This window comes from Coprothermobacter sp. (genome assembly GCA_013824685.1).
GTDB lineage: Bacteria > Caldisericota > Caldisericia > Cryosericales > Cryosericaceae > Cryosericum.
In genome coordinates this window covers 1-57671 of record PNOG01000009.1, presented here as the reverse complement: position 1 = coordinate 57671, position 57671 = coordinate 1, and the positions used below count along the sequence as shown (strand labels likewise).

Sequence of the window (57671 nt, the reverse complement as noted above, 5' to 3'; positions counted from 1 at the left end):
GTCTCAGGGAAGCCGGGTTCGAATCGGTCGGCGTTGCGACAGAAAAACGTGTCTACAAGGGTAAATTCGGTGTGCCCTTCACGCCGGACATGATCATCGCGGACGTCACGCCGGGAGAGTTCGAGGGTGTGATCGTGCCAGGTGGATATGCGCCGGACTTCCTGCGCCGGTCGAAGGCCGTGCTTGCTCTGGTCAACGAGATGAATGACAAGGGCAAGCTGGTGGCGATGATCTGTCACGCGGGGTGGGTGGGCATCAGCGCAGGGATCGTCAAAGGGCGCACGCTCACCAGCACCGCCACGATCAGGGATGACCTGTCGAACGCCGGGGCAATCTGGGTCGATCAATCGGTTGTCGTCGACAGCAACCTCGTCACGTCCCGCTCGCCGGCTGATTTGCCAGACTTCATGCGTGAAGTCCTGAGGGTGCTCTCCGCTCAGAGATAACATTGTCTGGGGCAGACCAGCAGTATGCACCGCCGGCCTGCGCGGTTGGCGGCCCGCCGTTTTCATATACAATGAATGGGGAGCGAACATGGGGTTCAACAAGAACGTCGATCTCCGCGACGCACGTCCAACAAGGAGCAGGCATGGCAGGTAAGATCGTTCTGACCCCGCGCCGGCTGAGGGGCTGGCGCGTTATTTCTTGCGACCGTACGGTGTGCCCGTGACCGTGGCGCGCAGTTCCATACCCCAGTCAATCGCGGAGGAAGCATGAGCAAATTTATCTTCGTTACCGGTGGCGTCATGTCGTCGCTGGGCAAGGGTATCTTCTCCGCCTCGCTGGGACGCATCCTCCTCGACGAGGGCTTCTCCGTGACCATGCTCAAGATGGACCCATATCTCAACGTCGACGCTGGTGTGCAGAACCCGTTTGAGCACGGCGAGGTCTTTGTGACGGAGGACGGGGCGGAAACCGACCTGGACCTGGGGCACTACGAGCGCTTCCTCAACCAGAACCTGCACCGCATGAACAATATCACCAGCGGGCAGGTGTACCTTTCTGTCATCGAGAAAGAGCGCAAGGGCGAGTACCTGGGGCACACGGTGCAGATCATCCCGCACCTCACCGGGGAGATCCGCAGCCGTGTCATGAAGGTGGCAGAGGCGTCGAAGGCTGACTTCGTGATCGTCGAGGTCGGCGGCACGGTCGGCGATATCGAAGGCCTGCCGTTTCTCGAAGCCATTCGCGAGTTCTGGGCTGAGGATCCTGCCAGCTCGATCTTCGCTCACCTGACGTACGTCCCCTATCTTGAGACCACGGACGAACTCAAGACCAAGCCCACCCAGCACAGCGTCGGCGAACTGCGCAAGATCGGCATCCAGCCTACGCTGGTCGTGGCCCGTGGCGTCAAGGAACTGCCGCTTGACCAGAAGCGCAAAGTGGCCCTGTTCTGCGGTGTCCCCGCCGATCACGTCATCTCGCTGCCCAACCTGACCTCGGTGTACAAGGTTCCAAACTACCTGCAGGAACAGCGTGTCGGCCACCTCGTCCTTTCTGCGTTCGACATGGCGCCCCGCACGGCCCAGACCGAGACGCCCTGGGTGCGGTTCACGTGGACGATCGATCAGGCGAAGACGCCGCGCAGGCTGGCCATCGTCGGCAAGTACGTTCAGCTGAATGATGCCTATCTGTCCCTCCGCGAAGCGCTTCACCATGGCGCATGGGCGACCGGGTGTGACCTGCACATCGACCTGATTGACAGCGAAGACGTCGAGAAGCAGGGGACGCGCCTGCTGGATGCGGGCAGGTACGACGGCATCCTGGTCCCGGGGGGCTTCGGGAAACGTGGCATTGAAGGCATGATCCTGGCTGCGGGATACGCACGTACCAACAATCTGCCCTACCTGGGCATCTGCCTGGGCATGCAGGTTGCCAGCATTGAGTTTGCACGGAACGTGCTCGGTATTGCCGACGCGAACTCCCAGGAGTTCAGGCCAGAGGCTGAGGACCTCGTCATCTACCTCATGCCGTCGCAAAAGGGCGTGCAGAAGCTGGGCGGGACCATGCGGCTCGGCGTCTACGAGAACACCATCACGCCAGGGAGCAGGGTGGCAGAGGCATACGGGGCATCTACGCTTTCCGAACGCCATCGCCATCGCTACGAGTTCAACAACGAGTACCGGGCGGCCTTCGAGGAGCATGGCATGCGCGTCGCTGCTGTCTACCCGGAGGAGGACCTGGTTGAGTCCCTCGAACTCGTCGGTCATCCATTCTTCGTCGGCGTCCAGTTTCACCCCGAGCTCGCGTCCAAGCCCCTTCAGCCCGGTCCCCTGTTCGTAGCGTTTGTCAAGGCCATGCTGGCGCATGAGGGGTAGAAAACGTGTCCGCACCGTCACCCTCAGCCAGGCTGCGGGCGACGTGCTGGATCGGCTGCAGGTCATCGGCGGCGCGGGGCAGGTGCGCACGGAATCCGAGGCGACCCTGCGCACAGTGCTGACGCAGACGGCTTCGGCGCTATTCAAGCCCGAGGAGCTGCCACGCTACCTGCAAGTACAGCTTGCCGGCGAGGCGGGGACCATCCCCTCGTGGGACAATCTGACCGGCGAGCGCCTGACGCATCTCGGTCTGCCCCGCCACCCGGAGGGTGTGCGGGCGGATGAATGCGGGACGCTCATTCTGACGCTGGTGCCTGCCACCATCGACTACGTGGCGCAGGTGGAAGGGCGCGAGGTGTGCTCCTCCGCAGCGTATGACCCGAGGGCGACGACGGCTTCCTTCGAAGATGGCATCCACCGCGTCGCCATGACGGCACCCGAGCTCACCGTGACCAGGAGTGCGTTTCCTCATAGTCTGATGGAGCTGCCCTTCGTTCAAGTCACGTTCCGGCTGCGCAACACCAGCGACCAGTTTCACGCCGTGACCCTCGTTCTCCTCATCAAGCCGTTCGACGAGGAGGGCCTCACTAGCCTGGAACGGTTCAGCTTCTCCCGTGAGAACCTCATTATGCTGAACGGACAGCATGTCGCGTTTGCCCGTGAGCGACCGAGCAGCACCAGGGTCACCGTCTACGATCCCCGGACTGGCAGCATGGTCGACGCCGATGCTGGCGGCGAAGTCGTTTCGCCGACGGGTCTCATGCAGCTGCGGCTCGCGTTCGATCACCAGCTCGAACCCGGTGGTGACACCGAGGTCACGTTCTTCTTCTTCGTTGACAGGGACCGCACCTTCAAGAACGAGGAACTCACGCTCCTCCTTGGACAGAGCGTCGGGATCCTCGAGCAGGAGCACCGGCTCGTCGTAACGCAGGAGAAACACGTTGGATATCGCACAGGCGATGAGCGCCTCAACCGTTTTGCCGCCAACCAGCTGCTTCACCTTTCATCTCTTGAGGCCACTGCGACTTCGGCGTTTGACGACGGAGTAGATGCCGTTGCCTTGCCGGCGCTCGTCGAGGCGTATGACCGGGTGGGCGACATCGACACGGCTTCCGGCCTCTTGCGCTCCTATGCGGCGCAATTGCCCCCGGGGCCCGCGCTGTCGGCGGATGCGTTGTTTGCGTACGCAAGCCTCGTCATCGCTCTTGGTTGGCATCTGAAGACGGCGCGCCAGGTGCAGCTCCGCAGACAGCTGTTCCCCGTCGCGGACCAGTTCGTCACCTGGCTCAGCCAGTCGCAGACGACGGTGGAGCCTGTCGCCATCAGCTTGCTGGGACCATTGCGGCGTTCCGGCCCCATGCTGCATCTGGTACTAGGCAAGGCGATCGAGAGCTATCAGAGCATGCTTTCCGAGAAGGACGACCTGCGGCTCAGACTGTGTGACGACCTCCAGCTGCGGCTGCTCAAGCAGGCAGATGCAGCCGGCAGTCATATTGACCCCGGCAAGGCGACGTTTGCCGACATAGCGCCGGTCGCGGCCTACGCCCTGTTCGGCGCCCACGGCATGGAAGACGCCATCCTGACCGGCAGCATGAGCTGGATCGCCGAGCACTGGCTGCACGACGGCTTCATCGCAAACCCCTGCCTCGGCTCGCTCGGCGACATCCGCCTGTCACTGCTGTGCGCCAAAGCTCTTGTCCTGCGCCGTGAGAGTGGAGAGTATGGTCTGATGGCAGAGGGCCTCGAGCACCTTGGGGTGTCCGACGCGCTCCCCGACTACGTCGACCTGCACACCAGAAGGGCTCTCGCCGGTCCACGGCACAGCGCCGTCGCCACGGCGCTCGCCCTCGAGCTGCTGACCAGCCTCATCTTCGTCGAACGCGGCACCTACCTGAGCATCATCCCCGTGCCGACGCCCGAGCTGTTTGCTGGAGACGGCATCGACGTCCATGGCTTGCAGTCTACGTTCGGCGAACTGTCCGTGCGCATGCAGCGTCTTGGCGACAAAGTCCGGTTCAGCATGCGTTCAGACTTTCTCCGGGGCGTCAGCGCCATCGAACTCAACTTCCCCTGGGAACTCAAGGAACTGGTTGCGCGCAAGGGGACGGTCAAGTACGTGACTGGAGGGACCATCGTCATGGAGCCTGCTGACCTGATCGAAGGCGAGGCTATCGCGGCCAACCCCGGCCCGTCGTAGACCGTCCATTCTTCACATTTCCACCTGTGGGGACGAACCCCGAGCAACAGGTATATGGAAAAGCGCCGAGCCTGTGCCCGGCGCTTGTGCATTCGAGGGAGGAGAGACAGGCTACTTCTTGCTGACCACCAGTCCGAAGTGTTTCATGGTCAGCAGCTTGCGGTTCCAGTTCTTCTCGACCTTGACGCGGAGGTCCAGCTCGACTCGCTCGCCCAGGAAATGGACGAGGTTCTTGCGGGCGACATCCTTGATGGTCGCGATGAGTTCACCGCCCTTGCCGATGATCATGCCCTTCTGGGAGTCCTTGGCGACGTAGACGCTGACCATGGCGCGGATACCCTTGGCGGACTCGGTGATGTCATCCGTGACGACGGCCGTCGAATAGGGGAGCTCGTCCTGCAGGCGGCTGAACAGCTGTTCACGCACGGTGTCCGCAACGATGAGCTCGATTGGGTGGGATGTCAGGGTCTTGTCGTCGAAATAGGGTTCACCGACGGGCATTGCGTCGATGGTCGCCTTCACCAGCGGTGAGACGCCTGCGCCGGTCGCTGCCGAAACGTGGAAGACAGCCGTCGGATGGAGCTTCTCCACGAAGGGAGCAGCCACCATCTCATGGCGCTTGGCCGTGTCCAGGTCCAGCTTGTTGACGACGAGGAAGATCGGCTTGCCAAGCTTGATGACGATAGCGATCATCTCCTCGTACTCAGCGTCGGGATAGGCCGACTGGTCGATGACGAAATACACGACCTCGATGTCCTCCAGCGACTGCAGTGCCGTGTCGACCAGGTACGTGTTGAGCTTGCTCTTGCTCACCTTGTGATATCCCGGCGTGTCGACGAAACAGACCTGAGCGTCCTTTTTGTTGAGGATGCCAAGAATGTTGTACCATGTGGTCTGCTGTTTGGGTGACACGATGGATAGTTTGGTTCCAAGGATGGTATTCATCAGCGACGACTTCCCGACGCTGGGCTTGCCAAAAATAGATACGAATCCACTCTTCATAATAAGAGTGTATAGGCTTTTGCGCCCCACACAAACACGTGTACAATGAATGCCATACAAGTTCATTGGAGGTTTCCCATGCTGATCCAGGTGGCTGTCAACAATATCGAAAGTGTCGAGCAAGGCGAAGAGATCCTCAAGAAGTGGCACTACCACCTTGACGAGGATCAGTCTCACGTCGTCGTGGAGCGTGACGTCGACGGCGTCACCGTTCGCATTGCGGGGTTCCATCCATGGGCCGACGAGATGGAAGAGGACGGCGAAGAGTGCTCGTGCGGTGGTGACAACGACGACTGCGAGTGCGGTGGCGAACGTACCGAGGGCGGGTCCTGCTGCTGCCAGGGCGGAGATGACGCCACTGATGGCAAGGACGAGGAAGCCGAGGACGACGAGGGTGACGACGAAGACGAGAAGTCCGAGGTCATCTATCTTGGCCAGGCCCTGTTCGTCCCGGCCGAGGACCAGGCTCGCACGCTGGCCACTGAACTGATGGACGACGACTACGTCGGCACGGTATCCGTTTTCATGGCGGGCGCCGAACTCACCGACACGGATGCATACCGCGCACTGCCTGCAGACACGAAGGATGCTGTCATCGCTGCCATCGAGGAACTTGGCGACGCCGAGGCGTATCTCTCGATGTATGAGGTGATGGGACTCAAGGACTAGGGACATCATCTGTTCATGAGTATTCTTTTGGCAATTGCTGCGCTGGTTGCCGCCCCTTCGGGGGCGGCAACGGGTTTTGTGCTCAGGTTCCCCCTGAGCGCGACGGTCAACGCCGTCGCAGTCGTGGTCGGCAGCATGCTGGGTATGTTCGCCGGCAGGTTGCTCAAGGAGGACACCCGCACCGCCATCTTCATCGCGAATGGGCTGGCGACGGTTTCCATCGGGACCGGCATGGCTCTCAAGACGGGCAATGCCGTCATCATGGTCATGGCCATTGTGAGCGGCGTCATCGTGGGAGAGCTCCTGCGGCTCGAGGACCGGATCAACGCGGCGGCCGATCGTTTCCAGAAGCGGCTTCATGTCACGTCTGGCGGCCGCTGGGCAGAGGGGCTTGTCACTGCTTCCCTCATCTACTGCATCGGGCCCATGACCATCATTGGCTCCATTCAGGAAGGGATGACGGGCAATGGCACACTCATCTACACGAAGTCCATCCTCGACCTGGTCATCAGCATATCGCTCGCCGCGACACTGGGCAGCGGCGTAGCGTTCAGCGCCATCCCCGTATTCATCATCCAGGGCAGTCTGACCCTGCTGGGCTCCGCGCTGGGGTTCCTGATGCAGCCCTATATCCTCAATGAGCTGACCGCCACGGGCGGCCTCATGGTCATCGCCATCGGCATCAACCTGCTGGGGTTGAAGAAGATCAAGCTGGCCAACCTCCTTCCCGGCCTGATCTTCGCCGTCCTGTATGCCCTTCTTTTCCACGCCCTGAAGCTCGTCTGACACCGTTTCTCCCGTCCGGGAGACGTCGCAAGCCCGTCCGCCATGCGTGCCTCTCCATAACACGAGAGCAGGGTACCCCCTGCCAAGGAGGCACGACATGGACGAACTTGTCACGCTGATCAGCAACATCGGTTTCCCGATCGCCGTCTCCGTGTACCTGCTGACGGTCTTTGGAGGCAAGCTGGACCGGATGCAGACCAGCCTGGACCGGCTGGCCGACATCATCGAGACCGCTCTGCGCGTCAATGGTTCGGCAGTCACGCCCTGATGCGGCCCCTCACTCATATTGTCCTGCACCACAGCGCGACGGATGCGACCCTCGGGATGTGCGACCCCGAGGGCGCTGCGCTGTGGGCCGCGATCGAGCGCAACCACCAGAAGCGCTGGGCGAACACCGTTCCCGGCTATGTCTGCGACTACCATTTCGGCCTCGGACCCACCGGCGTCGTGTTCGCCGGGCAACCGCTTGCCATGGTCGCATTCAACTGCGGCAATGCGCGAATCAACGCTGTGAGTATCGCCATATGCTTCCTGGGAAACTTCCAGGTGGCGCGCATGCCCGCGGTGCAATACACCGCCGGGGTGCAGCTGTTGCGTTCGCTGTCCGCACACCACGTCATTCCACCCTCCCGTCTCATGCTTCATCGCGAGGTCCCAAGCGAGAGGACCGGCATCCCCGGCTTCACGGCGTGCCCCGGACGCTGGTTTCCCTCGGCGGCCATACGGACCGCCCTCCAGGAACACGGGGGAGGTGGCTTATCCCGGGCCGTCATGACGCGGTAGCCTCGGTATCATGACAAAACCCCCACCTGTGGGTGGGGGTTTTGTCATGTCCTCGTGTGGAATGTCAGGTACTCCGGCCCATATAGACGCGCGGCACGCGCTTCGAGATGCCAGTGAGGACCTCATAGGAGATGGTGCCCATGAGTTCCGCGAGTTCGTTGGCGGTGATGGCAAGACCGTCCTGCTCGCCGATGAGGGTCACAGGGTCGCCGGGCACCGCGGCGCGGATGTCTGTGACGTCGATGGCGCAGACATCCATGCTGACACGGCCCACGACGGGCGCGAACCGTCCCCGGAGGATGACATGTGCTTTGTTGGACAGTCCGCGCGGATAGCCGTCGGCGTACCCGATGGGGATGAGCGCCATGCGGGTCGGCCGGTCCGTGATGAATGTCCTCCCATAGCCGATGCCGTGGCCCGCGGGCAGTTCCTTGACTATTTCCAGCTCTGTCCGCAACGAGAGGACCGGCCGCACGGGGCAGGTTGGGGCAGGAACGGGCGGACAGCCGTAGAGCAGGATGCCGGGGCGCACCCCGTCCAGCATGGCGCTGGGACACGTGAACATGCCCGCCGAGTTGGCCAGGTGCACCATTGCCGGTTGGAGGCCGCCCGCACGCACCTCACGCACGACCGCCGCAAACCGTGCTGCCTGCAACGCCGTGAACTCCGGGTCGGATTCGGCGCACGCGAAGTGCGAATACAGACCCACGATGTCCACGCGCTGGACCGCAGCACTGTGCAGGATCTGCTCTGTCGCATCGTCTGCCAGGACGCCCGCCCGCCCCATGCCCGTGTCGACCTTGTAGTGCAGGCGCACGGTCTGTGTGCCCGCCGCTGCTCCGTACATTGCCGTCGTCGCATGACTGGCCGTCGTGAGAGCGACATTGTTCGTGACGGCATATGAGACGAAATCGGCGGGCGAGTGTCCCAGGACGAGAATCTCGGCCGTGATTCCGCTCTCGCGCAGCTCGACAGCCTCGTCGGGTGTCGCTACCGCCAACAGCCGGACCTGTTCCTGTTCCAGGACTGCCGCAACGCGCACTGCGCCGTGTCCATAGGCGTCAGCCTTCACGACACCGATGACCTGCGTTGTGAGCGGGGTGCACGCCCGGATGGCCCGCAGGTTGTCGCGGATTGCTGCCAGATCGATCTCTGCTACGGTAGGCCGATACATCGTCGTCGTTTCCTCCTGATGCAGCCATGTTGTTTTCCTGTCTGATGCCATGGTACCGATGCCCCATTCCACGTCAAGGACGCTTGGTCGGAATCCACGTCCGGATATACTGTGTCCATCCTAGGGAGGAAAGCATGATGACGATACTCGTGACCGGATTCGAACCCTTTGGCGGCGAAGCCATCAACCCGTCATGGGAAGCCGTCAGGCGGCTGAACGGCGATATGGGTGATGCGCACATCGAACGCGTGCTGGTGCCGATGACGTACGCAGACAGTATCGGGACGGTGACAGAAGCAATCGACCGGCTGCATCCAGCCGCTGTCGTGATGGTCGGCCAGGCGGGAGGGCGGGCCGAGCTGAGCATCGAACGTGTGGCAGTCAACTGCGACGATGCGCAGGCTCCCGACAACGCCGGCGTCCTTCGCGAGGACGCACCCATCGCTGCAGAGGGACCGACCGCGTACCTGGCCACGCTGCCCGTGAAGCAGATCGTTGCCGGGCTTCGCAGTGCCGGGTTCCCGGCTGCTGTCAGCAACACGGCGGGACTGTTCGTCTGCAACCATCTGTTTTATGGTGTTCTGGACCACATCATCACACACAATCTCGAGACAAGGGCCGGGTTCGTTCACGTGCCGTTCCTGCCCGAGCAGGTGGTGGGCAAACCGGGGACGCCCTCCATGTCACTGGCAATGATCGTGGCCGGGATCGATGGCATCGTCGCCATCGTGACGTCGAACGCACGGCCGTAACAGGTTTGCATGGAGAAACGAGCGATGGGAACGCTCGACAAAGGGGGAGTCATGAAGAGGAATCGGAAACTGCTGTGTGCTGCACTTGTCGTCGCCCTTGCGCTGTTCTGCCTGGCGAGTCCGGTGGACGCCTGGAACAGCCACGGAGCCTGTACGAAGCTTATGATCAGTGATCAGGAGTGGCTCAAGGCCTATGACACCATTGCCATTACGCCGTGGACCTACGAGGACGTGGATACCGCCGCGATCGGACCCAACTTTGTCCTGCAATACATCGAGGGCAAGCCGGGCACAGTGACCAGTGCCGCCGCCATCCTGACCAACTATGCAGACGAGCCGGACTGGAAGATGGACCAGGATCTCAACTTCAGCCCGTTCCAGGTGCTGACGGGTGGTTCCCAGGGCTGGCGCCACCAGTACTATGGCCTGGGCTGGCTGCGCTTCGGCGTTGCACCATCACGGGCGCAGTACTTCTTCGACCTGGCAGGCAAAGCCAAAGAGAAGGGCGACCTGTACTGGACCTTCCGCTACCTTGCGCGGGCCATGCACTACGTACAGGATACGACGCAGCCCTATCACGGTGTTCCTGCGCCCACCGGCCTTATCTTCAAGGGTATCGGCAACTTCGGCGCGCTCATGGGATCAGCGACCAACCATCACTACAACCTGGAGGAGTATCAGGGCGTGATGGTCGCGCGCAACAGTCCGGTGCTTGTCGGCGCGTTGCGGACTACCGCTCCGTTGGACATTGCGATAGCAACCTCGCCAAGCTGGCTATGCCGCCGCGGCGCCTATCTGGGCAGGCCCGAGGTTCGCACGCTCTGGCCGATGGAGACGACGTTCTTCGGCAACAACGTTGATGGCAAGGACTCATGGACAGTTGATGTGTTCGCCCTGCGTGTTGCCAAGTCCGGCACCGACCAGGCAGCCTATGACCTGGAGCTCAGCACTCCGCTGGGCCGCATGTCCAGCTACACCAAGACGCTGCTCCAGCTGGCACGCCAGGAGTACGGCCTGTAACGAATCAGACCTCTACCAATTGTGAATCCCTTGGGGTCAGGCACTATGGGATTCACAATTCGGGTCAGGTGCCGTGGATGTCCTCTCACTCGGTGCGGGCTCGCTCGAAGACGTTGTCGACGGCCTCGCTGAAGCGGGTCCACAGCGCCTCATTCTCTTCGGGCGGGACGGGCCCCGAGAACTTCCACCGCTGCTGGAGTCTCTTGGCCTTCTCCTTGGCCTCGAACGGGTCCCGCTCGTCCAGGAGAGCCTCCGCTTCTGTGCACAGCCGTTCCTTGACTTCGACGTTCTCGCCGGTCCAGGAGCGGTAGAGCTCAAAGAAGCGGTCGCAGACGACCCGGTATTCCTGCCACAGGCCCTCGCCTTCGGCGTGCGCGACGGGTCCGGCACCCATGTACTGCTTCTGGAGCATCAGAACCTTGTCCCGGGCGTCGCGCCATGAGACAGCCTTGCCGGCCTTGTCGGTCAGCTCGCGGATGAGGCGGATGACGTCGCCCCGCTTCTCCGTGCTGTTCCCCCGCAGCGTTCCCAGCTTGCCGGCGACAGCCTGGCAGGCCGCTCGGTATGCCTGCAGCAAGTCTGCTTCGCTGTCTGTGGCGACCGGACCGACATCCATATACACCTGCTGCAGCTCCAGCAGGACGGCGCGCGTCGCCTTCCAGTTGTCCAGGGGGCGCTGAGCCAGCGCCCGGATGCGGGCGACGACCTTCTCCTTCTGCTTCAGGGCCTCGCGTTCGGCTTCACTCTGGCGGATGTGAAAGGCGGCGAGGACGGTCCGGAGTTCACGTTCCATGATCTCATGCTGGTCATGGGGCAACTGCCCTGCTTCGCGCCAGTCGTGTTCCTCGATGTCCGCGACTTCGCGCCGCGCTGATTCCCATACGAGCCCATTCGTGGTGTCCGTCAGGGTCTCGATGCGGTGCAGCAGCTTCTCCTTGCGCGCGTGATTGGCATCGTACCATGCGTCCCGCTGTGCTTCGAAGGCGCGCTCAGCGGCGGCAAAACGCGCCGAAAGGACTGGTTCCTCCTGGTGTCGTGCCATCTTCTTCCACAGCTGAGCCAGTTGTTTCAGGCGCTCGCTCGAGGCTGCCCACATCGTGTCGTCTATCTCGTCGAGCAGCTGCTCGGCGCGTGTGCAGAGGTACTCGCGGTACTCGTGGATGGGGGTACCGCGCATGCGCTGTTCGTCGAACCACTGCTCCTGCCTCCGCGTAAAGGTCGCTACGGCGTCGTTGAACGCCTTGCGGAAGGGGGCCGTCGCCGTGTCGTCCGACCAGCCTGTCAGGCGCCACTCGTGCATCAGCCGGTCCAGCGTCGACCGCGCATCTTTCCAGTCGGTGGACGGGGCCAGGGCCACGGCTGCCGACGAGAGCTGCTTCTTGCGCTCCAGGTGCTCGGCCGCGAGGCGCGCGGCTTCTTTCTGCATGCGCGCAAGACGCGTCAGCTGTTCGCCGGCTTCGTCCCCGACTGCCAGGGCGGCGACACGGACGGCGGCGGCTGTCAGCCGCGGCAGCAATTTGGCCTTGTCTTGCGCTTCGCCGTAGGCGTTCGCCAAGGCCCCGACGGCGTAGGAGATGACCTCCAGCGAAGGGTCGGCCCGTTCCGTGCGGGGCACGGTACCCTCTGCGATGGGCGCGGTGGTTGCGGGCTTGTCCTGCCGCTTCATCGCTGTGCGGGCTCGATCAGGACCCAGCTGTCGTTGATGCAGGAGTTGCCATCCGGCGTGAGTCCGGAAGTGACGAGCAGGTTGACACCCTCCACCCCCTGTGGCAGCACGACGGTCTGAGTGGCGATGCTCTTGTCCAGGTGGATGCGCACATCCAGCGAACCCAGCGCGTTGCGCAGGGTCACCTTCTGGCCCTCGATGAGGCAGCGCTTGCGCGCAAGCTGCGTGGACACCGATGCCACGGGAGGCAGGACGCGTTCCCGTGCCTGGGCTGGGTCGACCCCGTTGATGTAGTCGCGCACGTGCACCGTGATGAGGCGCAGCATACCCGGCAGGGCGGGGACGTCGGGCACGAGGGAGGGGAAGTGGAACGTGCCCCGGATGCGCGGCACCTCTGCGAGGCGCCACATGCCGGGACCCGCAGACATCAGCCGGGGGTCGTTTTCGACGTCCGCCAGCCGCGCCCAATCGGCTGTAAACCGGTCCGGCAGCCCAATCCGGAGGGCGACGTCCCGGACGATGTCCAGCTCGTCGCGGACGCCCTCGGGGGGCTCCGCCACCTTCGTCGTCTTCTGCAGCACGTCATGGAAGTAGCTCATGACGTAGTCGTCGCCGCGTTCCAGGAACACCGTCGTCGGCAGGACGAGCGTGCAGGCGCGGGCAGTCACGCTCATGTGCCAGTCCAGGCAGACCGAGAAGGGACAGTGCTCCAGGAATTGCAGCACCTTGCCAGCGTCCGGGCACTGCGACGCGGGGTTGCCCCTCACAAACATCGCAGCCTCGACGGGTGGGTCGGCTTCCAGCAGCGACGCCCCCAGGCTGGGACGCGGCACGAAGCGGGTCTGAGCGCCGGGCACGGTCGCGAAGTCGTCCGGCAGCAAGTCATCGTCGCCCTGCTCGAACCAGACGCCGCCACCGGGGACGCCGTGACTGCCTAGGAGAAAGCCCAGCGTGTCGATAGTGTGGATCAGGTCGGCGCCCCACCGGGTCCGCTGGAGACCGACGCCGGTCCAGATGCTGAGGGGCGACTGGTCCACCACGAAGCCCACGAGCGCATGCAGGGCTTCGGCGGAGAGGCCGGTGGCCAACTGCGCATCCTCGGCGGACACCAGCAGACACGCTTCCCTGAACGCTTCGTATCCCTCGTGTGCCGCCTGCGGTTCGCCATGGAGGATGATGGCCTCGTGGCACAGGTAGAGGGCGAGCGTCAGGTCCGATCCGGGGCGCACGACCCACGCGGAGTCACTGACCGCCGTCGTGGGCGTGGCGCGGACGTCGATGGTCCCCAGGCGGGCACCCGCTCGGCGGGCGTCGTGCAGAATAGCGAGGAAGTGGACGCTGTTCTCAGCCGGGTTGCGACCCCACAGCAGGATGGACTTGCTTGCCAACGCTGCGAGCGGCTGGTCGCGGCCGACCGTGCCATAGCTGCGCGCCAGCCCGACCTTGCCCTCGGAGCTGCACAGCGACCCGGTAGCCATGGTGCCGCCTCCCAGCATTAGCGGGAGCAGGTGCTGAACCTTGTTGCCCATGAGCAGGTTGCCGGAACCCTCGTAAAAGAGGAAGGACTGGTGACCGTGACGCGAGGTGGCTGAGCGGATTGCCTGTGCCGTCATGTCCAGGGCCTCGTCCCAGCCGATCGGGACGAACTTGCCGTTCCGGTGTGCCAGGGGCGACGTCAGACGGTCCTGGCCCCGCAGATCACGGACCCAGCGGCGCCCTTTGTGGCAGATGAAGCCGCGCGTGTACGGGTTGTCCTTCCGTCCTTCCAACTCCACGAGTCGGCCATCCCTGCACGTTGCGACCATGCCGCACGAGTCGGGACAGTCATACGCACATACGCTCAGATAGTTGCCATTGGCCAACATTGGTTCCTCCACTGTTCAGGGTACCGAAAGTATATCTGAGAACACTGTGGAAAGTGTAACACTCTCGGGACGGTTCCGAGACTGTTACATCTTCGCCGTGCCATTGGACAAAACAGATGGATTCCCGCAGGCGCGGGAATGACAGACTAGAGGACTTGTGTGTGTGCGCGGGGGGTATGGCACATAACGGGCGGTTTTGCTTCTTTCCGTCGTCCCCGCGGAGGCGGGGACCCATGCGTCGTGACACGACTGGATTATGGCACGGGCGGGAATGACAGGCCACGAGGTTTGCGCGTCGTGCTTGAGAATGCGAACCCCCGGCTGCGATGACCGGGGGTCGGTAGTGCCGTTTTCGGAAGGAGAACTATGTCAGTCTGACCTCGATATCGCCGCTGCCGGTGCGGACCGAGAGTTCGACGGTCGCCAGACCCACAGGAATGCGCTGCCGCTGAACCTCGACATCGACGCCTGGTCCCCTGACGCTTGCCTCGCCCGACCGTGTCTCGACGTCCACCATGACGTCGTGCTGGTCAAGTTCTGCGCGTACGTCGCCGCTGGTCGTCTTCAGACGGGCGCCACTCTGGATTTTCACACCCTCCAGGCTCACGTCCCCGCTAAAGCTGAGGACGTCGGCATCGTTCAGGACGGCGTTGAGGACGGACACATCTCCCGAATATGACTTGATCATGCCACGGACGGTCGAGTTCCGGATGTCGACGTCGCCCGACTTGCTCACGATGTCGCCATCCACGAGGCACTCGTCCAAGTTGACATCGCCCGACGTCGCCTGTGCAGACATGAGGCGCGTCATTTTGCTGGCGTCGACGTCGCCGGACACGCTGCGCACGACGACTTCGCCCTTGAGATTACTAACAGTGATGTTGCCGGACACGGTCTTGAGCTCGCACGGCATGTCGGCAGGTATCTCGAGCTCCACTGGATCGCCGTCGCTGCCGAATCCGAAACTGAACGAGAAGCCGTGGAATTCGCCTGCCGTCAACCCCGACTCGACCTCGACAACGTCACCGTTCTGGCGGGTCCGGACGGCGGACTGACCCCGGACGACCCGGACAGCTGGGAGCCCCTGGACGCCGCGCACGTGCAGGTCCTCAGAGATCAGGTGCACGCTCAGACGGCGGCCCACTGCCTGTGGCGATGACGAGACAGTCACGGGCGGCACGGGGGCTGTCGGCACTACAGGTTCAACTGGCAGACGAGGCGTCTGTGGAACCTGCGGCAGTTCGCTCTCCACCGTGCCAAGAGCCACCAGCAATTCGTCATACTGCTCCTGCGAGAGGAGTCCCTTGTCCTTCAGTTCACTCAGTCGTTCCTGCGCCCGGCTCATCGCTTCCTCCCTTGATGCTTTTCAGGACCGCATCGACGCTCAGGTCGCCGGCTTCCAGCTTGTCCAGCAGTTCCATGACGTCGGGTTTGCGTGTGGTCTTCTCGGCGGGTTTGTCGTCACTGACCAGCCCCAGCGCCGCAAGCACCTTGTCCAGACGACCGCGCACGGTCGGGTAGGACAGGTCCAGGCGGTCCTGGACTTCCTTCAGGTTTCCGCGGGTCGCCAGGAAGGTCAGCAGGAACTGTTCATCCTCGGCAGACAGCGCCGCGAACCGGTCGAGCGGGTACGCTCCTCGCACAGTCGTGCCACAGGCGGGGCAGTGCAGCTCGGCAATCTCCAGCTGTGACCCGCAGGACGGGCACGTCGTCGGCAGACGCTTCATGGCAGCCTCACTCGACGCTGAGGACGACACTGGCTCCGTCGCCCGTATGAACGTTCATCAGTTCACCGACGAAGGCAGGGTCCGCGATCAGACGCCTGATCTCCTCGATGTCGATGGGGACTGCCTTGCCGTCGATGTCGATCGTCGCTGTTCCTCTGCGGGCAAGGATGTTCAGGCCAACGCCCACAAGCGCCATGGGAAACCCGAGGTCAACATGTTCTCCGCTGGCTTCGTCGACATGGATCCGGAACGTCCGGCGTGCGCGAGGCTGTGCCCCCTGGATGGGTAGGCGGGACTGCCCGGATTCCTGCGGCTCGAGGGTCGCGAGCAGTTGGTCTGCCTCGGCACGCGAGAGCTTGCCTTGCTGGACCATGCGTTCGATCCTTTCTTGTTCTTGTGACATGTTGTCCTCCTGGTCTCGGATGTGTGGTCAGTCCCTGATGATGTACTCGCGCTTGCCGCTGACCGTCCACATGACGCTGAACAGCAGCGCCGCCGTTGTCTTGTCGAGCCGGCCACCATGCACCATGTCCATCAGTCTCGTCGTCGTGTCGGTCATCTCGTGCCTCCTGGTAAGGTTTTGCTCAGTTGCACCTAAATAATATTAAGCTGTAGATAAATGTCAAGAGGCACATCATGAGATAGCGAAGAAAACATGAAGACGCTCAGTATTAGGGAAGTACTGTCATCAGCATGGATCATTGATATACGAGCGTCTGCAGCCCTCTTTCATATTATTGAGAAAGCATACATCCCGAGATTGTTACACCCTCGCCGTGCCCTCCAACCCCTTCTTGCCGTTGATTCATTTCAGAATGCGATACAATAGACTGGAAGTAGTTGGGATTAGTGTCGAGGCCGTTTGCCGGGACATCGAGTGAAGCCAGACTCCTTCCATGCGGAAGCAGAGAATAGGAAGCGGGGAGATGATGGCGATGCCGGATACTGTTGCTTCGAGCCTTTGGCTGTCCCTTGTGGACATCCTGGTGGTGTTTGCGGTCCTGGCGTTTCTCATGCTTGTCTGCCTTGGGTTGAGGTTCTTCAGCCGTGGGTCCCGGGATGAGGGGTCCGCTGAGGACGACGAAGACACCCAAGTGGACGCCGCGGCCGGGGATGAGCCTGCGTCCGAACTCCCGATGATTCAGAGCGTGCCTGCAACCGGTGAGGACGCCCAACGGCTATCAGCGGTGCCGATCATGGTTGACTCTGGCCATCTAGGGACAGATGGCGCGTTCGCCGTTGGTCTGGACGAGGGCGACCTCAGGACGGCGACAGCGCAAGGCCGCGCCTTCAGAATCACGGTCAATGGGAAGGTGTTCGACGTAGGGGTCGAGAAGATAGCTGGCGCACAGCCTCTGGTACAGTCTGTGAGTCAGGTCACGGAACCTCTCGCGCCTGTTGCGCAGCACCCTATTGTTGCCCCACCTTCTCTCCCAGCCATATCCCATCCTGCGCCTTCTGCGCACGCGACCGACACGTCGAACCTCATGAAGTCACCATTGCCCGGCAAGATCCTCAAGGTATTTGCCGCTCCAGGAAAGGCGTTCAAGCGGGGTGACACGCTCCTTATCATCGAAGCCATGAAGATGGAAAACGAGATCCTCGCCCCGCGTGACTGCGTGGTCGGCGAGGTCCATGTCGAGGTCAGCCAGTCCGTCAAGACGGGCGAGCCGCTCCTGAGGATGAGGTAGAGCTATGGATGTTGTTCTGACAGCACTCAAGGGCTTCAAGAACTTCTCTGGCATCTACAACTTCACGTTGGGCAACGCCGTCATGCTGGTCGTGGCTTGTGTCCTTATGTATCTGGCCATCGCCAAGGACTTCGAGCCAATATTGTTGCTGCCGATTGCGTTCGGCTGCTTCCTTGCCAACATCCCGGCGGCCAGGGGCGCCTTCTACAGCATCAACCCCGAGTATGTCCGTGACCTGACCGGCACCGTCAAGCCAACGGCACTGCTCGACTTCTTCTATTTTCTGGTCAAGTCCGAGATCCTTCCCCCACTCATCTTCCTGGGCATCGGCGCCATGACAGACTTCGGCCCGCTTCTGGCAAACCCGGTGTCGCTACTGCTGGGCGCTGCGGCGCAGGTGGGCGTCTTCGTAGCCATGGTCGTCGCCAAGCTGCTGCACTTCAGCCTCGGCCAGGCCGCCGCTATCGGCATCATCGGTGGAGCGGACGGGCCGACGGCTATCTACACCGCCACAAAGCTTGCCCCGGAGTTACTGGGGCCGATCGCGGTCGCCGCCTACACGTACATGTCCCTCGTGCCGCTGATCCAGCCACCCATCATGCGTCTGCTGTCCACCCACGAGATGCGCAGCACAGTCATGAAACAACTGCGCCCCGTGGGCAAGCTCGAGCGTATCCTGTTCCCCATCGTCACCACCTTCGTCATTGGGATCCTCCTGCCGCCGGTGGCTCCCCTCGTGGGCATGCTCATGCTGGGCAACCTGATGCGCGAGAGCGGCGTGGTCGAGCGGCTCAGCAATACGGCTGCCAACGAGCTCATCAACATCTGCACGATCTTCCTGTCCGTGGCTGTGGGTGCGTCTATGAATGCAGAGACCTTCCTCAACCTGAAGACGCTCTACATCATCGTGTTGGGGGTCGTCGCCTTCGGATGCAGCACTGCGGGTGGGATGCTGCTGGGCGATCTGATGTGGGTGCTGTCCGGACACAAGATCAACCCGCTCATCGGTTCAGCGGGCGTTTCGGCCGTCCCCATGGCCGCGCGCGTCAGCCAGAAGGTCGGCCAGCAGGACAACCCCGCCAACTTCCTCCTCATGCATGCAATGGGTCCCAACGTCGCCGGCGTCATTGGTACTGCCGTCGCGGCGGGGATCATGATCAGCCTGCTGGGTCACTAGCGAGAGTAACCCTTGTATAGGGACGCCGGCAGCTGTACGCTGCCGGCGTCCCTGCCGACGGGCAGGGCTATGGCTCGAACGCCTGCCGGACGATCTCTGCGAGCAGGACGCCCTCAGCCACCAACTCCTCGTCCGGCGGACGCACGGCTCTGGGGTCCGGGATGTACCCCAGCGCTTCGCCATGCCCGACGACGGAAGCTCCGCGTGCCCTCAGCCGCTTCTCCAGCCTGGCGACGACCCCCGGGTTGCCTGCGGTCCCGCCGACAGCGACGATGAACGTCTTCTTATCCTTCAGGATCACGTTGCTGATGAACGTCGTGACCGCGGGAGCTGGATTGCCCAGCCAGACCGGCGTCATGATCACGACCGCTTCATATGGCTCGACCGTGTAGTCGGGGTTCACCAGTGTGGTCCCCAGGCCGAGCAGGGCAGCGAGCAGAGCGCGGAACATGCCGCCGTTTGCCATCGTGCGGCTGTCCACCAGCTCCCGCAAGGTGCCCCCGGTTGCCTCTGCCAGACCGCGGGCGATCAGTGCAGTCGACCCTTCGCGGCTGTAATAGATGATGAGCAGGTTCACTGCTCACGTCACGGGTGCTGCTTCATGAGGGCATCGTCGATGGCCTTGAGCGTGACCTTCTGACTGACGGTGGCACCCGTGACGACATCGACGAGGACCCACCCTGTCCGCACGACCTCGGCAATGAGTGGGTCCATGTTGCCCGACGGCCGCTGGAGGAACTCGACAGCAGTGATGCCCTGGGACCCCATGGTCACGCGGACCTTCGCTGCGACGTGCCCGACCCGCGCACTGCCCTCGTAGACACCGGGATACCGGTACGATATGACGGGCGATCGCAGGACCAGGGCATTGGCTGTCCGCCGCAGCCATGGCCCGTAGGTGACTTGCGAGACCAGAGACCACACCACCAGCACGACAGCCAGGATCAGGAGTGTCCGCAGCAGTCGAGGGTGTCGACGCGTGGGAGCTGACATGGGCTAGGGTTGGGCCGTGAGGGTGTTGTCGATGGCCTTGAGGACAGCCTTCGTGCTGATCGTTGCCCCCGAGATGCCGTCGACATTCAAGGACTGAGCCTTGATGACTCGTGCTATCAGTCCGCTGACATCGCCGTAGATGGGAGACACGACAGTGATCTCAGTGATCCTTCTCGCGGCGACCGTCACTCGCAACTTGGGAGCGACGTGCAGGATCGTGGCACCGCCTTCGTAGACTCCGTCCGCAACGTTCGTGAGGTCGAGCGGCGTCAGTGTAACGCGCGCTGACGTCCGGTTCAAGGTACCACCATACAGGGCCACGATCCAGAACAGGACAAAAGCGACCGCCGCGATAACCACGAGCAGCCGCGTGAGGAAGCGCTTCATGACCAAGCCTCGTTCACAAGTGACGCCAGTGCCGTCTCGAGCGTGCCGGCAAGTGCGGTCCCCGATGCGACCAGCTGCTCGTCGGTGAGGTCAGGCTGTGTGGGGCCCTGGGATTCCTTGCCTTTGGCAGGGTCGCTCATCTTCGGCCGTCTGCCCAGGACTTCCTGGTGGCCGACGACCAGGGCGCCGCGGCCCTTGAGACGGCGTTCCAGACGTGCTATGGCACGGGGATTCGTCGGGCTGATGCCGACGCTGACAAAGAAAACGCGCTTGTCACGGAGAGGAGCTCGTGCAATGAACGTGTTGATGGCAGGCGTGGGACTGCCCGCCCACACGGGGGTTATGAGGACGACGACATCCCGACCGCTGACGTCATAGTCGGGGCCGACCAGCCGGGTCCCGAGGCCCAGCAATGCTGCCACTATGGAGCCCGGCCCTGCTGTCCTCTTGTCGACGAGCTGACGAATGGTACCTCCGGTGGCCTGCGCCAAGCCCTCGGCAACCTTGGCTGTTGAGCCTTCGTTGCTGTAGTACGCGATCAGAACATTCATGTTACCCCCTTGTCAAGGTGAGTTGATGGTGACATTGCCACAGCAGTATAGCAGGGGAGAAGTGGGGTCGTACAGGGCAGCGGCGCAGGCGTGTGCCCGACAGGGCAGGAACGGGCCAGGGCCGCCAACTAGAACGGTCGACGAGGCGCATGGTCAACTCTCCTGATTGTGGGGTTCGCGGAGCACGTCTGCAAGACGTTGGGCTTGATTCTGCAGTTCCTCGGCTGTGGCAGAGGGGCCCGCCTTTCCCGAGGAGTTGAGGCCATGGATGTGATGGACGCCGATGACCTGGCCGCCGCGGTCGCGAGCCATCTTCTCCAGTTTGCTGGAGGTTCCCAGGTTTTCGCCGCTCTCACCAAGGGCCACGATCAGGACCTTCTTGCCGGTCAGGTCGACAGTCCGCAGGAACGTGTTGGCGGCCGGGGTCGGGTTCCCTACCCAGATAGGGGTCATGATCACGACGGTCTCATAGCCCGCAACGTCGTAGTTGGGGTTCACAAGACGGGCGGGCCTGCGGAACAGTGCGGCCATGGCGGCTCCAAACAGGTTTGTCCGGGCGTTTGCGTCGACCAGCTCGCGCAGAGTCCCCCCTACGCCGTGCGCCAGTGCGGCCGCCACGGTCCTCGTCGATCCACTTCTGCTGTAGTACACGATCAGCGCGTCCATGAAACCCCTCCTGTGATCTGTAGTCTGGAGTCTCTCCCGAGTGCCGTGTTTCTGCAGTTAGTATAGAACCGCGCCGACCACGTGCAAGCAGTCATCTCGGACAGCCCGGGTGTTGTCGCCAAGGGGTTCACGCGTATGATATTCATTGGATGAACGCACTGCCCGGAAGCTCCAACCATATGCCTCAGCCGCAGGGAATGGCCGCTTTTGTCATCGTCTGGGCGGGACAGGTCGTCTCCCTCATCGGAACGGCGATGTCGCAATTCGCCCTCACGGTCTGGGCATGGAAGGCGACCGGCAGTGCTATGACGCTTTCCGTCCTCGCATTCTGTGGATTCGCGCCCACTATCTTCTTGATGCCGCTTGTGGGGATCTTGGTCGATCGCTGGAACCGCAAGGTGACCATGGCGGTCAGTGACGCAGCCTCAGGGTTCGCCACGCTGGCCGTACTGATCCTCTTCGCGACTGGACGCCTGCAGGTGTGGCACCTGTACGTGACCAGCATCTTCTCGGCTTCGTTCCAGGCGTTCCAGTGGCCAGCATACTCGGCCGCCATCAGCACAATGATCCCCAAGGAGCACTATGCCCGTGCTTCCGGCATGCTGTCCATCGCTCAGTCAGCCTCCGGCATCGCAGGTCCGGCCATCGCGGGAGTCCTGGTTGCGTCCGTCGGGCTGCCAATCGTCCTCATCGTCGACATCGTCTCGTGCGTCGTTGCGGTCGGCGTGCTCGCCTTCGTGCAGATCCCTCGCCCAATGCCGTCGACCGAGCGAGTGGAGGAGCGCGGGAGGTGGTGGAGACAGGCGGTGTTCGGGTTCCGCTACATCTTCGCCCGGCCGCCGCTGCTGTCCTTGATGATGCTCTTCATTGTGTTCAACATGGTTGCCATGCTCTGCCACGGCGTCTGGAGCGCCATGCTCCTTGCGCGCTCGGGCGGGGCGGCCACGGTCCTGGGGCTGACCGAGTCGGCATCGGCCGTGGGATTTGGCCTGGGTGGTTTCCTGCTCATCGTCTGGAGTGGGCCCAGGCACAAGATGACGGGCATCCTGTGGGCGATGGTCGTGGCGTCCGTGATCGGCTCCGTCTTCGTGGGGCTGGGGAGGTCGCTGCCCGTGTGGGCATTCGCCGGGTTTGTCGGGTCGATGGCGATGCCTGTTATGAACGGGCTCAGCCAGTCCATCTGGCAGTGCAAGGTGCCGGCCGACGTACAGGGACGCGTGTTTTCGGCGCGCATGCAGCTGTCGCAGGTCGTCACCCCCGTGGCCATGATCGCCTCAGGATGGATGGCTGACCACGTGTTCGAGCCGGCCATGATGCCGGGAGGAAGTCTGACCAGGCTGTTCGGACCGCTGGTTGGCACCGGCCCCGGCGCAGGGATGGCCGCGATGTTCGTTGTCTTCGGGGTGCTGGGGACGGCCGCGGCAGTGGCCGGCTTCTTCATTCATCAGCTGTGGGACGCCGAGGAACTGCTTCCGGACGTCGTCATATCGGGTACAGCACGCGAGATAGCACACTGACACAGGGAGGACGATCATGACAGAAAAGCAGGGACAGGCATCTTCCGTCGTACGGGACGAGCTGGACACGCTGTGGCAGACTGTCCTTGACAGGGCAGCGAGCACGGGGCGGGTCTCCTCCGAGCAGGTTCCCTTCCTCCTGCCGGACGAGGTCATCACCCGGATGGATGCCGACGAGGCGTGGTCTGCCTACGTCCGGAAGCGCCTCTTCCTGGAGTACGCCATCGCGGCCGGCAGGCGGGCAGGGCACCCGCTGGACGCTGTTGTGCGCGAGCTCGACCACATGGTCCGGGCGCTCATGCCGTACACGCAGCAGTGGCAGGCCGAGGAAGACGCAGGCACAGTCCCGGTTCTGCCGACGCTCGACGCCGGTGTCCCGGAGGAGGAGCAGCTTGCACTGGTCCGGCTGAACGGAGCTGTCCTGTTCCCCGGCGAGGAGCTTCCCCTGCCGGGCAGGCACCTCCTGCTGGTCCCGGGACGGGCACGTACTGCCGAGGACGTCCTGCGGGCGTCAGCCACGTCGTTCGAGAGCTGGAGCGAAGTGGAGCGTGCAGATGCCGAGTGCCGCGATGGACTGATGCCTCTGTTCGGGACCGAGCAGGCCAGCATCGTCGTCGTTCCCGGAGCAGCGTCTCTGGGCATGGAGGTTGCGGTCGTCGCAGCGTCACCTCCAGGGGCCGTCGTCCTTGTCCTGGGGCATGGCCCGCAGTGCGACCGCATCGCGCACGTGGTGTCGCGCCGTGGCCGCGTCGTCGACGTCCTGCAGGCGCAGGACAGCGGCAGCATCGACCTGCAGGTCCTGCGCGCGCGCCTGGAGGGTACACGGCCGTCCGCCGTGATCGTGTCCCACGTGGACGCAGACAGCGGTGTCGCCGCTCCGATCGACGACTATGCCCCAGTCATCCGTGAGGTGGCTCCGCAGGCGTTGCTCATGGTGGATGGGACATGGGCTACTGGGTGTATGCCCCAGCACATGGACGACTGGCACGCCGACATCGTGTTCACAGACAGCGCCTCAGCGCTGGGCGGATGCTCGGGACTCGTGCTGGCAGCGGTGAGCAGCCGCCTGAGCGAGCGCAAGGTGCGGCGTGACGCAGCTGCGCCACTCTACATCGAACTGACCCGGTGGTCCTCACCGACGGGCGCCGAGGTGCCTCCGAGTCTTGTCTTTGCGCTCCGTTCAGCTCTGCGCGGCATCTACACCGAGGGACTGCCAGCGCGGTTTGCGCGGTGCGACGGGATCGCCCGGAGCTTCCGGGAGCAGGCCGCCCTCCACGGGTTTGGCGTTGTGGCCCCACCCGGGCACGAGGCTTCGACGCTGACGGTTCTCAGGCCGCCGGCCGGGGTGGACGTCCAGGACCTGTACGCAATGCTGGAGCGCCGTGGCATCGACGTGGGCATGGGACCAGCAGGCCTTGTTGTTGCACATACGGGGGACACCAGCCCTGATGACCTCCGGCACTTCTGGCATGCGGTGGAGGCACTGCACTTGCAGGCGTAACGGCGCCGGGACAGGTGAGAGGACTCAGTCGGTGACGGTTCGCTGCTTCCGCTGACCGGACGGCAGGCCCAGGGACAGGGCGTGCACCGGGCAGACGGCGACGCAGTCGCTGCACCGGATGCATTCCGGGTCGGTGGCATGCACGGATGGGTCCACGCCCATTCTGCACACGTCCGCGCACGCGCCACAATGCGTACAGGTATCCTCGTTCAACGTCAGCTGGACGAAGCTGACGCGGTTGAACAGCCCATAGATGGCACCCAGCGGGCAGACAAATCGGCAGAACGCACGGTAGACGACCACCGACGCAGCCACTGTCGCGACAAGGAGACTTGCCTTCCACGCAAACAGCCATCCTGCGGCACCGCGCAGCGACGCGTTCAGAGCCATCAGGGGCAGGGCAGCTTCCAGCGTCCCTGCGGGGCACACCAGCTTGCAGAACCATGGGTCCCCGACCCCGAACGCATCCCGCACCAGCAGTGGCATCAGGATGACCAGGACGACAAGCACGGCGTACTTGAGGAAGCGCAGCCGTGTGGGGCCGACGCGCGCCTTGCGTGAACGGATGCGGTACAGCAGTTCCTGGATGAGGCCGAAGGGGCACAGCCATCCGCAGACCAGGCGCCCCAGCACGACGCCAAAGAGCCCGATGAGCCCGGCGACGTACAGTGAGATGCGGTCGCTGGCCCGGTTGAAGACCGCCTGCAGTGAGCCGATGGGACACGAACCCCAGGCGCCCGGGCACGAGTAGCAGTTCAGCCCCGGGACACACACGGCCTTGCTGGACCCCCGCCAGATGCGGCCGCGCAGGAACCCGGCGAACCATGAGTTCTGGAGGACGGCGGTGACACCCTGGAACGCAGTCCTGCGTGAGCTCATGCGCCTACCCGATGCCGATGCACTGCAGGCACACGTTGATGGCCTTCGTGATCACCGTGCGGACCTCGCCGTTCATGGCGCCAAGGACGATACCGAGGATGGAGAGGACCAGCAGGAAGACCCGCAGGATCCTGACCCGTGTGCTCACCCTGCTACGACCCAGCGGGGAGGTTCGCCAGCATACCCTGGATGACGCTCATCCACTGGGCCTTGGTGCGTGATCCGGTCAATACTTCGCCCACGACGGTCCCTGTGTGGTCGACGAAGAAGGTCGTCGGCACGACGCTGACGTCGGCCAACATCTCGGTCATGATGGAACGGTCCGGGATGACGTTCGCGTAGGTGACGCCCGTGGAGCCTGTCAACTGGCGCGCGGTGGCCTCGTTCGCCGCGTCCGGCGTGTCGGCGATGACCCCCAGGATGGCAAAGTCGGCGGAAGGGAACTTAGCGGGGAGCTGGGCCAGGTCGGGCATCTCGCGGATGCAGGGGCCGCAGAACGTCCCCCAGACGTTGACCATGGTGAGGCGCTGTCTTGCGAAGAAGGTGTTGTCGACGATGCGTCCGTTCAGGTCGCTGGCGCTGAAAGGGCGCACGACGTACCCGGTGCCTAGCGTGCTGGGACCAGTCGGCGTGCTCGTGCCAGGTGTTTTCTTGCGTGCGTCCTGCAAAGCCGTGACGACGATGACGGCGACGAGGACGACCACCAGGGCCGCGATCAGGATGGTCAGTCTGCTGATTCCGTTTCTGTGCATGCGTGTTGTACTCACCGCTCACCTCACTGGGATGTCACGACCATGATACCGCACTCTTGCCCCGTGCGCAACAGGAGAAGTCAATACGACATCTTGACAATCCTGAACGAACACACAGCGTAGCATCACCGAACCGATGTTGCAGTCAGGCGTTACGTTCGTGTTTAAGCAGCGACGCGAGCACGCCTTCGTACGTCTCCAGGGTGCGCTGGTTGTAACACATGCAGGTGACGTGTTCGGGCAGGAGGTGTTCGTCCAGCCACGTGAGGATGGTCCGCAGGGCGATGCGTGTCGCCTCTTCCAGGGGATACCCGTACACGCCGGTGCTGATTGCTGGGAAAGCGACGGTCTGCAGATCATGCTGTTCAGCCAGCTCGAGACAGGACCGGTATGCGCCAGCCAGAAGCGCCTCCTCACCGTGCGTGCCGGCGTGCCACACCGGCCCGACCGCATGAATGACGTGCCGTGTGGGCAGACGGTACCCGCCGGTCAGCTTCGCCTTGCCGGTTGCGCATCCGTGCAGGGTACGGCATTCGGCCAGCAGGTCGGGCCCTGCGGCGGCATGGATGGCGCCGTCGACGCCGCCCCCGCCCAGCAGCGACTCGTTGGCGGCGTTGACGATGGCGTCACCCCTGAACCGGGTGATGTCCCCGAGTTCCATCGACAGGCGGTCAACCTTCCTCGACTTCTCGATCATGTACGCACCTCGCTCTCTCGCCCGCCGTGGTGGCGGGCACACCAGCATGATACCCACTACCGAAGGGCGCGCAAACACACAGAATGCCGTGGCGCGTTGGCTGTGGCGACGCGGGGTTCCAGGACCACGATGCTGGGATGCCGAGGCATGGGGTCGAAGTGTCCCTCAGGGCTTCAGGTCACGCTGTCTCCTGTGCGCCGCGGTCAGAAAGCGAATCCCCCGATGCATACGCATCGGGGGATTCTAGTCATACACCCGTTTCGGAGAGACTACGAGGCAGGCTTGAGGACACCGCCACCGCTGAGGGTGTAGGCTTTGCCGCTCAGCCCTGGGTTGGCGCTCTTGTCATAGGTCACTGTGTGGCCGCCCCCGATGATATTGGTGATTATTGTCCCGGAGATGCCCGCCGTGTCGCTCAAGGTTGTCAGGTGGGAATCGGCCGTGACCGTCCACGTGCTGGAGGCATCCAGCGTCAGGCTCGCGGACTTGGCTGTCTTGGCTGTATTGATGACCCCCGTCAGGGAAGAACCGTTCTTGAGGGTCAGGGCCACCGTGCTGATCTTGTCGGCCACCACGCTGCCCGCCAGGGTCTGTGCATCAGCGGTGAACTCCACGATCCCGCCGTTGGAGTCTGATGTGCCCCACTTGGTGCCGCCGGCGGCATTGATGAGGATGCCAGAAGCCACCGACACGTCCGTGTCCTTCAGTGTGATGATGGCCGTCGTATTGGTGACATAGAACAGGGGGCCGGGCGAAGCGGTGTACTTCAGCGAGCCACCCGTCACGGTGAACACGCCACGCGCGCCCTCCGCATCGCCGGACATGCTCTGGAAAATCATGACACCCCACTTGTTCGCAAAGGTCGAGGTGGTGACGCAGTTGTTGAGGGTGATTGAGTTCGCTCCTTCGATGACCGCCGCCTCGGACCCGGTGGCAGTAAGGGTCGCACCCGCAACCGTGATGGCGCCGGTCGAATAGACGGCAGGCGAATCCTGGCCGGAGGTGACGACCGTACCGCCGGTGGCCGTGATGGTCCCACCGCCGCGGTCTGTGGCGATGGCGCCAGAATTCTTGCCAGCTGTTGTCATCTTCACGTCACTGAGCGTCATCGAACCGCCCTGGGTGGCCATGACAGCATGCCCACCATCTCCCTTTGCGTCTATCGTCGTCTGGCTCAGTGTAACCTGTGATCCGGTTCCCGTGGAAAAGGCGCCGTTCGCGCCTGCACCGGTGGTCGTGATGGTGCCGCCGGTCATATGGATGGTGCCGCCGCCCGCGGCCAGAACGCGGGCGTTCTGGCCGTAGAAGCTACTGTTTCCCTGAGACGAGGTGCTGCCGCTGGTGGTGACCGTGGGGTTCGTCAGAGTCAGGACGCCGGTCCCGGTGACATAGATGGCGGACTGGTCGGCCTTAGTGGCCGTGTAGGACTGTGCCGTCGTGCTCTTGGTGCCCGAGCTGAGTGCAAACGCGCCGCTGATGTTGGTGGCCGTGCTGGTGCCCGAGGAGCCTGCCCCAGGTGCGGCCCCGGTTGGCGGCGTTCCAGTCGGCGGTGTGGTGCCGGATGTTGTCGTGCTTGTCGGCGTCGAGCTGTCGCTGGACGTGGCAGCCGACTGCGTGGAGCAGCCGACCGACACCGCCAGGATCATAATGACGAGCAGGACAAGCATAAGCGTTCTCACGGTAGTATCTCCTTGTGCCAGGGTTGTCCGGAGGAATCCTCTCGGGAAGCTGGCACTTGTAGTACGCCGTGGGGGTCCTGCCGCGTACACGAAATTGTGAAAGCGGAGGTCGACTCTGCAACTGGGACACACTAGTTTCCGGCGATCTGCTGCAGGTTTGTCGTTCCCGCGAAGGCGGGAACCCACCGACACTGAAGGGGCTTGATGCCGGCCAGCGTGGGCAGGATGAATCAGCGGGAGTCTCTCGCCGGCCAGCTGGAATGGGACAAGCGCGCCATCGCAATTCCGCTGTGCCGGCGTATACTCGTGGCAGCGCAGGAGAGTTCAAGCCGCGGCGCAAGCACGGCAGGAGGCGGCAGGTATGACACGGACAGGTCGCATCATAGTCGTCACCGTTGGGCTCCTTCTCGCCGTGACGCTGGCGACGAGGCTGACGTTCCGCGAGTACGATTTCGGTACGTCACTTCCCGGAGGATTCCCCGAGGACGTCCCGATCGTCCCCGGCACCATCACGTCCTGCAAGACAGCCCGGAGTGACGACCTGGTGCGTGTCGTCGAGGTCCACATCCAGTCCGGCCTTCCCTTTCAGGACGTCGTGCAGTTCTACCGTTCCGCGTTCGCCACTGGTGCAACGGAGCACTGGAATGTTCCGGAGTTCCCTGTGTCAGGACCCGGCGCCGCAGAGACGTCCAGCAATGCCCTCTTCAGCAAGAACACCGTCGTCGTCATGATCAACGCCACGGGGGCGACCACCAGCGTGCTGGTCCAGGTCCGGGGCACGTCCATCTTCACCTTGCCGCGCTAGTGGCTTGCCGCGCGGGCTCCACCGCCTATACTTGACTCTGGGAGCACAGACTTGGCCGACAAGCCGCAGGGCGGCAAAGGAGAGCACCATGGGACTGATCGCGAAGAACGAAGTTGGAGAGAAGGGAGTCATCCCCACCGGGACGCATGTCGCGCGCTGTTACGGCGTCATCGACCTGGGGACGCAGTACTCTGAGAAGTTCGGGAGGTGGGCGAACAAGATCATGGTTCAGTTCGAGCTGCCCGCAGATCTGACGGACGACGGGCGTCCCGCCATCATCTCCAAGAAGTACACCCTGAGCCTTAACGACAAGGCCAGCCTGAGGAAGGACCTGGAGTCTTGGCTTGGCCGTCCTGTCACCGTCAAGGAAGAACGCGACGGGTTCGCCCTTGGTTCGATGCTGGGCGCTGCCTGTCTGCTCTCGATCCTCCACGGCGAGAACGCTGAGAAGGCATACGCATACATAGCAGGCGTGATGAGCGTCCCCGAGGGCATGGTTGTCCCCGACGCTGTCAACCCTGTGGTCCTGTACGATATCGACGGTGGCGAAGACGCAGTCTTTTCCAAGCTGCCCGACTGGGTCAAGAACCTCATCCAGCAGAGCAGGGAATTCAAGGGGGACGAAGAGCCGGCCCAGACGAAAGCTGACGAGTAGGCTCCCTGCCTGAAGGAGCTTGCTAGCCGATAATCAGATCTTCAAGAGACCGCTTTGGAACGTGGTGGGTTTCTTCGGCATCTCTCCAGTACTTGATGTCTCCATTCGAAGGGACAGGCTCGATGACAACCTTCTCCTTTGGCTTGCCAAGTGCCAGAACGAACACGATTTCGTACTGGTCGGGGATGTTGAGCGCCTGTTTGAGACTGGGTTTGTTGACGGAGGCAATGATACAGCCACCAAGACCTAGTTCTACCGCTCCAAGGAGAATGCTCTGGGAACAGATGCCGGCATCCCAGTTGAAATTCGCAGAGATCTCCTTGTCTGCAAGCATGACGATATACGCTGAAGGGCGCTCTCCGACGGACGGTCCATTCCAATCCTTGAGGTATGCAGCCCAAGCAAGGGTCGGAAATATCAACACATTCTTTTCCTTTGTGCAAGACAGCATGTACCGCAGAGGTTGTCTGTTCGCGGCAGAAGCGGATAGTCTTGCAAGGTCGACAAGCTCCCTCAGCGTCTGGCAGTCTACGTCGACATCTTCGTAGAACCTGCGGTAACTCCTGTTCTTCAAAACGAGATCCCTTATCATGGCAGCCCCCTGTTCATCGTCGGTCCTCTGCTTCTGAGTCAATTGGAACCTGCTTCTTCCAGACGTCGCAGTTTCCAGCAAGTAGCCATCGGGCTAAGTGCTGCAACGCTGTGCCTGTCGACGCGTTCCGACGGATGCGCCTGCTCAGGATCGTTGCAGCAGCCGGTTGATGGTGCTCAGCAGCTCACGCAGTTCGTACGGCTTGGTTAGGAACCCCTGCACGGTCCCCTCGTCGAGCATGCGCTTGACGGTGTCGCCTGAGGTATAGCCCGAGGTCAGCAGGACCGGCACGTGCGCATCGATGTCACGAATCGCCTGGACGATGTCGTCGGTCGTCATGCCCGGCATGGTCATGTCCAGCAGGATGAGGTCGACGGTGCCCGGGTGCTCCCGGAACGTGGCCAGGGCAGATGCCCCGTCCCCGGCTGTCAGGACCGCGCAGCCACTGCGTGTCAGCAGGGCCTGGGCGACGGCGCTGACGACCGGCTCGTCCTCGACGACCAGAATGGTTCCGCTGCAGACGTTGACGGCGGAGCGGGCTGGTACGGCTGCTGTGGATGGATCGTCGAGACAGCGCGGCAGGAAGATGTCAAACACGGTGCCCGCAGCCTGAGGCACCCCTCGGATTGAACAAACATCCTCAGGGGGAGGCGAGTCTGCGGTCACCCATCCACCTGCCTGCTTGACGGCACCGTACACGATGGACAGACCCAGGCCGGTCCCGGAACCTGTGGGTTTGGTCGTGTGAAAGGGTTCGAAGAGATGCTCCCGGATCTCGTCGGGGATGCCGGGGCCGGTGTCAGCGACGCTCAGGTGGACGAACTCCCCTGGGCGTGCGAGAGGATGTTTCTGGACATATTCCTGTCCCAAGACCTCGTTCCTGGTACGTATCGTCAGTGTCCCCTTGCTCTGCATGGCGTCGCGTGCGTTGACGGCCAGGTTGAGGATCACCTGTACGATCTGGGAGCGGTCTGCCAGGACGCTCCAGGTTGTCGGCTCGACATCGCGGACGATATCGATGGTGGCCGGCAGTGACTGTTTCAGCATAACCAGCGTCGTGTCGACCGCCTCTGCCATGTCGAGGGGTACCGCTGAGACCACAGCCCTGCGGCCGAAGGTCAGCAGGCCTTTCGTGAGGTCGGCAGCCTGACGGGCGGCGGTTTCGGCTGCGTTCAGGTTTTCCAGCAACGGGTCTGTTGGGGGCAGGCTGCTGCGCATGAGGGCGATGTTGCCCAGGATGCCGGTCAGCAGGTTGTTGAAGTCATGAGCTACTCCTCCTGCCAGCTCTCCGATAGCCTCCATCTTCTGGGACTGACGGAGTTGAGCCTCTGCCTGCTTGCGCTCGGTGATGTCTTCCACGAGGCCGATGAGGTGCAGTGGTGGCTCTCCCGGGTTCCACAACGGGGAAACAGTCAAGTTGACCGAGACGGCTGTGCCATCCTTGCGAAGATAGCGCTTCTCCATGGAGTATTCATGAATCTTGCCCGCGACGAGGAGGTCCACGTTGTTCAGGTCTTCGGTCAGGTCATGGGGGTCGGTAAGGTCGTGGAAGCTCATCGTCAGCAGTTCCTCTCGCGCGTATCCGACGATGTCGGCAAAGCGCTGGTTGACGAAGACGTACTTGCCGGTCGCCGTCTCCGTCTTGGTCACGCCGATGGCCGCTTGCTCGGAGAGAGCCCGGAACTGGCTCTCGCTCTCGCGGACGGCTACAGCCGCTTGTTCACGCCGCAGCCGGTCGACCATGAGCATGCCACATTCCGCGGTCGCGATGGGATAGATGACTAGGACCGGAAAGGCGATGCTGCCGAGGACCCTGAGGGCTGTCGACAGTGGCAGCGTGAACATCAGCGCGAGCATGACTGCGTGGACGACGAGTCCCAGCGCGTACAGCGTCCTGAACGAAAGGCTGGTCAACTGGCGCCGCCGCGCAAGCCGCCAGGCCACGCCGATGACGCCTGAGGCGACGATGACGGAGACACCTGTCCACGCGCCGCCTCCGCCCTGGATCAGCCGGAACGCGGCGGTCATGAGGACCGCGACCACCGTGGGGATCGTGCCGAAGAAGAGCCCCGAGATGGCCAGCAGGACGGACCGCGTGTCAAAGTTGATGCCGGGCACGAAGGTCCAGGGCATTAGCATGACGAAGATGCCGTTCGCGCCGATGGCAATACCGGCGATCACCTGCCGTATCCACGTACCCGATATCCAGCGGACAACGTTCAGCAGGTCATAGACATAGACCAGCGCCAGCAGCAATGCGGCGTTGCCGACGAGCGCGACAAAGGACTCACGTGTCACCGGGCACCTCCCCCGCGCATGTTCCGTGCACAGGAAAGAACCATCAGCAGTTCAAGTGGCGTGCCAAGCTGCATAGCACTTCTCCCATTGCGCGGACCGTTTCGCGCCATCTGCAGACCCGTGCGGCTATTTGTCTCTCTTGGTATAGGATAGAATACAGCAAACGTTAGTCAAGCGAAATGTATTCGCGGTCAAACGGTGTTCAAACCGTGAAGTCTTCCCGCTGTTTCTTGCGCAACACGGCATACACTTTCACTTCGTTGACTGACAAGTCAATCATAGGGGGTCGTGCAGATGTCACCTCGCAGTGAAGAAGCAAACATACAGATCAAGGATGACAGACAGAAGCAGATCCTTTGCTCTGCCCTGAAGGTTTTCATCCACAAGGGCTTCGCTGCCGCAAAGATGAGCGATATCACGACAGAAGCAGGCATCAGCTACGGGCTCATGTACCACTACTTCCAGTCGAAGGACGAGATCTACGCCGAACTGGTCAGGGATGCAGTCGATTCCTCGAGACGCGTGATTGAGCTCGTGAATGCAGACGCCGGGGAGCCGATCGACAAGATGCGAGCCCTGGTCGCGCGAATCTTCAAGAGCGTTGGGGAGCAGCAATCGGCAGGATACCCCTTCGTCCTTATGATGGAGGCCATGACGAGTGGTGTGTATCCCATTCTGCCAATCGAGCATCCGCATGGCCCAGGGAGACCGTTCGACATGCTGGTCCACGTGATCGAACAGGGCCAGCAGAAGGGCCAGATAGCGCAGGGAGATCCTGCGGAGCTTGTTCAGACGTTCTTTGCAGCAATCCTCGGCCTCGCCTCGCTGAAGGTGGGTGGGACCATGGCAGCAATGCCTGACCCCGAAATACTCATGCGAATATTCCGGCCTTCCTGACCGGGTCCTTTCATAGTGCGCTTTTCCGTCATTCCCTCACAGGTGTAACATTCTCGGGACGGTTCCAAAACTGTGTAACAGGGGACAGTCGTTGTTGTTGTAACAGTTGTGCTGAACGTGTTGCAGCGAGAGTTGCCCTCGCTGCTTCCCCGAGAACTTCCTCGTCGCGAAAGGATCCTGCCTTCGCGGCGCAGGCGGGAACCCAGTTTCGTCCTTGGATCCGTCATTCCCGCGGAGGCGGGAATCCATTCCTTCGTGTGCCACTGGCCGTCATGGCAATCCCTGCGGCGTCTGGTATGATGGTGGTCATAGCGCGTTATGACAGGAGGTTCCTGCATGCACATCCTCGTCGTCTCCGATTCGCACGGCAACACGTCCAATCTGAAGGAGGCGGTGCTTCAGCATCCCGAGGTCACCCGCGTGCTTCACTGCGGGGATGGCGAGGCCGACGTCGTTGCTCTGGGCGCAGCGTATCCGTCCGTTCGCTTCGATGCCGTGCAGGGTAACTGCGACGTCAGTGCGTTGTTCCCGCTCCAGCGTCTCCTGCGGATTGCCGGCAGGCGCATCTTCATGACCCACGGTCACTGCTATGGCACCAAGTACGGCGTGGAGTCGTTCCTCGAGCAGGGGCGCAAGGACCGCGCCGACGTCGTCCTCTTCGGTCACACGCACCGCCGTCTCATCGAGCGTCAGGACGGCATCCTCCTCGTCAACCCGGGCAGCATTGCAGGCCGCTTCCCCGCCCGCACGGCGACCTACGTAGTCGTGGACCTGGCAGACGGCGTGGTCACCGCCGAGGGCTACGAGCTATAGGAAGGTGCTGCCCGGGTCCTGCGACCGACTTCTCGGGCGTGCCCAGACAGAATCATGAGAGGGTCAGGGAGTGGAATCCCGAGAGGTCACTCCTTGTACGCGTCTTTTCGGTCAGCAATGCGGGTGACGAGCACTCCGTCGGTGATCCGGATGAAGATTGCGCGGTAGTTGCCCACACGGACACGGTAGAACGTTCGGAGGTTGCCCTTCAGGTGCTCGTACTTGCCAGCCTGTATCGCCTTCACGACCACAGACCATACGCGGCGCCCGTCCTCGGATTTGTCGAAAAGGTCTTCCAAGTCTTTCCTGACGCTCTCCTTCGCAGAGATGGTCATAGAAGTGACGTCAACTCTTCAGCGGAGATGACGTTGTCTTTTGGGTCAGCAAGGCGCTGCTCGCTCATTTCGATGTCCTCGATGTCCTCAAGATACGACTCGACAGCCTTCCTAATGACCCATGCCTTCGAGCGTCCTGTACGGTGAGCAACTTCATCGATCCTTCTCCTCAGGTCTCCCTCAATGCGGAGAGAGATGATTCCTTCAGTCGCCATGGCGTAGCCTCCTTTCGTTCATTCTGTACAGACGACAATGTATTACATATGCAGCAGATGTCAACAGTCAACAGCGAGGATACGGGGTCAGCAGGCAAATAGCGGCCAACGTGGTAAGTACTCCTGGTCAGGACTGGATTCCCGCCTTCGCGGGAATGACGGATACAAGATGGATTCCCGCCTTCGCGGGAATGACAGATTGAGGGGCTAGCATACGCGGGGATGGCACATTCGACTGCAGCACTCTTGCCTGAAACGGAACCGTCCCCAGAGTGTTACAGAACCGGAACCGTCCCGAGAGTGTTACAGTGGGGGAAATGAAAACGCCCCCTCGTGTGAGGGGGCATCTGCATCTAGTTGAGAGGGGGCGTACTGCCCATGAGGACGGCACGTCGCTGCGTCTTCAGGACGCCGAGGCCGTCATCCAGTACTGTGAAATGAACGTAGAAGCCATTGGGCTTGAGGTCCGGTGGGATGAGCCAGGAGCTCTCGAAGTCGTCGCTGGTCCCAACGGGGATGGTGAGCTGCGTAACGACCTGGGCGAATGCCTTGCCCTTTGACCACCGGTAGACGAGGTTGCCTTCGGCGTCGGTGACGGTCCAGTCATACTGCTGTGAGGAGGGGAAGGTCAGAACGAGTGGTTTGTCAGTCAGGTTCGTGATCGTGTACTTGACCCTGATGGTCGTCCCCACGCGGTAGATGAGCTTGTCCGTCGTGAACTTGACGTCCAGGTCTACCATGCTTGCCTTGCCGACCGCGAACTGTGTCTTCGCTCCAGTCGGTTCGGTGGTCGTGCTGGTCAGCACGAACTCCAGGTCATAGCTGCCGAGAGCGAGCTCCTTGGGCAGCTGCCACGAGCCCTTGAGTTCCATAGTCTCGCCCATCATGACGGTGCGGGTGCTCATGACGTCTGCGAACATCCGGTCAGTCGACCACCGGGCAACTATCCTGCCGGCGCTTTCCCGCAGAACGAGATCATAGACCTGGGATGACGTAAAGGTCAGGACCAGAGGCTGGTCGTTGCCATTGTACAGGGTGTAGCGCCAGTCGATGGCCTCGCTCGGCATATACGACAGCTTGCCTGTCGTCAGCGTTGCCGTTGGCGGCGCGTAGCGGATGCCTGCGAGCGGGTCGGCCGCATTCACCCGGCGTACGCTCACAGTAAGTGCCAGCGCAGCTATCATGAGGATGATCAACAGTCTCTTCATCGGTTTCACCTCCATATGGCGGCCCTTGGGGTCACCATCCTTCGTGCAATTGGACGGCCGTCGCGGGTTTTGGTTCCCACAGTTCATCACAGAAGAGCTCATGTTCAGCAACGTCTCATCTCCTCAGGCGTTGCGAGGAGGCTCCTGGTGGCGTCTGAGCGCTGTCCCTGGATCACAGCTTTGTGCATTGTGACGTGAATGTCAAGGGCGTCCTTGCATGGTTCGGGGCATGGAGTATGGTTTGGGTAGAGGCCGCAAGGCCTGACAACTACAGGAGGCGTGACATGCTGCGACCGATGCACTTTGACCTGATGGCGAGAGACCCGGCGCGTGCGATCGCATTCTACAAAGCGGCGTTCGGCTGGACCGTTGAGAAGTGGGATGGACCCTTCGATTACTACATGATCACGACTGGTGCGCCCGGTGAACCAGGCATCGATGGAGGTCTCTCTCCATCCACCAGCGAGACTCTCGAAACGAACCTGACCCTTGGGGTGCTGTCCCTGGAAGAGGCCATGGCGACTGTCACTGCTGCCGGAGGGACGATCGTAAGGGATATCCAGACAATCCCCGGGGTGGGACGCATGGTGACCTGCAAGGACACGGAAGGCAACAGCTTCGGCCTGATGGAGGAACCCAAGCCCGACAAGGGTGTCGAACTCGGCGAGCATTCGGGCGTCTAGAAAGCTGAGGTCAGTCTCAGCCTAACCAGGACATGCAAAAACCCCTGTGCCGTGAACCGGCACAGGGGCGCGTGTTTCTTAGGGACGGCTACTTGTCGCCGTTCAGGACCTTCAGCCGCTCTTCGTACTCTTCCTTGGTGACGTCGCCTCCGGCGAACCTGCGCCTGAGGATGTCCAAGGCTTCGTCCTGCTTGCTCTCCATCAGGTCGCGATCGTCATGCATGCCGTGCATGTGACGCATGTAGCCCATACCGCAGCCCATACCATGTCGTCTCCATGTCGCCATGCGGATGATCCAGACGATGAGCGTGATGAAGAACACCAGGCACAGCAGGCCCATGAATAGATGCCCACCGCCCCACATGCCGCCCCAACCGCCGCGTTCGAAACCACCATATCTCCAATATCCCATCATATGTATCACTTCTCCTTTCTACGGGGCGCCTTTGCGTCCCTGTATGTTCTATACGCAGCATACAGACGTTTCGTACACACGATTGTGAAGGTGGGATTGCTGACAACTGCGGGTCGGCTTACGGGGCTGATACGGTGTCCATTGCCCGTTCTGGCGACCCTAGGTCAGGGTCCTGCATACGAGAGCGATCTCTTGGACCGACATCAGCTGGGGGCCGTACTGGACGTATGCGAGCAGGCGCGCCGTGGGCATGATGGCGACATGCGCTCCGCCGGACCTGGTGGGCGGGGCACCATCACAGGCAACGACCGAACGCACGATCTGGTCGCAGCCCGCGTCCTTCAGGATGTGGGAGCAGAGGAACGACGCCCGCGTCACCTGCAACACGGGGTCCGCTTCGTCACCGTCCACGATGGCGGTGCGACTCCAATTCCTGGTCTCGATGGCGTAGGCGCCCGTGGGGCCGATGAGAAGGTGGTCCAGCTGTGCAGTTTTCAAGTAGCTGTCTTCGAACGGGATGTCCCGGTCGTAGCGCAGGTGGAGGTCGTTGATCAGGACGAAATCGTCTGGCAGGGTGCTGAGCGTCCTGATGACCGTACGTTCTGCGACGGCATTGGCCAGGACAGCGGAGTGGGCGATCGCTTCGATGCCCGCAACGATGCGGTGGGCACCTTCGACACGCCTCGCCACCTCGGTTTCGCGGCTGGCGAGGAAGTCCTGGAGGGCGCGCTGAGCGGGAATGACGGCACGTGACCGTGCACGTACCTGTACGCGTTCCTGTGCCTGCAGACCCAGACGGGACAACCCAACCCACAGGCCGTTCACCGTACGCAGGGCCATCGGACCGGGGCGGCTCAGGCGGGCGGCCAGACGTGTCGTCTCCTGTCCAGAGCGAGCGTGGATGCGCGCGATGTCCGCGGCGCAGGAGGACCGTTGTTCCGCCAGCTTGTGTTCCAGGGCGGCCTCCTGGAGTGCCAGATCATCGCGCGCCAGCGTGTCCTGCTGAACCAGGGCCTTCTGGGCGCGCGCCAGCTGGATACCCACGTCGGACGGCTCGTTCACGACGATACCCGCCGTTCGTGCCATGGCCAGCACGGCCTTCCATGCTCCACTTACGCCGATGACTATTGCCATGTGTCTGCCTCCCGGTTCCCGATGACAGTATAGACATAGGACAGCCACTTCGTCAACGACGCATGAGCCGACAGCCGCCCGCAGCAGCCAGCCAAGGTACAGGCCTCAGCTCAGGCGATGCCGTACCAGTTGCCGCCGTCCAGGTCCCCCTCGAAGTGGCAGATTGGTCAGGGGGTTTCAGCGCCTCCGTCGGCCGAATGCGCTGCCTTGTAGCGGAAGCGACGGAATGCACGCGACACCTCGCCGATGCCGACTGTAGCCAGGCCCAGGGCGAGCACACGAAGCCAGACGAGCGGTGGCAAGGGCGCAGTGCTGAACGTGGCGCCTCCAACCTGGGTCAATCCGACCTGGATGATGGTGATGACGGCTACGACGGCCCAGAACGTCTTGCTGCGAGCCAGCCCCGCAAAGGCGGACTTGTCCGGTCGCACGCTGCGCGCATTGAACAGGTTGAATACCTGCATGAAGACATAGGACGTGAAAACGACAGAGCTGACCTGCCTGGCGTCCGTGCGGTCCGCGCCCAGGTACCAGCCGGTGGCCTGCATGAACAGTGTGACAGCGACGAACCACGTGCTCATGACGAGGATGTTGTGCAGCATATTGTGCGTGACGAAGGACTCGGTACGTCGCTTGGGCCGGTCGTTCATCAGTTCGTCCCGCTTGGGCTCCAGGCTCAGTGCCAGTGCCGCGAGCGTGTCCATGATGAGGTTGATCCACAGGAGCTGAAGGATGGTGAGCGGCATCTCGCGGAAGTCGGCGCCCGGCAGGAGCTGAACGCCGTAACGTGCAAGCAGGCTTGTCCCGAGCGCAAGCAGCGGACTGATGAAGGCGATCGTCAAGGCCGAGAGGTTGATGCTCAGCTGGAACTGCAGGAACTTCTGGATATTCTCGTACAGCGTGCGCCCCCAGTGTACGGCCCGCACGATGCTGCCGAAGTTGTCGTCGACGAGCACGATGTCGCTGGCCTCCTTTGCGACGTCGGTGCCGCGCAGTCCCATCGAGATGCCAACGTCTGCCGTCCTGAGTGCGGGCGCGTCGTTGGTGCCATCGCCCGTGACTGCAACAACGTGGCCAAGAGACTGCAGGACCTCGACCAGGCGTTTCTTCTGCATGGGTTCTGAGCGGGCAAGCACCTTGAGGCGCGGAGCGACGGCACGCAGCTCATCGTCGCTCATTGCCGCAAACTGTTCGCCTGTCAGCAGGAGCCCGTCGTCGGACCACACGCCGGCGCGCATCGCTACTGCGCGGGCCGTGGCAGGGCTGTCGCCGGTGACCATCTTGACGTCGATGCCGGCACGGTGTGCCGTCGAGACTGCCGCGGGCACGTCCGTGCGGACAGGGTCGACGATGCCAGCCAGCGCCTGGAGGGTCAGACCATCCTCGCGCACGTCATCGTCCGACTCCATGCGGCGGTAGGCAAGAGCAAGCGTCCGCATCTCGCGTTCGGCCATGCCGGCCAGCACGCGGTGGAGTTCAGGTTCGTGGCGGTCGAGGGGTTCTGTCTGACCGTCAGCCATCTCGACGTCGACACAGCGAGTCAGGACGCGCTCGGGTGCTCCCTTGACCAGCAGCCATAACCGGTCCCCGCTGCGGACGACGGTACTCATGACCTTGCGCTGTGAGGAGAAATCATCTCGGCGCAGTACCGGATGCCTCTCCCGCAGATCGGAGTATGAGATGCCTCGGTCCTGCAGCCACTTGAGGAGCGCGCCTTCCGTCGAGCTGCCGACGAAATGCAGCTCGCCACCACGGTCGTCAAGGTGGCAGGTGGAATTGGCCGCGATGCCCAGAGCGAGCAGGTCGTCCACGTGGACGTCGTCAAGAGCGGGTTGGCCGTCCTCCGGGTCGCGCGCATATAGACGTCCCCGCGCATAGAGGGTGGCCAGGGACATGCGGTTGAGCGTCATCGTGCCGGTCTTGTCGCTGAAGATGACGTCGACTGAACCGATCGTCTCCGCCGCGATCATCTTGCGCACCAGGTTGTTGTCTTTTCGGATGTTGCGGGCGCTGAGCGCCAGGCTGATGGAGACTGCCATGGGCAGGCCCTCAGGCACGGCTATGACGACAATGGTCACAGCAAGGATGAGGACTTCCAGTGTGGGGCTGACGACGCCCGTCACGAGGTTCGCCAGCGCGCTTCCCTGACCCGCAAAGGGGGTTCCCCACACGAAGGCCGACGCCAACACCGTAGCGAAGATGGCACAGCCACCTGCCAGGAAGGCAGGGACCAGCAGGTGGTGCTGTTTACGCCCTTTGGCCAGGGCAAACACGACAAGGGCGCCGATGATGGCGAGCACAGTCGCCGAGAGAACGGTCCTGCCCACGGGAGCTAGCGGTCCTCCCAGGTCGCCACGGAGCGCTGTGGCCGTGAAGACTGAGGTGAAAATAAGGACGGAAGCCCCCGTTCCAGCGATGTTGATGACATCGGCCAAGTCCTGGAGTTTGTGTTCCAAGGGGGTCTGCTCACGCTTGGTGGTCTGGATGTCACGAATGATGATGCCACGCTCCGAGGAGTCGCCCACGGCGACGGCCAGCATCGTGCCACTGCCCCCCACCACGTTCGTTCCACCGACCAGGAATGTCGAGCCGCGCTTATCGTCGGGGTCGTCCGTCCCGTCTTTGGCAGCCGGCTCCGTTTCCCCGTTCCAGAACGACTGATCGACCGTGAGGTTGCTGGTGGAGACGAGCCAACCGTCTGCCGGGACCTTGTCGCCGCTCTCGAGGTGGACGAGGTCACCTGTGACCAGTTCACCGACGGGAATTGTCTTGAAGCGACCATCACGGGTCACCTTGATGGTAAGGTTCTCGTACTCTTTTCGCAGCAGATCGAACGCGCGGTCTGCCCGCCACTCCAGGAGGAAGCCGACGCCGGTAGCGATGAGTGCGGCGACCAGGATGCCGGCCGATTCAGCGATGCCCAGCCAGTCACCCACCGAGACGCCCTTGTAGGCGCCTGCGGCCAGCGACAGGACTGCACAGGCCAGCAGGATGCGGATGGTGGGATCGTCGAACTTGCGGAGGAACTGCCTCCACAGCGGTTCCTTGCGGGCGGGTGTGATGTCGTTGCCGCCATACAGCTGGCGGTTGCATGCGACCTGGTCTGCGGTAAGCCCGTCGTGCAGATCCGTACCCAGGTCAAGCGCCCGGGCCACGATGCGCTGGTGTGTGTCTGTCATAGGTGCTCCTCTGTGCATGCGGGGCGGCCTGGATATGCAACAAGACCGCCATGATCACTTTCATGGTGGTCTCGCGTTTTGTGAAGACTCATGACTGCCGGGAGGGTTCGGTCCCTCCGTCCTGACGACAGCCAGCCCCTGCGACGTGCGCAGGTAGCTACTCCCCAACCATACTTCACTGTACGGAGGGGAAGGCCGCTGTCAACGGGGTTTTGTGAAGAGCCCTGACCGGAACTGGGGACGCGCGTCGTTTCATGTGACAAAGACGAAGCAAGTATCAGCCGGCGGTCGACGGTTGGGCTGGACGGCTCCTGAGCAGCAGGATGCAGTCGCAGATCAGCAGAGCCGCACCGATGCTCATTGCGGCTCCGATCAGCAACGACGCGACAGGGTCGGCCCAGGTGTGACCCGCCGCGGCGAGGGCGATACCCACGATACCGACGGCATAGCAGGCCTCGTCCTTGATGAGCGAGAGGAGACGCAGACGTATCGACGAGCCTTCTCTCGCGCTTCGGACGATGTCGAATACAGGGAAGGTAACCAGCAGCATACCAACCGCAAGCACTGCGATGGCGAGGGCAGGGTTGACCGTCCTGAACGCTCCGCCACGGATCAGTGTCGCCAAGCCCCTCCAGAGGGTGCCCACGCACAGGAACAGGATGATGAAGGTCGCCGAGATGAGCGCGACAGCGTTGCGCCTGCGGCCCCTCCTCCATCTCAAGTACATGTCAACCGGCTTCTGCGACCAGGCCAGAGCGAGGAGGACGACGAGGGCGACCACGGCGTTGGCAAGCGTCGCAAACGCCTGTGCGAGAAGGGCCAGCATGTGAGTGATGAAGTAGCTGGTCAGCTGGACGACAAAAATGGCGACGTAGCCCGCGAGCGCAAATGCCAGACCGCGGCTTGCGCGTCGAATCTCCTGCATCATGTCCAGCCCAAGCGTCGAGCCGGGCACTGAGACTGCTTCTGGTACGCATCCAACACTGCCACGTCGCACGATCGCCTTCTCCTTGGCAATACTTTTCTTGTTCCAATTACATGGTGCCACAGCAAGGCGATATTGCAAGAGTGAAAGCGAAGCGTCCAGTGTGAATGCCCGTGTGGCCGTGCCATCGTCACTTCGCCACACACGCATGCGCCATTCCCGCTCCTGGAAGAGGTTTTCTCTTCTTGCCGTCATTCCCGCGCATGCGGGAATCCAGTGCTGTCACGGCGCATGGGTCCCCGCCTTCGCGGGGACGACAAGATACTGAATTGAGATGATGCAATGCGGGCTGTGACACGGGTCGCATACTGCGCTATACTGTAAATCACGCCGGTTGGCGCTGAGGAGGTAGCACATGGACCCGTTGTGGGTACTCGTCATATTGATTGGCGGCTCATCGCTGTGTGTTGCGGGAGCCTTTATCTTCATGGCTGTCAAGGTTGCAGGCGTGGCGCGTCAGGTCGCCCCCAAGGTGACCGAAATGCAGGAACAGCTGGCCGCTGCCAGCGCCGAGATTGCCAAGGTCTCCGAAGCTGTCCAGTCTGCTGAAGCGCAGTTCAACCATCTTGCCGACAAGGCCTCCACAGCCTCCCGTCGAGCAGCGAAGGTTGTGGACGTGGTCCCGCGCGTCATCCGCAAGGCCCGCGAGGCCGATATCAGGGCGGAGGCAACCGTGCGCGCCGTAGGGATCATGGCTGTCAGAACGATCAAGGCTGCCCGCGAACGATCCGCGTCTTCCGAGGGAGTCACGCTGAAGTAGTTCTCCAGTCTCGTCAGACAACTGGGCGAGGTTGTTGCAGTCGGACTGGGAGCAACTACAATAGACTCAACGATGAAGAATACCACGCTGATCCGGACCGATGAACTGGAGCGGATCCTGCTCGAGACGACGCCGCGAAAGGCCGTCCAGCGGGCGGTGGACCTCATCGCCGAGTCGATACCATCCGCCTCGGTGACGGTCATGGGCGTGGACATCGATTCTCGGGTGCACTTCGACGCGGCCAATGGCATCCCGTGGAGCGTGCTTCGAACAGTCGAGGTCAGCTTCAACAGGGACCTGCCGCAGAACATCATGGGCATCATTCGGGGGCGTGAGACGTGCTTCATTGAGGATGTCGGAGCGTATCCAGACTGGAGGAGGTCGACCAGCGAGATTGTCAGCTATGTCGGCTTTCCTATCGTCCTTGACCGGCGCGTGGTCAGCATCATCAACGTGCAGACGTCACGCCGAAGGCTGAAGCCCGAGGATATCGACGCCCTGCGGCCCCTGATTCACCTTATCAGCCTGATTATCGCCCGGTACCTGAAGGAACAGCAGTCTGCGAACCGCGAGAAGTTCCTGTCCCTCCTGCATGAGACGACGCTCGACGGCCATCGTGCGGCAAGCGCGGTGGAATTCATGAACGCTGTCGTCAAGCGCATCGCGCGGCGTCTCGGCTACCAGTATGTCGCGGTCCTCCTGTACGACGACGAAACGGAGTCCCTCATCCTGCGGTCCCAGAAGGGATATGGGAGCGAGTATGACGGGCTGGCCCTGTCCATCCACGACCGTGTGGGCGTGGTTGTACGGGCGTTCCGTCTACGGCATACGGTCAACGTTGCGGATGTGCGTGTCTGCTCGTACTACCGGCGCGCCATACCGGGTGGACGCTCTGACCTGGCTCTTCCGTTGATGGCGGGAGGCAAGGTGATCGGCGTCCTGAACCTCGAAAGCAAGAAGGCCGGCGCATTCTCCCGCGAGGACGTCCGCAACCTGACGCCGCTGGCGGCCGGTGTCGGTCTGATGCTGGCAAGTATGCAGATCAAGCAGCTCCTGCGTGAACAGGCCCTGCTGGACGGCCTTACGGGAGCGCACAACCGTCGTGCCATGGACGGCATCGTTGCGGAGGAACTGGAACGGGGCCGGCGGCATGGTCACGATGTGTCGTTTGTCATGCTGGATATCGACGAGTTCAAATCCATCAACGACCGACTGGGTCACGCAGAAGGTGACCGGGTCCTCGAGACGCTGGTCGCAGTGCTGCGAAAGTCACTTCGCGTCATCGACAAGGTGATCCGGTATGGAGGAGACGAGTTCCTTCTCGTCCTGCCAGAGACCTCACAGCGGGAGACCGAGCTTCTGCTCGAGCGACTACGCACGTGCGTCGGCTCGCAAGTTCTGACAGCGATGGGGGCAGTGCACTGTTCCGTGGGGATTGCCACCGTTCGGGGCGACTCCGACGGAGGGGACCTGGTCCAGCTTGCAGACAAACGCATGTACCAGGCCAAGGCCGTGTACCGCGCGCGACTCGCGGAAGACCTGGGCTATTGAGACGACCGCAGTCGAACGGCGAGACGTACAAGAGGGGAGAGGGATCATGGACATCCTGCCACATGTGATCGAAGCGAGACACGTCTTCCTGGCACCTGAACGGCGCGACAACGTTCTGCTCTACTGGAAATGGGCCAACGATCGTGAAGTGACGCGCCTGACGCAAGGGTACGGCAGAGCTCCCAGCCTCGAAGCGATGGAGGCCTCCTATGACAAGTCCGCTGTGGCGGACGACGTCCGGCGGTTCGGCATTCATCTGATGTCGACCGGGGACATCATCGGGCGATGCGCACTCAAGAACCTCAACCTCATCGTGGGGAGGGGTGAAGCGAGCATCCTCATCGGGGACGAGAAGTACCGTGGTCATGGGTACGGCACGGAAGCGATGCATCTCCTGTGTACCGTGGGGTTCGACATGCTGGAGCTGCACACGATCTTCCTGACAGTGCTCGCCTGTAACCCAGGCGCCGTCGCTTCGTACCACAAGGTGGGCTTCAAGGACGCCGGGTGTCTGCGCGAGGCGAGCTCCCGCGACGGGAAGCGTGTCGACATCCTCTACATGGACTTGCTACGCGGCGATCTGGTGCCAGACGCCGAATCAGGAGCCTGACACCAGAACGGCGGACGGCAGCTACAGTTCGCGCACCCTGCGGACGATTGCTGCGGCGTCGATGCCTTCGTAGGCCAGCAGTTCCTCCGGCTTGCCGCTCATCGGCAGCTTGCACACTGCAAGTGAGAATACCGGCGTCGCGACGTCCGACAGCGCTGCGGCCACGGCTTCGCCGATGCCGCCCTCGGCGTAGTGGTCCTCGACGGTGATGACGGCTGCGGTCTCGGCTGCTGCCTTATGCAGCGTCGCCATGTCCAGTGGCTTGACGCTGTAAAGGTCGATCACCCGGGCATGAATCCCCTCGGCAGCCAGCGTGTCTGCTGCCTTGAGGGCTTCGTGGAGAGTAATTCCAGCGCCCACCAGGGTCACGCGGTCGTCATCACTGCGACGGAGGGTCTTGCTCCCGCCGATAGGGAACTCTTCCCCAATCTCGTAGAGGCGTGGCAGGTCCTGCCGGGTCGTTCGCATGTAGCAGATACCATGGTGATCGGCCATCTGCCGGACCAGCGCCGCTGTGGTCGTGTCGTCGGCTGGATACAGCACGACGCTGCCGACCAGCGTGCGGAACAGGGCGATGTCTTCCAGGCCCATCTGTGAGGGACCGTCCGGCCCGATCGCAACACCGACGTGAGAGCCCACGAACTTGATGTTGGCCCGCCCCATGGCGTACTGTGCCATGCGAATCTGGTCGAACGCGCGGGAGAAGAAGGCTGCAAACGTCGAGACAAAGGGTGTCTTGCCCCGGGTGCTGAATCCCACCGCCGCAGAGACCATGTTCTGCTCGGCGATGTACATCTCGAAGAACCGTTCAGGATAGGAGCCCCGGAAGGTGACGGCAAACGTCGAGTTGCTGACCTCGGCGTCCAGCACCACCATCTCCGGGTGTGTCGGCGCGATGTCCACGAGGGCGCGGCCATACGCTTCGCGTGGCGACAGCGCTTTGGCGCTCGCCGGCTGGTCGACTGGCACTGCAGCCCACACCGCCGGGGTGGCCTCGACGGGCTTCTCGATGGTGTCGTGGAGATTCAGGTCGACCGGTCCCAGTTCGAGGACCGCACGGTCGAATTCCTCGCGCTTCAGCGTCTTGCCATGCCATCCGTCCTGGTTCTCGAGGAACGAGACACCTTTGCCCTTGATGGTCCGAGCAATGAGGACCGTGGGGCGGCCGCACGCGTGGTTGATTTCACCGTAGGCCGCCTGGACCGCGTCGATGTCGTGCCCATCATCGAGGACGATCGTGTGCCAGCCGAATGCCGCAAACCGGGCCTCATAGGTATCCAGGTCCCAGCCCAGCATGGTTTCACCACGCTGGCCCAGCCGGTTGACGTCCAGGATGCCCACCAGGTTGTCCAGCTGGTACTGTGACGCCAGCTCGGCAGCTTCCCAGATCGAGCCTTCAGCGACTTCGCTGTCGCCCATGAGCACATACGTGTTGTACGGCAGCTTGTCGACGTATCGGCCGTTCATGGCGATGCCGACGCCGATGCCCAGCCCCTGGCCGAGTGACCCGGTCGCCGCTTCCGCATAGGCGAAGCGCGGGGTCGGGTGTCCTTCGAGGGGTGACCCCATCCTGCGATACGTGAGCAGGTCCTCCTGCGACAGGACGCCGGCAGCCGCATACAGCGCGTAGAACAGCGGCGAGGCGTGTCCCTTGGAGAAGATGATGCAGTCGTTGCAGGGGTTCTGCGGGTGGTCCAGGTCGAATCGGAACGTGCCGCCGAAGAACAGGCCGGTCAAGAGGTCGGTCGCGGACAGCGAGGTCGTCGGATGACCGGACCCTGCTTCCGTCGACATGTGCAGGATGTCGTACCGAACCCGCCTGGCAAGTGCTGCAAGTGCTGTCGTTTCCATGGTAGCCTCCGTGGCCGGGACGCGACGCCGACTCTGGAACCCAGCCTCTTCTACTAGTGTGGTCAATCGGACCCGTGATGCAACTCTGAAACCTGCACAGGTCCTGGGACTGGGCGCTGCCTTGCGCACGGTGAACTGCTGCAGCCGGGCTATGCCGGCAGGAGGTAGCGTCTGTTCCTGAACCTTGCGACGAACGCGATGCCTGCGGCAAGAAGGAGCAGGCCGGCGCCTGTGACCGCGACGAGTGGCAGAACGGAGCCGGACGTGCTCTGAGCCACGTTCCCCGGAACCGCCTGTGCAGCGTCTGCTGGCATGTTGGGACGCTGTCCGGCGGTTGGCATCTGCTGAAGTCGCTCGATGGCGGCGGAGTCCAGGCCCAGCGCGGTGAGTTGAGCGGTCTGCTCGTCCGTCAGCCCACTGGGATCTGCAGCGCGGATGATGGCCAGGACTTGCTGCATGACAGTGCGGTCTGCCTGCGCGCCACCGAAGACACCGCCGACAGGTGCCGCACCGTCAGGTTGACCGGCGGCGTTGGGTGCTGCGCCTGCCTGTCCGGGGGCTCCCATGTTGCCCCCGCCGGCCTGACTGCCGAGGGTAGCCAGGTTGACGGTGGTGGCGACGGTGCCGGTGGTCGTGTTCGGTTGCTGACCCGCCAGCTGTGCCATGATGCTGGATGACCTGTCCTGTGCAAACTGGACCAGCATCGGCAGCGATGCCTGGTACTGCTCGTAGGTGACGAACGCAGTGGCGTCGGACTTGACGGCACCAGCAATGAGGGCATTGACCCTGGCCACCTCGGTCTCGAAGGCACCGCTCCTGATCTGCTGAACCACGAGCTGCTGGAGATACGAGTGATAGAGCTCCTTGTACTCGTCCACGGCCAGCAGGCTGGCAATAAGCGGGCTGTTGTCCATAGTGTCGGACACGGGCGTGTCGATGGGAAAGTTGATGGCGCCGGCTGCACTCCCTGCCTGGAAACCTGCGAAGGACAGGTTGAGGTCCCAGGGCAGGATCTGGAAGACACCGTCCTGCTCATACAGGTAGTAGTTGTGCTTGAGGCTGCTGGCATAGCTGTCGAGGTTGACGAGGAAAGTGTTCACGGCGAAATACCGCAGGACCTCATCCACGTCGAGTGTCTCCTCGATGCCGGTGCCGTTCTTCAGCGCCTTCATCATGGTGATGAGATTCTGGAAGTCCTGGTCGTCGGTCGTGGACAGCACAGCGCTGTCGCGCAGGACGCTGTAGTCGGAGGCCGCATCGCTCGTATAGACCAGACTAGTCCCTCCGGAACCACGCATGCCGCCACCCTGGGCGCGTGCTCCGTCCTGGACTGCAGGCTGATCATCCGCCTGGTTGGCCACAAACTTGCCTCGTGCGCCGACGTCGACACTCTCGGGCTTGTACAAGTTGCCAGAAGTCGTCCCGTAGTTGCGCTGGGCGAAGCTCGAGTCGATGACCTCGACCATGAGGTACAGCCCCCAGGGTTTGCCATTGACCGTGATGGAGGCGTAGGAGAAGGCGGGCGTCGCGATGCCCATATCTCTGAACAGCTTGTACGAGAGGTACTCCTTCATGTACGTGGCGTCATCCATGACGTTGTTGAGCACCAGAGCCCGCAGACCGTAGCATGTCTGGCCCGGAATGTACTCGTCGAACTTGATCTTGAAGCTAAACCGGTCAGACGTGCTGCTGGCGACCCGGGCAAGGCTCGAGTTGCCCTTGGGGCGGATGCCGACGCTGTAGTACGTCGTGCCGCCGATGGTGATGTCACAGCTGCGGAACTCCTCCTGGGTCGCGTTGTCGAGCAGCCACTGCCAGTCACTGGCGCTCATGTCGATGCTGACGGTCGCAACCCTCGTGTCGTTGAAGACGTTGGTCATGTATGCTGTCGCAGGTGTCGAGTCCATCCAGATCGCCGCCGCATCCAGCGAACTGAGCGGCACAAGAAGGGCTGTCACGAGGAGGGCAACAAGGATGACGGCTGAAGCTTTACGTTGGACGCGGTGCATGGGCTATGCCTCAGGCGCTGTCTGGCGCATCACCCTACGTACTCGCCGTTGTAGCTGACCAGGGCGACGTTGCCCACGCCTGCCACCTGTGAGAGTCCGTTGACGAACGACGTTGCAGCATCCTTGAGGCGGACTTCGACGGTGAGCTCGATCCCAGCATGCGGTGAGACGGTCTTTGACTTGATGGCATACTTCTTGACATGCTGGCGGATGAGCTCGATACCTTCCTGCTCGCTGGTTTCATCGGCACAGGAGAGAACGACGATGTATGGCGTATCGCCCGTCTTGCGATTGGCGAAGATGACAAGGACAATGCCGATGAACAATGACCCGATGACGGCCAGAGGCAACAACCCTGCGCCGGTCACAATGCCGGCGCTGATCGCCCAGAACAGGAAGGCGATGTCGAGCGGCTCCTTGATGGCACTGCGGAACCGCACGATGGACAGTGCACCGACCATGCCCAGCGACAGGATGATGTTTGACGTGACCGCCAGGATGATGAGCGTCGTGATGAGCGTGAGCGCCATCAGAGATATGCCAAAGGTCTCGGAGTACATGACGCCCTTGAATGTCTTGCGGTAGACCAGCAGGATGAACAGCCCCAGCGCAAATGCGAGGGCCATGGCAATGGCCATGTCCAGCACGGAAACGGAGGCCAGCTTGTCGAGGAATCCTGACTTGAAGATGTCTGCGAATGTGAATGTCGTTGTGCTCATGATGCTACTCTCCCTGGGTGTCGGATGTGGTTCGCTACAGGCCGTACAGCCTGCACAGTGCGTACTTTGAGATTGCGCATGCTCCGCGCGCGTCAGTCTGCACTGCGTCGGCTACGATGTCGGGGAGGAATGCGTCGTATTTGACCTCCATGATGACGTAGCTCCCGTTGAGTGCTTCCACGGTCGGCACGTCGGAGCTGAACACGTCCGTCGAGGCAAGCCCGGTGCGCATCGATGTATCAAACGTTACCCGCACGTTGCCGGGTCCATAGATATACGCCTCACGAACGTAGTCGACGATGGTCTTCGGGCGGAGCAGGTCCCCGGCGATCCTGGCGTACAGCTCGACAAACAGGGGCTGGACCGATGACCGGAGGAAGCTGGTGTCACCGGCCAGAAGAGCCCTGCATTGGTCCCTCGTGATAGGAGCGCTCTCCTTGGAGCTCAGCCCGTCGATGCGAGTCTTCTTCTCGAGGCGTATGAACGACGGGTCGCTGTTGTAGAAGCGGATGCGGAACTTGGTGCGGCGGTTCAGCCCATTGATCTTCTCGAGTAGGGCCCTGTCGTCCGCGTTGTCGAAGTAGAGGCTGCGGATCGTGTACCGACCGTCGGGTCCTGCATGCTCGTCATGTTGGAGGATGTACCGAAGACGGCTGCGGATGCCTTGGTAGTCGGCAATGTTGACGAAGTGCTTGAGTTCGTGGCGCAGTTGCATAGCTCGGGCTCCTGGATACCGACATGGCTGTCTCATGTATCACCTGTAGTACGCAGAGGCCGGAGGTTTCGTACGAGGAGTCGGTCATAATAGGTAACGGGCAGGAGTGTCAACTCCTGCCCGTCAGTGCGTCGGTCGTCTTGGATGCCGCTATGCCAGAGCTTTCGGCCTCAGCGCCTTGAAGAGTTCGAACCAGAGGATGGTACTGATGCCGACCGCTGCTGAGATGAGGATGTCGACCGGGTGCTGCGCCGCCATCTTGAAGAGGCGCGAGGCAAACGGGGTATACAGGGCGACGGCCAGCAGGCCGAGTGCTCCGGCGATGACCCACCACAGCGACTTGTTGGGCGTGCGCAGGGAATGGATGATGCTGCGTGTCCAGGACCTGTTGGTCAGGATGAGCGCTACGTTGGCGAAGATCAAGGTCGTGAATGCCAATCCGCGCGCGTCGTTCTCGCTCAGGCCGCGCTCGTAGAAGCCCAGGCCGAAAACGATCAGGACGGCGATCAGGATGCCGAGTCCCTGCAGAATGCTCGTGAGAACCAGTTTGCTGCTGAACGTCGGCTTCGAAGGGTCACGCGGTGGCCGGTCCATGATGTCGGCCTCCTCCGGTTCGCCTTCGAAAATAATGGAACATGTAGGGTCGATGATGAGTTCCAGGAACACGATGTGCACCGGATGCAGGATGAGCGGCCAGCGCAACAGCACAGGAATCAGGCACAGGCCCGCGATCGGGACGTGGACAGCGAGAATGTAGCCCATGGCCTTGCGGATGTTGTCGAAGATGCGGCGACCCATGCGCACTGCTGCGACGATGCTGTTGAAGTCATCCTTGAGCAGGACGATGGCAGCGGACTCGCGGGCGACGTCGGTCCCCCGTTCGCCCATGGCGATGCCGATATGGGCGTTCTTGAGGGCAGGCGCGTCGTTGACGCCGTCGCCGGTCATGGCGACGATCTCGCCGTTTGCCTTCAGGGCCCGGACTAGGCGGAGTTTCTGTTCAGGGACCATACGAGCGAACACGCTGATGTCGCGGATCTTCTTGCTGACCTCCTCTTCGGACATTGCCTCAAGCTCTGACCCGGTAACGATGCGGTCAGGGTGCTGCAGGCCGATCTCTCTCGCGATGGATTGTGCCGTGCCAGGATAGTCGCCCGTGATCATGACGACGCGCACGCCTGCGCGGTGGCACTGGGCGACGGCGGCGGGCACGGTCGCGCGGATGGGGTCGGCGAGACCGATGAGGCCGATGAATGCGAAGTCGAAGTCGTGCTGGTTGTCCGGAAGGTCCGCGCTGTCGCAGGAGGCGCGGGCAACTCCCAGGACCCGCAGACCGTCGTTTGCCATGTCCAGGACCTGCTTCATGGCCAGTTGCTGTTGCGCCTCTGGCATGTGGCACAGGTCGAGAATCGCCTCAGGCGCACCTTTGGCGGCTACACTGCCGTCGCCGGAGTGCATCTGCCATGCGTGCGACAGGGCCAGCAGCTGGCGCGAGAGCGGATACTCGCGCTGGAATTGCCAGTCTTCGTGCAGGTGCTCAGTCCCCTTGAGGGCGCCCTGGCCCATGTCCAGGATGGCGCGTTCCATGGGGTCAAAGGGGTCGGCTTCACAGGCCAGGACCGAGTACTCGACCAGCTCGTGGAACGGTTCGGGAAGGACTCCGGGCAGTCCTGCCGCGGGGATGTGGAAGTACTCGCCGCCCGCCGCCAGCTTGCGGACAGTCATCTTGTTCATCGTCAGTGTCCCCGTCTTGTCGACGCACAGCACCGTCGCCGATCCCAGGGTCTCGATGGCCGGCATGCGCCGTGTCAGGACCTGGTTCTGAGACATGCGCCAGGCGCCCATGGCCATGAAGATGGTCAGGACGACGGGAAACTCCTCCGGCAGGACGCCCATGGCCATGGCCAGACCGGACAGGAACCCTCGCTGCCAGGCGAGGAGATTGTTGCCATTGGTGAGGCTGAAGACGACGGTGACGATGACACACATGCCGACGCCGACCAGGGCCATGTTACGGACCAGGCGCGTGATTTCCTTCTGCAGGGGCGGCTTCTCGGTGTCCAGGGTCTGGAGCGCTTTGCCGATCTTCCCAATCTCAGTCCGGAGTCCGGTCCCCTGCACCTCGGCAACACCCTGTCCGGAGACGATGAGGGTGCCGGAGTAGACGGTCGGAAGGTCGTCGCCTCCCGGACGCCCCATTTCGGCCTTGCCATCCCACTCTGCCTTGCGAACGGGGACGGACTCGCCGGTGAGCAGTGATTCGTCCGCGTGCAGGTTGGTGCAGGAGAGAAGGACGGCGTCCGCAGGGACGCGGTCCCCCTCCGACAGCATCATGACGTCGCCGCGGGCGACGTCGCGGCCGGCGATGCGGACCCACTCACCGTCACGTCTGACGAGGGCACGCGGACTGGACAAGTCGCGTAGGGCGTCCAGTGCGTTCTCGGTCCTCTTCTCCTGGTAGTAGGTGATGCCGATGACAACAACAACGAAACCCAGGAGCATCAGGGCTTCTTCACGGTCGCCCACCAACAGGTACAGGGACCCGCACGCGAGGAGCAGGAGGAGCATCGGTTCCTTGACGACCTCGAGCAGGATGTGAACCCATCCGTGTCTGCTTGCACTGGGCAGCTCGTTGAGCCCTTCGTCCCGCAGGCGCTGTTGTGCCTCTGCGGTCGTCAGACCCTGTGGTTGTTCTGTATTCGGTGCACTTGTCATGACAGAAACCTCCATGCAAATGGTGTGGTGGGTTCCCGACCTTGATAAGGATTGACTCTGGCAAGCCCTGCGTCCAGCTGCGGTTGTGCAGTGACTGGCAGGCGACCTGTCAGGAACATGACAATGCTAAGGCCAAAGCCCGGCGGCGTCAAGATGGCGGCGGCGTATAACAGCGATCGGGATGAATGCCCGCTCGACAGGCGGCGTCATCGCCAATCGTGAAGGCAGCATTGTATCCGCCGCAATTTCATCCGTCATTCCCCCGAGCCCTTTTGTCCAAGGCGAGGGGTGCTTCTCCGCGCATGCGGGAATCCAGCCTTGTCCTTGTTGTTGCCGTGTCGATACTTGGACAATCGTGTCCGGCGAACTTACCACGCTGGCCTATTTACCAGCTGACCCCATATCGGACCCCATATCGTTCTCGATGCCATGGCGTAGCAGGGCAACGTAGGTGTCGACCTCCCCAAACATGATGCTCCGCACGCTTGCGAGGTCAAGCGGCTGTTGTCGGAGGAGCATTGTGTACTGCTTTCCCAGTCCGTCGAACGTCCAGGAGAGCAGGTGCATCGCCTGTTGGACGGTCACGCCTGGTCTGAAGGTACTGGTGTCGATTCCCTGGAAGAGCCGCTGGTATGTCGAGGCCGTGATTTCGGCCGTGGAGGCGAGCAGGTCTGCCCGGAGCTCGGCAGGGGGGTCGGTCATGGCCTCCTGAAGGAATGCGAATGTTGACGGCTCCTCCTCGATCAGGGACCATTTAGCCAGCGCGTATTGCCGGAGGCGCTCGAAGAGGTCGGGACTGGTCGGTCCCAGGCGCTCGTCGAAGCGGCGCATGAGTTCGGTGATGCACGTCTGAACAGCCTCCACGTACAGACCCTTCTTGTCGCCGAAGTAGTGAAACAGCAGTCCCTTGCTGACACCGGCTGCTTCGACGATGCGGTTCGTCGAGGCAGCCAGGTAGCCGGTGGCGGCAAATTCGCCGATCGCCGCGGTGACCAGGGCGGTTCGCCTGCAGTCGGGCGTGAAGCCGTGCGGCGATGCCTGCATTACTCTCGCGCAGCCTTGAGGCTAACCGCCATCTGCACACCCAGCACCTTGCGGCGCGCGGCTCTCAGCGAGACCAGGTACGTCGCCAGCATGATGACGGCGCAGAACAGGATCGACAGTGGTGAGAGCCGTATGGGCAGGCTGAAGCTGATACCGCTGGTCGTCGAGGTCAGGAGCCTCCCAAGAGAAGTCAGGAGCAGCGGTATGCTGAGTGCGAACCCTGCTGCCACGGCGACGATACCCGATCCAAGAACCATCCGGTTCAGTTCCTCTGCCCGGTAACCCATGACCTTGAGCAGCGAGATGGTAACGCGCTCTTCCTCGACGGTCAGCGTCGTGACGATCGACAGAGCCATGAGCGCGATGAACACTGCCGCGATTGCCACGACTCCCAGGACCATCCAGAGTGGTTCGATGACAGAGTCGAAGGCAGCACGGCTCTGTGCCATGGACAGCATCATCAATACCTTCTGGGCAGGTATCTGCAGGCTGGTCGTACTGAGCAGGGCGTTGAAACTATCGGGTGGCGTACCGAGGATGGTGTTCAACTGCTGCTGGGGCATGATGACGGCTGCGGTCGTGTACAGTTCGGCCATCGCGCCCACTGTCAGTGTGAGCTCTTGCCCGGTGGCTGACTGCTGCATCGTCCACGTGTCGCCGAGCCGCAGGTTGAGTTTGTGCGCAAGAGCGCGTGTGATGATAACCCGGTCGACAGGGATCGCCTGGCCTGCGCTGTCGCGAGGGACGAAGAGTGTGGACGCCCGCGGAAGCCCCATGACCTGGAAGGTCAGCTGTTCGTCCGTCGTCGTGAACGGCGCAATCGTCAGTGCCTCTCCGCCCCATGGGTTCTCGAGCTGTGGTGCCGTCAGCATATAGGTGTAGTTGTATCGGAGATCCTGAAAGGCACCACGCACCAGGGTGTCCATCGAATCGCGCATAGCCCCTCCGAACAGGAGGAAGTAGCCTGCAAGCATGGCGCCGAGCATCAGCAGCGTCAGTCGAGTCAGACCTCGCACGGCTGCCCTCAACGCAAACCGGTTCTGGAAGGACCCCCGAGTAAGGTGGAGGGATCTCTCGAACCGGCCGATTCGACTACTGATGGCCGTCGTCTGCATGAGCTTGATCGGCGTCTGACGCAGAAGACGGGCAGCGACCAGAGCAACGGCTGGGACCATGAAGAACACGGGAGCGGCGACAGCGACGAGCGCAGCGCTCCATGGGACTGTCGTCACATAGGATGGAATACTGAAGTAGTTGGCCATGTAGTTGAGCATGGGACGCATCGTGACAATTGAAGTCAGGACCCCCAGTGTCGACCCCGAGAGCGCGATGAGTGCCGGGAGGCCCAATTCGTGCAGCACGAGTTCTTGCGTCGAGTAGCCCAGGGCCTTGAGAGTCCCCAGCTGGGGACGCTGCATGCGCACCATTCGGCCTTGTGCGGCGGCGAGCAGCAGCGACGTCAGAAGGAGGATGACCAAGGGCATGGTGGTGGAGACTGAGGCCGCTCCCTCGAGTTTCGCTGTGGCCAGGGTGTAGCGAGGGTTGGCTGCGATGTCCTGCCAATACGTCAGCCCGACTGTCTCGGCCAATGCCTTTCGGGCGGAGACAGTCGTCCCGTCGACTGTCCTGACGTGCCAGGTTACCAGCGCGTCAGGCGCCGCACCATCCATCGCAGCAGGAGTGACGACGGCAATGCCAAACGCCTTGGGGTCAAGCATGATACCGGCGTCGTCGGTGGTGCGGATAGGATACATGTAGTCTGGGACCGCTGCAAATCCTACGACCGTAAACGAACGTCCAAACAGTGTGAGCGTGGTTCCCAGGGGGACCTTGAGGGCCAGGGCGACCGTCTGCCCAAGCAGCATCTCGTTGTCTGCCTGGAGATCGCGACCCTCAGTGACGACCGGGATGTTCACGCGCGTCGTCTCTTCGAATACTCGGAGCGTCAGACCGCCGCCGAGCACTGTGTCGGCTTCGCGGCGGTGCTCAATGACAAACCCATGGTCGCGTTCGAAAGCAGACAGATCTGCGAACGATCCTTGAGGCAGGAAAGTAGCGGACTCGACCCGGGACTGGTTTTCAAACCGCGTCCTGCTCTCACCTATGTCCACGAGCAGGGCGTTGAGGGAGGCATACAGCATGCTAGCGAGCATGACGAGGGTGACGCTGCCATAGACGAGCCACTGGTTGGACCGGATCGTGCGAGGAAGACGCCTGGCAAGAACCTTCACCACGTCACTTCCTCTGCCTTGATGAGGCGACCGACCATGCGGTCCTCCTCGATCTCGCCACTGCGAAGCCGGATGAGGCGGTCCGTCATGTCCGCGATGGCGGCATTATGTGTGACCAACACGATGGTCGTGTGGTAGGTCTCGTTGATCTGGACCAGAAGCCGGAGGATGTCCCGCGACGTGACGAAGTCGAGCGAACCGGTCGGCTCGTCGGCAAGCAGCAGGGCAGGGTTCTTGATGACCGCTCTGGCAAGCGACACACGCTGCTGTTCGCCACCTGACAGCTCCGAAGGGAAACGGTCCGCCATGGACGACAGCGTAACTGCATGGAGAACCTCATTGATGGGCAGGGCCTTCTTCGCGATGTCGGCTGTCACTTCGACGTTTTCGCGGACCGTCAGGTTGGGAATGAGGTTGAAGAACTGGAACACAAATCCCACCGTGTCGCGTCGGAACTGAGTGAGCTCGTGATCCGATGCGTGAGAGAGGTCGACCCCGGCGACGCGGACGGTGCCGGCATCGGCACGGTCGATACCGCCCATGATGTTCAGCAGCGTCGACTTGCCAGATCCGGACGGGCCCAGGATGGTCACCAGCTGACCCTCTGGAATACTCAGTGTGACGTCCTTCAGTGCCCAGAACTCACCCTGCCCCATATGGTACATGCGCCCTGCCTTGTTCAGTTCGATCACCATGTGACATCTCCTCGCTTTCTGTCTGTCGTGCCGTCTGTCGATCACGTGGTCATTGACCAGTCGGTCAGTATTGTCGTCAGGCACGCGCCGCTGTCAAGTCCCATTGGG

General features: G+C 62.3%; 53 protein-coding genes (1 of these 53 running past the window's edge). 20 read left to right on the top strand and 33 right to left on the bottom strand.

Annotation, left to right across the window (positions count from 1 at the left end; genetic code table 11):
* The 3 genes from C0398_02985 to C0398_02975 all read left to right on the top strand — a co-directional run.
* Nucleotides 1–446 carry the 3' portion of a protease gene (locus tag C0398_02985; protein MBA4364958.1) on the top strand. Its footprint begins 70 nt before the window's first position, so the window shows 446 of its 516 coding nt (coding positions 71–516); its start codon lies off the left edge, out of view; it ends in the stop codon at nucleotides 444–446.
* A gap of 267 nt (nucleotides 447–713) precedes the next feature.
* Entirely contained in the window at nucleotides 714–2318 is a 1605-nt protein-coding gene (locus C0398_02980; protein MBA4364957.1) for a CTP synthase, read from the top strand.
* Nucleotides 2308–4515 carry a hypothetical protein gene (locus C0398_02975; protein MBA4364956.1) on the top strand — a complete coding sequence of 736 codons (2208 nt, stop codon included), beginning with the start codon at nucleotides 2308–2310 and terminating at the stop codon, nucleotides 4513–4515. Before C0398_02980 ends, C0398_02975 begins: the two co-directional genes overlap by 11 nt.
* Nucleotides 4516–4626: 111 nt before the next feature.
* Here C0398_02975 and C0398_02970 read toward each other — a convergent pair whose 3' ends face one another.
* Nucleotides 4627–6195 carry a GTPase Era gene (locus C0398_02970; protein MBA4364955.1) on the bottom strand — a complete coding sequence of 523 codons (1569 nt, stop codon included), beginning with the start codon at nucleotides 6193–6195 and terminating at the stop codon, nucleotides 4627–4629.
* Nucleotides 6196–6201: 6 nt separating this feature from the next.
* Between C0398_02970 and C0398_02965 the strand changes: the two genes are divergently transcribed.
* The 3 genes from C0398_02965 (at nucleotide 6202) to C0398_02955 (ending at nucleotide 7755) form a co-directional block, all read left to right on the top strand.
* Nucleotides 6202–6972 (top strand): DUF554 domain-containing protein, encoded by a 771-nt coding sequence (locus C0398_02965; GenBank protein MBA4364954.1) that lies wholly within the window; start codon nucleotides 6202–6204, stop codon nucleotides 6970–6972.
* A 97-nt stretch (nucleotides 6973–7069) separates the two neighbouring features.
* Complete coding sequence (locus C0398_02960) at nucleotides 7070–7240, top strand: YvrJ family protein (GenBank protein ID MBA4364953.1); 171 nt, start codon at nucleotides 7070–7072, stop codon at nucleotides 7238–7240.
* On the top strand, nucleotides 7240–7755 hold the full coding sequence (locus C0398_02955) for a hypothetical protein (protein ID MBA4364952.1): 516 nt from the start codon (nucleotides 7240–7242) through the stop codon (nucleotides 7753–7755). The genes C0398_02960 and C0398_02955 overlap by 1 nt, the downstream gene beginning before the upstream one ends.
* A 64-nt stretch (nucleotides 7756–7819) precedes the next feature.
* On the opposite strand, the gene alr is transcribed toward C0398_02955, so the two are convergent.
* Complete coding sequence (alr, locus tag C0398_02950) at nucleotides 7820–8980, bottom strand: alanine racemase (protein ID MBA4364951.1); 1161 nt, start codon at nucleotides 8978–8980, stop codon at nucleotides 7820–7822.
* Nucleotides 8981–9066: 86 nt separating this feature from the next.
* Between alr and pcp the strand changes: the two genes are divergently transcribed.
* Entirely contained in the window at nucleotides 9067–9681 is a 615-nt protein-coding gene (gene pcp / locus C0398_02945; GenBank protein MBA4364950.1) for a pyroglutamyl-peptidase I, read from the top strand.
* A 24-nt stretch (nucleotides 9682–9705) separates the two neighbouring features.
* A complete protein-coding gene (locus C0398_02940; GenBank protein MBA4364949.1) occupies nucleotides 9706–10701 on the top strand; it encodes a hypothetical protein in 996 nt (331 codons plus the stop codon).
* Between the two features lie 85 nt (nucleotides 10702–10786).
* Here the strand turns inward: C0398_02940 and C0398_02935 are convergent, their stop codons facing one another.
* The 5 genes from C0398_02935 to C0398_02915 all read right to left on the bottom strand — a co-directional run bounded on the left by C0398_02935 (nucleotide 10787) and on the right by C0398_02915 (nucleotide 16362).
* A complete protein-coding gene (locus C0398_02935) occupies nucleotides 10787–12367 on the bottom strand; it encodes a hypothetical protein (protein ID MBA4364948.1) in 1581 nt (526 codons plus the stop codon).
* On the bottom strand, nucleotides 12364–14232 hold the full coding sequence (locus C0398_02930; protein MBA4364947.1) for a hypothetical protein: 1869 nt from the start codon (nucleotides 14230–14232) through the stop codon (nucleotides 12364–12366). Before C0398_02930 ends, C0398_02935 begins: the two co-directional genes overlap by 4 nt.
* Nucleotides 14233–14596: 364 nt before the next feature.
* Entirely contained in the window at nucleotides 14597–15577 is a 981-nt protein-coding gene (locus C0398_02925; GenBank protein MBA4364946.1) for a hypothetical protein, read from the bottom strand.
* Nucleotides 15549–15959 (bottom strand): hypothetical protein, encoded by a 411-nt coding sequence (locus C0398_02920; GenBank protein ID MBA4364945.1) that lies wholly within the window; start codon nucleotides 15957–15959, stop codon nucleotides 15549–15551. Before C0398_02920 ends, C0398_02925 begins: the two co-directional genes overlap by 29 nt.
* A gap of 7 nt (nucleotides 15960–15966) precedes the next feature.
* A complete protein-coding gene (locus tag C0398_02915) occupies nucleotides 15967–16362 on the bottom strand; it encodes a hypothetical protein (protein MBA4364944.1) in 396 nt (131 codons plus the stop codon).
* 793 nt (nucleotides 16363–17155) lie between these two features.
* Between C0398_02915 and C0398_02910 the strand changes: the two genes are divergently transcribed.
* Both C0398_02910 and C0398_02905 read left to right on the top strand, forming a co-directional pair.
* Nucleotides 17156–17650: an acetyl-CoA carboxylase biotin carboxyl carrier protein subunit gene (locus tag C0398_02910; protein ID MBA4364943.1), complete on the top strand. Its 495-nt coding sequence runs from the start codon at nucleotides 17156–17158 to the stop codon at nucleotides 17648–17650.
* 4 nt (nucleotides 17651–17654) lie between these two features.
* On the top strand, nucleotides 17655–18827 hold the full coding sequence (locus C0398_02905; GenBank protein ID MBA4364942.1) for a glutaconyl-CoA decarboxylase subunit beta: 1173 nt from the start codon (nucleotides 17655–17657) through the stop codon (nucleotides 18825–18827).
* 67 nt (nucleotides 18828–18894) lie between these two features.
* Here C0398_02905 and C0398_02900 read toward each other — a convergent pair whose 3' ends face one another.
* From C0398_02900 to C0398_02880, 5 genes are all read right to left on the bottom strand, one after another.
* Nucleotides 18895–19404: a hypothetical protein gene (locus C0398_02900; GenBank protein MBA4364941.1), complete on the bottom strand. Its 510-nt coding sequence runs from the start codon at nucleotides 19402–19404 to the stop codon at nucleotides 18895–18897.
* An 8-nt stretch (nucleotides 19405–19412) separates the two neighbouring features.
* Complete coding sequence (locus C0398_02895) at nucleotides 19413–19820, bottom strand: hypothetical protein (protein MBA4364940.1); 408 nt, start codon at nucleotides 19818–19820, stop codon at nucleotides 19413–19415.
* Between the two features lie 3 nt (nucleotides 19821–19823).
* Nucleotides 19824–20207 carry an FMN-binding protein gene (locus C0398_02890; protein ID MBA4364939.1) on the bottom strand — a complete coding sequence of 128 codons (384 nt, stop codon included), beginning with the start codon at nucleotides 20205–20207 and terminating at the stop codon, nucleotides 19824–19826.
* On the bottom strand, nucleotides 20204–20758 hold the full coding sequence (locus tag C0398_02885; protein MBA4364938.1) for a hypothetical protein: 555 nt from the start codon (nucleotides 20756–20758) through the stop codon (nucleotides 20204–20206). The genes C0398_02890 and C0398_02885 overlap by 4 nt, the downstream gene beginning before the upstream one ends.
* Nucleotides 20759–20911: 153 nt before the next feature.
* Nucleotides 20912–21424 (bottom strand): hypothetical protein, encoded by a 513-nt coding sequence (locus C0398_02880; GenBank protein ID MBA4364937.1) that lies wholly within the window; start codon nucleotides 21422–21424, stop codon nucleotides 20912–20914.
* A gap of 149 nt (nucleotides 21425–21573) precedes the next feature.
* Between C0398_02880 and C0398_02875 the strand changes: the two genes are divergently transcribed.
* Entirely contained in the window at nucleotides 21574–22941 is a 1368-nt protein-coding gene (locus C0398_02875; protein MBA4364936.1) for an MFS transporter, read from the top strand.
* Nucleotides 22942–22957: 16 nt separating this feature from the next.
* A complete protein-coding gene (locus C0398_02870; protein ID MBA4364935.1) occupies nucleotides 22958–24442 on the top strand; it encodes a hypothetical protein in 1485 nt (494 codons plus the stop codon).
* A 24-nt stretch (nucleotides 24443–24466) separates the two neighbouring features.
* On the opposite strand, the gene C0398_02865 is transcribed toward C0398_02870, so the two are convergent.
* The 4 genes from C0398_02865 to C0398_02850 form a co-directional block, all read right to left on the bottom strand.
* The gene (locus tag C0398_02865) at nucleotides 24467–25321 is read right to left on the bottom strand and encodes a 4Fe-4S ferredoxin (GenBank protein MBA4364934.1); all 855 of its coding nucleotides are present in this window, start codon (nucleotides 25319–25321) and stop codon (nucleotides 24467–24469) included.
* Between the two features lie 152 nt (nucleotides 25322–25473).
* Complete coding sequence (locus C0398_02860; GenBank protein MBA4364933.1) at nucleotides 25474–26088, bottom strand: hypothetical protein; 615 nt, start codon at nucleotides 26086–26088, stop codon at nucleotides 25474–25476.
* A gap of 130 nt (nucleotides 26089–26218) precedes the next feature.
* Nucleotides 26219–26740, bottom strand: a complete 522-nt coding sequence (locus C0398_02855; GenBank protein ID MBA4364932.1) for an O-acetyl-ADP-ribose deacetylase — start codon at nucleotides 26738–26740, stop codon at nucleotides 26219–26221.
* Nucleotides 26741–27039: 299 nt separating this feature from the next.
* A complete protein-coding gene (locus C0398_02850) occupies nucleotides 27040–28437 on the bottom strand; it encodes a hypothetical protein (GenBank protein ID MBA4364931.1) in 1398 nt (465 codons plus the stop codon).
* 373 nt (nucleotides 28438–28810) lie between these two features.
* On the opposite strand from C0398_02850, the gene C0398_02845 reads away from it, so the two are divergent.
* Complete coding sequence (locus C0398_02845; GenBank protein MBA4364930.1) at nucleotides 28811–29254, top strand: hypothetical protein; 444 nt, start codon at nucleotides 28811–28813, stop codon at nucleotides 29252–29254.
* An 88-nt stretch (nucleotides 29255–29342) separates the two neighbouring features.
* The gene (locus tag C0398_02840) at nucleotides 29343–29909 is read left to right on the top strand and encodes a hypothetical protein (GenBank protein ID MBA4364929.1); all 567 of its coding nucleotides are present in this window, start codon (nucleotides 29343–29345) and stop codon (nucleotides 29907–29909) included.
* A 22-nt stretch (nucleotides 29910–29931) separates the two neighbouring features.
* Here C0398_02840 and C0398_02835 read toward each other — a convergent pair whose 3' ends face one another.
* Together C0398_02835 and C0398_02830 are read right to left on the bottom strand one after the other, a co-directional pair.
* Nucleotides 29932–30501 carry a nitroreductase gene (locus C0398_02835; GenBank protein ID MBA4364928.1) on the bottom strand — a complete coding sequence of 190 codons (570 nt, stop codon included), beginning with the start codon at nucleotides 30499–30501 and terminating at the stop codon, nucleotides 29932–29934.
* Between the two features lie 144 nt (nucleotides 30502–30645).
* Nucleotides 30646–32799, bottom strand: coding sequence for a hypothetical protein (locus C0398_02830; protein ID MBA4364927.1), 2154 nt, complete (start codon nucleotides 32797–32799; stop codon nucleotides 30646–30648).
* A gap of 294 nt (nucleotides 32800–33093) precedes the next feature.
* On the opposite strand from C0398_02830, the gene C0398_02825 reads away from it, so the two are divergent.
* Together C0398_02825 and C0398_02820 are read left to right on the top strand one after the other, a co-directional pair.
* Nucleotides 33094–33696, top strand: a complete 603-nt coding sequence (locus C0398_02825) for a hypothetical protein (protein ID MBA4364926.1) — start codon at nucleotides 33094–33096, stop codon at nucleotides 33694–33696.
* 318 nt (nucleotides 33697–34014) lie between these two features.
* On the top strand, nucleotides 34015–34509 hold the full coding sequence (locus C0398_02820; protein ID MBA4364925.1) for a metallophosphoesterase: 495 nt from the start codon (nucleotides 34015–34017) through the stop codon (nucleotides 34507–34509).
* An 86-nt stretch (nucleotides 34510–34595) separates the two neighbouring features.
* Here the strand turns inward: C0398_02820 and C0398_02815 are convergent, their stop codons facing one another.
* From C0398_02815 to C0398_02805, 3 genes are all read right to left on the bottom strand, one after another.
* On the bottom strand, nucleotides 34596–34844 hold the full coding sequence (locus C0398_02815) for a hypothetical protein (protein MBA4364924.1): 249 nt from the start codon (nucleotides 34842–34844) through the stop codon (nucleotides 34596–34598).
* The gene (locus C0398_02810) at nucleotides 34841–35059 is read right to left on the bottom strand and encodes a CopG family transcriptional regulator (GenBank protein MBA4364923.1); all 219 of its coding nucleotides are present in this window, start codon (nucleotides 35057–35059) and stop codon (nucleotides 34841–34843) included. The genes C0398_02815 and C0398_02810 overlap by 4 nt, the downstream gene beginning before the upstream one ends.
* A gap of 353 nt (nucleotides 35060–35412) precedes the next feature.
* On the bottom strand, nucleotides 35413–36378 hold the full coding sequence (locus C0398_02805) for a hypothetical protein (GenBank protein MBA4364922.1): 966 nt from the start codon (nucleotides 36376–36378) through the stop codon (nucleotides 35413–35415).
* Nucleotides 36379–36551: 173 nt separating this feature from the next.
* On the opposite strand from C0398_02805, the gene C0398_02800 reads away from it, so the two are divergent.
* Nucleotides 36552–36950, top strand: coding sequence for a glyoxalase (locus tag C0398_02800; GenBank protein ID MBA4364921.1), 399 nt, complete (start codon nucleotides 36552–36554; stop codon nucleotides 36948–36950).
* Between the two features lie 88 nt (nucleotides 36951–37038).
* On the opposite strand, the gene C0398_02795 is transcribed toward C0398_02800, so the two are convergent.
* From C0398_02795 to C0398_02780, 4 genes are all read right to left on the bottom strand, one after another.
* Nucleotides 37039–37365, bottom strand: a complete 327-nt coding sequence (locus C0398_02795) for a hypothetical protein (protein MBA4364920.1) — start codon at nucleotides 37363–37365, stop codon at nucleotides 37039–37041.
* A gap of 159 nt (nucleotides 37366–37524) precedes the next feature.
* Nucleotides 37525–38499, bottom strand: coding sequence for a hypothetical protein (locus C0398_02790; protein ID MBA4364919.1), 975 nt, complete (start codon nucleotides 38497–38499; stop codon nucleotides 37525–37527).
* Between the two features lie 167 nt (nucleotides 38500–38666).
* Complete coding sequence (locus C0398_02785; GenBank protein MBA4364918.1) at nucleotides 38667–41696, bottom strand: calcium-translocating P-type ATPase, PMCA-type; 3030 nt, start codon at nucleotides 41694–41696, stop codon at nucleotides 38667–38669.
* Between the two features lie 259 nt (nucleotides 41697–41955).
* The gene (locus C0398_02780; GenBank protein ID MBA4364917.1) at nucleotides 41956–42858 is read right to left on the bottom strand and encodes a hypothetical protein; all 903 of its coding nucleotides are present in this window, start codon (nucleotides 42856–42858) and stop codon (nucleotides 41956–41958) included.
* 160 nt (nucleotides 42859–43018) lie between these two features.
* Between C0398_02780 and C0398_02775 the strand changes: the two genes are divergently transcribed.
* The 3 genes from C0398_02775 (at nucleotide 43019) to C0398_02765 (ending at nucleotide 45584) form a co-directional block, all read left to right on the top strand.
* Complete coding sequence (locus tag C0398_02775; GenBank protein ID MBA4364916.1) at nucleotides 43019–43423, top strand: hypothetical protein; 405 nt, start codon at nucleotides 43019–43021, stop codon at nucleotides 43421–43423.
* A gap of 72 nt (nucleotides 43424–43495) precedes the next feature.
* Nucleotides 43496–44974 (top strand): hypothetical protein, encoded by a 1479-nt coding sequence (locus tag C0398_02770; protein ID MBA4364915.1) that lies wholly within the window; start codon nucleotides 43496–43498, stop codon nucleotides 44972–44974.
* 46 nt (nucleotides 44975–45020) lie between these two features.
* On the top strand, nucleotides 45021–45584 hold the full coding sequence (locus C0398_02765) for a hypothetical protein (protein MBA4364914.1): 564 nt from the start codon (nucleotides 45021–45023) through the stop codon (nucleotides 45582–45584).
* Between the two features lie 21 nt (nucleotides 45585–45605).
* Here C0398_02765 and C0398_02760 read toward each other — a convergent pair whose 3' ends face one another.
* From C0398_02760 to C0398_02725, 8 genes are all read right to left on the bottom strand, one after another.
* Nucleotides 45606–47435: a transketolase gene (locus C0398_02760; protein MBA4364913.1), complete on the bottom strand. Its 1830-nt coding sequence runs from the start codon at nucleotides 47433–47435 to the stop codon at nucleotides 45606–45608.
* A gap of 149 nt (nucleotides 47436–47584) precedes the next feature.
* On the bottom strand, nucleotides 47585–49444 hold the full coding sequence (locus C0398_02755; protein ID MBA4364912.1) for a spore coat protein CotH: 1860 nt from the start codon (nucleotides 49442–49444) through the stop codon (nucleotides 47585–47587).
* Between the two features lie 29 nt (nucleotides 49445–49473).
* Nucleotides 49474–50163 (bottom strand): DUF4956 domain-containing protein, encoded by a 690-nt coding sequence (locus tag C0398_02750; GenBank protein ID MBA4364911.1) that lies wholly within the window; start codon nucleotides 50161–50163, stop codon nucleotides 49474–49476.
* 34 nt (nucleotides 50164–50197) lie between these two features.
* A complete protein-coding gene (locus tag C0398_02745; protein MBA4364910.1) occupies nucleotides 50198–50878 on the bottom strand; it encodes a molecular chaperone in 681 nt (226 codons plus the stop codon).
* A gap of 150 nt (nucleotides 50879–51028) precedes the next feature.
* Nucleotides 51029–53593, bottom strand: coding sequence for an ATPase (locus C0398_02740; GenBank protein MBA4364909.1), 2565 nt, complete (start codon nucleotides 53591–53593; stop codon nucleotides 51029–51031).
* Nucleotides 53594–53974: 381 nt separating this feature from the next.
* Nucleotides 53975–54637 (bottom strand): hypothetical protein, encoded by a 663-nt coding sequence (locus tag C0398_02735; protein MBA4364908.1) that lies wholly within the window; start codon nucleotides 54635–54637, stop codon nucleotides 53975–53977.
* Nucleotides 54637–56871 (bottom strand): hypothetical protein, encoded by a 2235-nt coding sequence (locus tag C0398_02730; GenBank protein ID MBA4364907.1) that lies wholly within the window; start codon nucleotides 56869–56871, stop codon nucleotides 54637–54639. The genes C0398_02735 and C0398_02730 overlap by 1 nt, the downstream gene beginning before the upstream one ends.
* Entirely contained in the window at nucleotides 56865–57563 is a 699-nt protein-coding gene (locus C0398_02725; GenBank protein MBA4364906.1) for an ABC transporter ATP-binding protein, read from the bottom strand. Before C0398_02725 ends, C0398_02730 begins: the two co-directional genes overlap by 7 nt.
* Between the last annotated feature and the right edge of the window lie 108 nt (nucleotides 57564–57671).

Coding starts and splice junctions, on each gene's coding strand:
- C0398_02980 (MBA4364957.1), top strand. CDS start 714: ATGAGCAAATTTATCTTCGTTACCGGTGGCGTCATGTCGTCGCTGGGC.
- C0398_02975 (MBA4364956.1), top strand. CDS start 2,308: ATGAGGGGTAGAAAACGTGTCCGCACCGTCACCCTCAGCCAGGCTGCG.
- C0398_02970 (MBA4364955.1), bottom strand. CDS start 6,195: ATGATGTCCCTAGTCCTTGAGTCCCATCACCTCATACATCGAGAGATA.
- C0398_02965 (MBA4364954.1), top strand. CDS start 6,202: ATGAGTATTCTTTTGGCAATTGCTGCGCTGGTTGCCGCCCCTTCGGGG.
- C0398_02960 (MBA4364953.1), top strand. CDS start 7,070: ATGGACGAACTTGTCACGCTGATCAGCAACATCGGTTTCCCGATCGCC.
- C0398_02955 (MBA4364952.1), top strand. CDS start 7,240: ATGCGGCCCCTCACTCATATTGTCCTGCACCACAGCGCGACGGATGCG.
- alr (MBA4364951.1), bottom strand. CDS start 8,980: ATGGCATCAGACAGGAAAACAACATGGCTGCATCAGGAGGAAACGACG.
- pcp (MBA4364950.1), top strand. CDS start 9,067: ATGACGATACTCGTGACCGGATTCGAACCCTTTGGCGGCGAAGCCATC.
- C0398_02940 (MBA4364949.1), top strand. CDS start 9,706: ATGGGAACGCTCGACAAAGGGGGAGTCATGAAGAGGAATCGGAAACTG.
- C0398_02935 (MBA4364948.1), bottom strand. CDS start 12,367: ATGAAGCGGCAGGACAAGCCCGCAACCACCGCGCCCATCGCAGAGGGT.
- C0398_02930 (MBA4364947.1), bottom strand. CDS start 14,232: ATGTTGGCCAATGGCAACTATCTGAGCGTATGTGCGTATGACTGTCCC.
- C0398_02925 (MBA4364946.1), bottom strand. CDS start 15,577: ATGAGCCGGGCGCAGGAACGACTGAGTGAACTGAAGGACAAGGGACTC.
- C0398_02920 (MBA4364945.1), bottom strand. CDS start 15,959: ATGAAGCGTCTGCCGACGACGTGCCCGTCCTGCGGGTCACAGCTGGAG.
- C0398_02915 (MBA4364944.1), bottom strand. CDS start 16,362: ATGTCACAAGAACAAGAAAGGATCGAACGCATGGTCCAGCAAGGCAAG.
- C0398_02910 (MBA4364943.1), top strand. CDS start 17,156: ATGGTTGACTCTGGCCATCTAGGGACAGATGGCGCGTTCGCCGTTGGT.
- C0398_02905 (MBA4364942.1), top strand. CDS start 17,655: ATGGATGTTGTTCTGACAGCACTCAAGGGCTTCAAGAACTTCTCTGGC.
- C0398_02895 (MBA4364940.1), bottom strand. CDS start 19,820: ATGTCAGCTCCCACGCGTCGACACCCTCGACTGCTGCGGACACTCCTG.
- C0398_02890 (MBA4364939.1), bottom strand. CDS start 20,207: ATGAAGCGCTTCCTCACGCGGCTGCTCGTGGTTATCGCGGCGGTCGCT.
- C0398_02885 (MBA4364938.1), bottom strand. CDS start 20,758: ATGAATGTTCTGATCGCGTACTACAGCAACGAAGGCTCAACAGCCAAG.
- C0398_02880 (MBA4364937.1), bottom strand. CDS start 21,424: ATGGACGCGCTGATCGTGTACTACAGCAGAAGTGGATCGACGAGGACC.
- C0398_02875 (MBA4364936.1), top strand. CDS start 21,574: ATGAACGCACTGCCCGGAAGCTCCAACCATATGCCTCAGCCGCAGGGA.
- C0398_02870 (MBA4364935.1), top strand. CDS start 22,958: ATGACAGAAAAGCAGGGACAGGCATCTTCCGTCGTACGGGACGAGCTG.
- C0398_02865 (MBA4364934.1), bottom strand. CDS start 25,321: ATGAGCTCACGCAGGACTGCGTTCCAGGGTGTCACCGCCGTCCTCCAG.
- C0398_02850 (MBA4364931.1), bottom strand. CDS start 28,437: ATGCTTGTCCTGCTCGTCATTATGATCCTGGCGGTGTCGGTCGGCTGC.
- C0398_02845 (MBA4364930.1), top strand. CDS start 28,811: ATGACACGGACAGGTCGCATCATAGTCGTCACCGTTGGGCTCCTTCTC.
- C0398_02840 (MBA4364929.1), top strand. CDS start 29,343: ATGGGACTGATCGCGAAGAACGAAGTTGGAGAGAAGGGAGTCATCCCC.
- C0398_02835 (MBA4364928.1), bottom strand. CDS start 30,501: ATGATAAGGGATCTCGTTTTGAAGAACAGGAGTTACCGCAGGTTCTAC.
- C0398_02825 (MBA4364926.1), top strand. CDS start 33,094: ATGTCACCTCGCAGTGAAGAAGCAAACATACAGATCAAGGATGACAGA.
- C0398_02820 (MBA4364925.1), top strand. CDS start 34,015: ATGACAGGAGGTTCCTGCATGCACATCCTCGTCGTCTCCGATTCGCAC.
- C0398_02815 (MBA4364924.1), bottom strand. CDS start 34,844: ATGACCATCTCTGCGAAGGAGAGCGTCAGGAAAGACTTGGAAGACCTT.
- C0398_02810 (MBA4364923.1), bottom strand. CDS start 35,059: ATGGCGACTGAAGGAATCATCTCTCTCCGCATTGAGGGAGACCTGAGG.
- C0398_02800 (MBA4364921.1), top strand. CDS start 36,552: ATGCTGCGACCGATGCACTTTGACCTGATGGCGAGAGACCCGGCGCGT.
- C0398_02795 (MBA4364920.1), bottom strand. CDS start 37,365: ATGATGGGATATTGGAGATATGGTGGTTTCGAACGCGGCGGTTGGGGC.
- C0398_02790 (MBA4364919.1), bottom strand. CDS start 38,499: ATGGCAATAGTCATCGGCGTAAGTGGAGCATGGAAGGCCGTGCTGGCC.
- C0398_02785 (MBA4364918.1), bottom strand. CDS start 41,696: ATGCACAGAGGAGCACCTATGACAGACACACACCAGCGCATCGTGGCC.
- C0398_02780 (MBA4364917.1), bottom strand. CDS start 42,858: ATGACGGCAAGAAGAGAAAACCTCTTCCAGGAGCGGGAATGGCGCATG.
- C0398_02775 (MBA4364916.1), top strand. CDS start 43,019: ATGGACCCGTTGTGGGTACTCGTCATATTGATTGGCGGCTCATCGCTG.
- C0398_02770 (MBA4364915.1), top strand. CDS start 43,496: ATGAAGAATACCACGCTGATCCGGACCGATGAACTGGAGCGGATCCTG.
- C0398_02765 (MBA4364914.1), top strand. CDS start 45,021: ATGGACATCCTGCCACATGTGATCGAAGCGAGACACGTCTTCCTGGCA.
- C0398_02760 (MBA4364913.1), bottom strand. CDS start 47,435: ATGGAAACGACAGCACTTGCAGCACTTGCCAGGCGGGTTCGGTACGAC.
- C0398_02755 (MBA4364912.1), bottom strand. CDS start 49,444: ATGCACCGCGTCCAACGTAAAGCTTCAGCCGTCATCCTTGTTGCCCTC.
- C0398_02750 (MBA4364911.1), bottom strand. CDS start 50,163: ATGAGCACAACGACATTCACATTCGCAGACATCTTCAAGTCAGGATTC.
- C0398_02745 (MBA4364910.1), bottom strand. CDS start 50,878: ATGCAACTGCGCCACGAACTCAAGCACTTCGTCAACATTGCCGACTAC.
- C0398_02740 (MBA4364909.1), bottom strand. CDS start 53,593: ATGACAAGTGCACCGAATACAGAACAACCACAGGGTCTGACGACCGCA.
- C0398_02735 (MBA4364908.1), bottom strand. CDS start 54,637: ATGCAGGCATCGCCGCACGGCTTCACGCCCGACTGCAGGCGAACCGCC.
- C0398_02725 (MBA4364906.1), bottom strand. CDS start 57,563: ATGGTGATCGAACTGAACAAGGCAGGGCGCATGTACCATATGGGGCAG.